This is a genomic window from Acetivibrio cellulolyticus CD2 (genome assembly GCF_000179595.2).
Taxonomy (GTDB): domain Bacteria; phylum Bacillota; class Clostridia; order Acetivibrionales; family Acetivibrionaceae; genus Acetivibrio; species Acetivibrio cellulolyticus.
Genome location: NZ_JH556659.1, coordinates 530,359 through 588,029 on the forward strand (window position 1 = coordinate 530,359; position 57,671 = coordinate 588,029).

Sequence of the window (57,671 nt, forward strand, 5' to 3'; positions counted from 1 at the left end):
CCAAAAATGCAGGGGATAATTTTAACAAAGCTATTAATTCATACGAGTGTTCACAAAAAGTCTTTAATGAGGGAAGTTTCCCATATATGTATTTGTATTCTATTATGGGAATGGGTGATGTATATCGTAATTTTGCACTTTTGGATAATACGGTGGAAAACAGCCAGAAGTCTATAGGAGAATATAAAAAGGTTTTGAATTCAGAGTATAAGATGGATAGACCTCTCTGTAATGAATATATGCAGGTTTATATTGCAGTAAACTATCTCAATATGTCAAAAGCAGCAGATAAAGAAAAGAATTTGAGTAACGCTATTGATATCTGTAATAAGCTTTTGGGGATTAAAGAAATTCAGGATGATTCATATCTTTATGGTTATACAAATTATAATTTGGCTCAAGCTTATTTGGAATTGGCAGACTTGGGTGAAAGTGAACTGAATCTTAAAAAAGCTTTAGAGTTCAATAGTAAGGCACTTGAGCTTTTGAACACGGAAGATAACCGTTTTTATCACTTGATGTTAGTTAAGAATGCTGGAGATATTTATCAAACAAAAGCAGATATTAGAGACAAAGAAGAGAATCTTTTAAAATCCCTGAATTCATATAATGAAGTTTTGGACGCATTGCAAGGTGAAGTGAGAAATTTTGAACAACTTTACATAAGTGTTGCTAGTGCTAAAATAAGCGCTCTAAACAAACTTGCTCAAATAAAAGACAGAGCGAAGAACCTGGAAGAAGCATTTAAGTTGTGTGATGAATGTCAGGATAAGTATTCGGTTGAGGAGTGGCCTCTAGCTTATGCGGGTTTTTGTGATCTCAAGGGTGACTTATATGATAGCCTATCAATAATTGAAAATAGAAATGAAAATATTATGAAGGGAATGGAGCACTATGATAAGGCTTTAAAAGTTTATACATTTGAAAAGTATCCGTCAGTATATCAGGAGATTGTAAAGAAAAGGAATAATATGGCGAAGGATTGAAAAAATGCGTTAGATTTAAAATATAGTGATAAACAGATAAGATTAGAACGAATATAATTTTGAATGGGGAGAATGCTATGGAAAACTATAATTTGGATATAAGGAATATATTGGAAGTTATATTCAGAACTACAAAGAAAAGAGGTAATATTCTTGCAGATAGCTATCTGATTAAAGATCCTTCAATTATCTCAAAATGGAAGAACTCCAAAACACAGCCTACAAATGAAGACATTATAAAAATAGTTGAGTTTGCATATGAAGAGTCAACAGAAACTCAGCGTAAAATAATGAGAAACGAGATTACGAACTTGATTAATAACTCTTACCTAAAGGGTGTGATTAGAAGTTCATTGATAAGTATAGAGGATTTTAAAGAGTTTTTATCAGAGGTTTTAAAATTAGTTACAGTTGTACTGGGGAAAGAAGCTCATTATGAAGAAATTGGTGATGGTAGTTTAGAAATTAATGAGTCTAATGGAATTGAGGGCATTGCGAAGAATACGATTGAGATGGAAACGATAACAGCTTTTTCAGAAGGTATTGAAGGAAAGTATTCTGGAGTTATAGAGTTCAATATGTCTTTGTCAAAGGATAGAGGGGAAAGGTATGTTGGAAGGTTAGAAAAAGATGTTAAAAATAAAAGTGATAATGATATAAATAAGGAGAATATGCCACGGAAATTGCAAAAGAAGCTAAAAGCTTCAGTTGTATTCGGAACACTTTTAGTTGTTGTTTCAGCCTTTTTGGCAGTAAATGCTGCAACAAATGGTCAGCCTGAGAATCAAAAAGCGGCAGTATCGGGTGAAAACACTTATAATGAGCAGAAAAATGCAGAAATTACTCCCAGGCAGTCGCAAAAGCCAAAAGATAAAGCCAGCGATAACTCTCAAGCGAGCGATGCAGCTACGAACCCTAAAAATACGGGCAATCCGGCTTTAGAATCCAAAATCGATATAAATGATGTTGGTAGTAAAATAAGTTCTGAAGTAATTGCTGAACCAAAGGTTAATCATGAACAAGATAAAAATGAAGATATATGCAGTTCCCAAAAAAGTAACGTAACAGAAGGGAAGGAATCAAGAGAAACAAAAAACGACACGACTGTAAACGATTTGACTGCAAACGATTCGACTGCAAACGATTCGACTACAAACAATACAACTACAAACAACACAAACACAAATAACACAACCACGAACAATACAACCACGAACAATACAACCACGAACAATACAACTACAAACAACACAGACAATTCCACCAACAATACCTATAATACAAACAACACAATAACAGATGGGGATGTCATTATATTTGGGGATCATAATAAAGTGGGTAAGGGAAATAATATTTCTATCAATATTGAGTAAATATATTGTTATCCCGAACTGTGCGTATCTAATTTATTCTAATGCTTTGTGTTGAGGTGGAGATTATGAAAAGTAAAGCATTGGGAGCATTTTTGATTGCAATAATTATTATAACCTCTTTTTCATGCGTTCTTGCAGAGGATAAAAAACTAATACTGGATAACGGTGGGAATTCATTAAATGCTCCGCAAATAGTAATAGACAAGACTGTATATGTTTCAGCAGTACCGGCGTTGGAGTTTCTTGGATGGAATGTGGTGCTAAATTCTTTTGAAAGATCTGTTAGCTGTACAAAGGATAAGAGTCAGCTCATTTTTAAAGCAGGTAGTACTGAAGTAAGTCTGGACAGTAAAACTATAATACTTGACAAGCCTGTAGCTATTTCGGATGGTATTATTTATGTACCGAGCAAGTTTATAGCCAGGGAGTTTGGAGTACAAATCAGGTGGAAGAACAAAGAAAACCTCATAATCTTATCAGAGTATGATGAAGATAATGTATATATTGAGGGAGAAGGAAATATAGTTATAGCTGGGAACGGTATCATTGTGAATGTTTTTGAGCCTTACACAACCGATACGATATATGACATGCTTGGTTATGCAGACAGGCTTCTGAAAAAGAATGATGCTGAGGAAGCTATTGAGAGTTACAGGGACATTCTTGAGAACATAACTTCTGATGACAATCCCGAATTATATGAGCATGTATTAATTAATATTAGTAATGCATATTGTCTTATGGCTGAAATGAAAGATGTCAAGAAAAATATAACATTTGCAATTGATCATTATGAAAAGGCACTTGAACTTTATAAAGCAGAAAATGTTTTTGACAGTAATGCTTCTGTTCTAAACAATCTTGGAAATGCTTACAGGGTTTTATATGAGATTACTGGTGACAGAAAAGATTTGGACAGGTCTGCAGATTTAATAAATCAGGCATTAAAAACTTATGATGGAAAAGGTTTTTGGCTTGATAATGCGTTAGTTAATTATAATTTAGGTTTGACATATCATGACCTTGGGTTAAAGGACGAAGCTTGTAAAAGCTTGAATGAAGCAATTCTTTTATACAAGAAAGCTCTGGACCTATATACATTAGAAGCTGATTCTTACACTTGTGCAATGATACATTATAACTTAGGGAACATCTATACAATAATTTCTGAGACTGAAGATCCGGAAATGAACCTTAAAGGGTCGATAGCAGCTTATGAAGAAGCGTTAAAAGCATGGAGTGTGGAAAGTTATCCCCGAAATTATGCTAAAGTACATAAGCGCATAGGAGAGGCATATAGGAGAATGTATAGGATTAATGGGGGCATTGAAAGCCTAAAACTTGCCATGACTGAGTATCAGGAGAGTTTAAGGCTGTTCTCTTTAAGAAAGTACCCGGTAGATTTTGCAAAAACTTATACAGATATAGGCGATATGTATTTAGAGTTATCCTACTTTGAAGATGATTATAAAATGCTGTTTGAAGCTATTACTTCGTATCATAAGGCACTAAAAGTTTTTGGGCCTGTTGATTACCCTGTTTATTGTGAATATATTGGAGGGAAATTAGCTCAGGTTTATAGAATTTTGATAATGAAAATGATGTTATGAGAATTTTGTGTGTTGCGAAAGAATGAATACTGTTGTATCATTTATATAAACTAAATGATTTAAAGGTGATGTATATGGATATTAAGGAAGTTGCATATCTTGCAAAGAAGGCATCGATTAAGCTCGCAGCAGCTGATACTGAACTTAAAAATAAATCCTTGAATGAAATTGCAAGGCTGATTGAATTACGAAAGGAAGAAATCTTCAAAGCAAACCAGGAAGATATTCAAAGGAGTGAAAAAGAAAACCTTGCTTCTCCACTATTAAAGAGGCTTAAGTTTGACGACAACAAATTATCCGAAGTTATTAGTGGGATAAAAAGCTTGATTGAGCTTCCAGATCCAGTTGGAAAAACAATTGCTTCATCTGAACTGGATGAAGGGCTGGAGCTTTATAGAGTGAGCTGTCCTATTGGTGTAATAGGGGTGATATTTGAATCAAGACCTGATGCTTTGGTTCAGATATCAACGTTGTGCTTGAAAAGCGGTAATTCTGTGCTTTTAAAGGGTGGAAGAGAAGCTATAAATACTAACAAAGTACTAGCTGAGATAATTAGGGATGCTTCAGAAAGTGTAGGCATTCCATCAGGCTGGATACAGCTTCTTGAAACAAGAGATGATGTAAATGAAATGCTCAAAATGGATGAGTATATAGATCTGATAATTCCTAGAGGCTCTAATGAGTTTGTCAGATATATTATGGAGAATTCCAATATTGCTGTTTTAGGTCACGCAGATGGTATATGCCACTGTTATGTTGATGCTGGAGCAGACGTTAAAATGGCTGTCGGAATTGTTGTTGATTCCAAAACCCAATATGTAGCAGTATGTAATGCCACTGAGACTTTACTTGTGCATAAGGATGCAGCAAAAGAGTTTCTACCTATCCTAAAGGCTGAGATGCAAAAAAAGAACGTTGAACTTGTTGGCTGTGATAGAACAAGAGCTATAATAGATGTGCCTGCTGCAACTGAAGAAGATTGGAAAACCGAATACCTTGACTATAAATTGTCGATAAAGGTTGTAGATAGTGCAGAAGAAGCAATAGATCATATAAATACTTACGGTTCAGGGCATACCGATTCAATTATATCAAGCAATAAAGAGAACGTTGAATTGTTTATGAACCTTGTTGATTCTGGAAATGTATTCTGGAACTGTTCTACACGTTTTAGTGATGGCTTCAGGTATGGTTTTGGCGCAGAGGTAGGAATAAGTACAAATAAGATACATGCAAGAGGACCGGTCGGATTGGATGGTCTGTTGATATACAAATACAAGCTTGTAGGAAATGGACACATCGTTGCTGATTATGCCAGCAAAGCAAGAAACTTTACGCACAAGAAGATTGATAAGGATTTTAAATTGTAATTTGATAAGGTTATACAAAGAATAAATATGAGTGGGAGCGTTGAAAACTACTTTAATGTAGGAAGCAATGCTCCCTTGTTTTGTTTAGAAATGAAGAAATTTGATAGTCCTAAGTCCTAAATCAATAAACATTCAAGAAATATTCAAGTTTTGTTCAAGCCACTAAGTGAGAATTTGTTTTATAGTAATATCTCAGGTATTATACAATCAGAGTTACAGTCGAAAGCAAGTACCTGACTGTGGGGCTAGAGTTTATGCTGGATATCGCAATTATTGATGATGGAATAAATGAAGGACTATATTGTTTAAATAGTCTAAAATATAATATAGAAATTACTCAGAACCTTGAGATAATAACTAGAGACGGATATGATAAGTATTCTTCAAGTCATGCCACAATATGTGCAGCAATAATAAAAAAGTTTGCTCCTGAGGCATCGATTAGCAGCGTTAAGATTCTGAATGATAAGAGAAGGTGTCTATGTAAACAGCTAATAAAAGCAATAGAGTGGTGTATTGCGAAAACAGTGAAAATAGTTAATTTAAGTTTAGGGACTATTTATTTTGATGATTACCCAGAATTGCTTAAGATTATTAACTATGCCGCTAAAGAAGGGGTAATTATTATTGCGGCGTGCAGTAACCAACGTGTAATGACTTACCCATCAAGTTGTACTAACGTAATAGGTGTAAAAACAGATTTTACGTACAAACTCAAAGGAGAAGGATACATTTATAACTTTTATCCGTATGACGGTATTGATATTACAAGCTGCAGTGTATTTGATCTGGTAAAATATAATGGAGGAGTATCTCGCAGTGATTTATGCAACAGTTATGCTACTCCATTTATTACTGCAAAGGTATATGAAATTGTAAAAGGAAATCCGTATATTACTGTTGATGGCGTTAAGGCAAAGCTTATTGATGGGTCAGTGAATAGAAAGGATAAAACTGAACAGTCACACTTAATTAAAAATGTAGATTGGGTAGAAAAGGCTCTTTTGATTAATCTTAATAATCTTACAATCCAACTTCCTAAATATAATCATAATTATAAAATAGTTGATCAAATCAATTTAAAATGTGATTGTTATTGTAGTGCTATAAAAAACATAAGAAATTTACTGGATGAAACCAAAAGAATTATTGTGGAATTTGATACGGTTATTTTAAATGCTAATAATTTTGCTTGTGTACATGAAAAGTGTGCGAGTGAGGATTTATTAAACGAGATAATTAGTAGAGGTAAAAATGTGGTTTATCTTGATGATAATGAAATAAATAAAGAGCTGAAGCTTTCTGGTATAAGTGAAAAAACAAAGATTTGGCATCCATCTATATTTAATTATTTAGACAACCCTGCTACAAGGAGTATGGGTATTCCATTAATCTGTGTGAATGACTTTATGGGTGATAAGCTTATGGAGTTACTAGATGAGCTTGGTAAGAAGTTTAGAAATGATAAATATAACGTAGTACTAGCAAGTGATACATGTATTGGAAACTTATTTGGAATAAATTATTCACCGCTTTTTAACCGATCAAAGTTTAACAAATACGATCCTGCCAGACTTCAAACATTGTGTGGATTATACAATCCTGATGTAATTATTTATGGGATCAATGCAATTTCCAAAGATTTCGATTATTTTAAATATAAAAATAGCTCTTTTGAAGTAGATATAGAAATTGTTATAACTGAGAATTATGACGAAATCAACAAGTTTATAAACTTTTGTTGGGACAAAAACAGTCAATTAGCACTGCTAATACCTGAAAAATCGTTTAGGGATAAAGAATTATGCACCAATAAAAATATTACAATTTTTGATTTATGTAGCAAATCCTTTATAAATGACCTATATAAATATATAATTAGCTTTTATAATGATAATTAAACATTAAAATGTATATTAAAAATTTTAATTCTAACAGTTAAATTATTTGTAAAAAATATGTTTGATTTTGTTGAAAAGATGTATAATTTTGTTAGGAAGATATATATTACGGGTTTAGATGTGGTTAATTTAAAAGGGGGATTATAATGAAGAGATTCAATGAAAGACCTTTGTGTTTGGTTTTTGTAGTTGCATTTCTGTTAAACACGTTGATGATTAGCTCTGTATCAGCTGCTGGGATTGCCATGCCTGAAGGAAAAGGCGATATTAATGGAGATGGCAAAGCTAACTATTATGACGGTATTATCTTTAAAAGTGTTTTACTTGGACTGAGAACATTTGCTGATAGCACTGCTCAAGAGCAAGCTGATGTGAATGATGATGGCGATTGCGATTCTAATGACTATGAATACTTTTTATCACTTGCTCCAGTGAGATCTGTTTGGGGTGATACAAACAACGATGGACAATTAAGTTCGATTGATTTAGGTTACTTCCGGTCATACCTTTTAGGGTTTGAAATACCAGTTGAGCCGATTTTCCGTAAGGAATATATATGGGATGTTAATGTTGACGGTAAAATTGACAGCATAGACTTTGCATATATAAGAGGTTTTATTTTAGGTACAATCATAAAGTTACCTATAGAAGACTATGTAAGAAGCCCAATAATAGATCCAGTAACAGGTCCAATATTAAATTAAACAAATAATAAAAGACTAAACCTGTATATATTCATCTCTTAATGGAAAGGGCAAAAAATCTCGCCCTTTTCCTATGTTTGCAAATAACATGAATCATAATATAGTATATATAGATTGTTGAAATTAATATAAAATTTGAAAGGGTTGATAATGATGAAAATAGCTGAAGGCTTAGAAATACTTGAAATACCAGCGGTTCTTATGAATGGGCCGGGTGTTATTCATCCTTCTCTTATTTGGGATAATGATGAAGTAGTACTAATAGATGCAGGGCTTACACATCAAACTCACCAATTTCGTGAAGCTATTGAGAAAGCCGGTGTACAATTTGAACGTTTGAGCAAAATAATTATCACTCATGCCGACGCTGATCATGTCGGTGGCTTAGCTGGCATTTTGAAAGAATCAACTCAAAAAATCACAGTATTTGCACATGAAAAAGAAAAACCATATATTGAGGCTGAAGTTTTACCGCTTCGATTAGAACAAATGGATGCTCAGGCAGCTGCATTGCAGGGGGAGTTGGGGCAGCAGATGAAAAAACTGTGTGATGCTCTTAGGGCCAATTACAAAATGTTAAAAGCAAACGTTGATGTGACTGTAGACGACGGACAGGTACTTCCTTATTGCGGTGGAATTACAGTTATCTATACTCCGGGGCACACATTCGGGCATATCTGTATTTACCATCACAAGAGCAAAACCCTTATAGCAGGAGATGCTTTCAATGTTGAAAATGGGGAACTGGTATATGCACCAGCGTTTACTCTTTTTGACAAAGACAAGTATAATGAGTCTATAAAAAAGCTTACCAAGTATGACATCGAAACGGTAATTTGCTATCATGGCGGAGTTTATAGGGATAATCCCAATGAACGTATTGCCGTATTAGCAGGGGAACAGTAGAGTTTTAAGTGCAAATTATTTGAACTGTCCTATGAGGTTTGAGGGGCAGTTTTTTGATCTTTACATACTGCGGTTTTGAGAAAATCCAGCACATATCTGTTGAATTCCTGAGTTTTTTCTACAAAAGGCAAGTGACCGCAATCAGACATGACAACTTTTTTTGAGTTTTGTATGTTTCTACAAACATATTCCCCGACCTCTATGTTAAATGCTTTGTCCTTATCGGAAATTACAATCAAGACAGGAATAAGTATTTCTTTTAATCGCTTATTGGCAAGGGGTTTTTGAGGTATAGCCAGATTAAAGTCCCAACTGTAAAAATTCTTTTGAGTTCTAACTGTCTCAAGTACTTTTTCCCTGGCTTCCTCCCTGTGTTCAGGCGGAAAAAAGTATTCCCAGAATGGATTGTTTATAAATCTATCTATTGCAGCCTCAAATCCTTTAGATTTCAGACAGAAGATGTTTTTCATTGCTTCAAACATCACTTGCAGCGGATAATGGCATCCATTTACAGATGGAGCAACCAGTATAAGCTTATTAACCAATTTCGGATATTGCAGGGCAAAATCAATCGCAACACTCCCTCCTGAGGAAGACCCGATAATATTGGCTTTTCTTATTTCCAATTGATCAAATAATGCTTTTAAATCCTCGTGATGTGAAAAAGCAGATTTAGGAGTATCAGACTTGCCATATCCTCTTTGGTCATACCATATTACTTTGTAATAATCAGCAAAACAATCTACCTGGTAATCCCAGATCCTGGAGTCATTAAAATTGCCATGAATCAAGATTAACGGTTCTCCTTCTCCCTTCGTGGAATAGAACAATCTACCGTTGTCAATATTTAAGTAATTGCTTTTAATGTTATTCATAATATATTTCCCTCCAAATGATCAAACCAGTTTTCCACGTCCTATGATCTGTTAATTTTAATTGGAACCCACAATTCCTCCTCTGGACTGTGCCCATGTAAATTGTAACACTCGATACACGGCAAATCCTCCAGCTCATAACCTGATATGGGTAGCCATTCAATGTATAACCGTTTCCAGGCCTCAATAACGTTTGGAAACACTGCCCATGTACTTTTAGGTATTATCATTTTTTTCATTTCAGCAAAATCTGGATTGTCATAGCGAACTCCCATAAGATAATTAAATTTGGGGTCTGTAATGGAAGCTTGTTCTCCACAAATTCCTAAAACTCCAGCAAGCTTGCATTTAGGGTTTTCCCATGACATATCTATTAATTTTTTCAGCAAGCCATTCTCACTGGCTTTCCTCCACAGTTCCGGAATGGTTTTGAAGGCATCCTCTGTTACAACAGGCTCCTTTATTCCAACAATCAAACACTCAAAATCTAATTCTTCAATCCTGTACTCCATTTCAGTCTGTCCCCTTATTGTAAGTTGAAAGGACATTTTGGGATAAGCTTTTAATTGTATTCCCCTTAACCGGGCTGCTGTCGGCTTAACTCCATGAAGATTATAGAATGCCCGGGCAAATGAATCGGGAGAATCATAGCCATATTTTAATGCAACATCTATCACGCGGGCATTGGTGCTTTGAAGCTCAAATGCCGCAAGAGATAATCGTCTTCGTCGTATGTACTCGGACAAAGATATTCCTGCTATTGAAGAAAACATTCTTGGAAAATGGTAAGTTGAGCAACATGCCAGTTTTGCTGCTTCGTTTATATCAATTTTATCGGATAAGTTTTCTTCTATATAACTCATCGCCTTATTCATTCGTTCAAGCCAACCCAATTTATCAACCCTCTCAATACAATAATAAATTAAATGGAATAATTCTCCCCGACTTTCAAGGCACAAATATGTCGGATGCCAATTTTGATTGTCTATATCCATATTTTATCAAATCACACGCGTTTTCGTCCATGATAACAAGGTTTATTAAGATTATACAAATATGCTACGAATGTTTTATGAAGAGGTTGAAACTCAATTTAAAATCTCTGAATATCCTACCAAATCTATAGCTTCGAGGTTTGCTGGAATAAAAATGAGATTTGACTAATAAGGTATAATGTGTAAAAATGTATGTGTAAAAATACAAAAATCTAAATAAATATTGTTGGGGGGAATAACTTAATTATGTTCAAGAAACAAGATTGTGGCAGAAAAATAATGTCTGTCATACTATGTTTATGTTTAATGCTTTCATCCGCATTAAATGTAATGGCTGCTGAACCAGACCAACTAACTGGTGCAGCTAGTAAAGCAAATGAGTGGCTTGCTGAAAATCAGGATATGGATGGAAAATGGGCTGCAGACTTTTACACTGACTGCATGTTTTATACTTCTGAAATCAGCAGATATTTAAAAAACGAAGGTGTTTTAAATGCTGTTGTAAGTAAAGCTGAAGTTTATTTAAAGGCTCTTAAAGAGGAGAAAAGCAATAACTATTTTGCTGCATTAATTGCAGGAGCTTTAGATGAAGGATATCGCAAGGAAATTATCAATTCTTTGATTTCTGCACAAAAATCTGATGGTGGTTGGGGAACAACAGATTATTATGAAAGTGATGTATCTGATACTATAAATGTTCTCAAAACGCTAATAGAACAAAACTCCGATATTAATTCCATAAAACAGGGGATTGATTATTTGCTTCAGAAACAAAATTCTGACGGAAGTTGGTCAGTTATTGATGGAAGCAGCGGAAACATAGCTTTAACTGCGGAGGTTGCAATTGTAGTAAATCAATTCAGTACCGTCACAGGACTTACTTCTTCAAGTCTTGAGTCTGCTATGATAAAAGCAGGAGCATATCTGGAAGCAAATCTGGGTACTGATGGCACGTGGGGTACTGATGAGGGTTCAATTGAAGATACTCTTTTAGCTTATAGAGCAGTGTTGCTTACAGTTGGTACCGGGCCAGTTAGCACAATAGAAGATACTATTATTGGTCTTCAGAATGAAAATGGCAGTTGGTATGATGATGGATATATAACCATGCTTGCAGCCAAAGCCTTGAAAGAGAGAAGAACTTTGCCGGTTGCACAGATTAATTATATAAAACTATTCGCTGCTGCAACTGACGGAAAAAAAGTTGAGTCATACAGTTATAATCCTTATGAGTCTTTCGATATTGAGGTTGATACCAAAACCGATAATATTGACTCAAAAATGTTTGTATTTATTAAAAAACCTGATGGTACAGCTGTATCATTGCCTTCAAATGGTGCTCCATCGTGGAATACAGCTAATAATCTTGCAGGCGTATACTCCGTGGAAGCAATTGTTAAGGACAATTCAACTGGACGTGTAATGGCAAGACTTGAAAAGAGCTTTACAATTAACCCGGGATTTAGAGCCGGAAATGTAGTTGTTTCATTAAAACCTCACTTTACGCGTGTGGATAAGCCTGTAAAGGTTAATGCCGAGATTTCTGTAGAGAATTTCTCAAACATTAACAAACAGGTTGAGGTTTGCACAGCAGTTTATAGTGAAGATAAAATAATTGCGTCTGCCAGCAAAATGGTGGAGTTTGATTTAGACGATCCGATGCCTATATCAGGTACAATTTCATTTGATCCTGATGTTTCATCCGAAAAGGATTATATTGTAAGGTCTTTTGTATTTGACGGTTCTAAAAAAATAGCTGAAGGACAGGATACTTTTAAGGTTTTGCCGTTGGCAGATTCACAGACTTTTGACTATAACCTTATGCCTGGTGAGGAAGTGTCGGAGAACCTGAATGTTGTAATACCGGAATTGCCCCCGAAAGCAGACGTAATATTCTCATTTGACTTGACAGGAAGTATGGGAGGTATATTGAGCACTGCAAAGGCCAGAGCAAAAGCCATAATGACCGAACTCAACAAACTGGGTGTTGATATAAATTATGGGGTTGTATCATATATGGATTATCCTAATGGTTCCTATGGTTATTCAGGTGATTACCCATACAAGCTTGACTGCGCACTTACAGAAAGCACAGCATCAGTATCAGATTCTATTAATTCGTTGTATCTTGGAAATGGTGCTGATTCACCAGAGTCTTATACAAGAGTTCTTTATGAAAGCTATGCTGATACAAATATAGGATGGAGAAATGGTGCAAAGAAAATCTTTGTAAACTTTGGTGATGATATTCCTCATGATAATAATATTAATGAAGGTATGCCAGAGTTGACAGGAATTTATGATACAGGAAGAGATTTAGGACGGGATGGTTTGATGGGAACTGAGGATGATCTTGACCTTCAGAAAGTTCTTTCAGAAATGGCTGATAACAAAATTGAACTTATTGCATGCCAAACTAATGGAGCATGTGGAGATTACTGGAAATATTGGGCTGGCTTGACTGGTGGTAAACTATATGACACAAATTCTGCCGATATGGCAAATGATGTAGTTAAAGCAGTAACTGACAGCTTAACATCTGCTGATATAAAAAATCTTAAGTTGGTACCTTCTGTTGGTGGCGATGAATGGATATACCGAATTACTCCAGAGTCATATTCCGGTAAAACAAATACTGTAGTTCCCTTTAATGTTTTTGTCAAAGCACCGTTAGGTACAAAAAAAGGTTTGTATACCTATGATTTAGATGCAATAGATATCAATGGGGTTAAATATGCTACATATAAGTTTAATATTGATGTTGTTACAGATGAAGTTGCGCCTACAATTCGTACTGTGATTTCAACAAATAAGGGACAATATTTACCTGACCAAAACGTTGATATTAAAGCATCTGCAAAAAATATTACCAATACAGAAGCGGATTTTACTGGCAAAGTGGAAATTGTTGATTCTAAGGGCAAAGTTGTTGATATGATAGAAGATAATATAAAAACGCATTGGGGAGCCAATGAAACAAAGGATTTGAACTTCAAATGGAATACAGGCAAGTCCATTGCAGGAAGATATAAGGTGAAAATTACATGGACAAACGAGAAAAACGAGTTTTCAGCTTATTGTGAATTTGCAGTAAGTCCCGATGGACAGGTGAAAAATTCGGTAAGTACCGATAAGATTTCCTATTATGCTAATGAAAGAGTTAATATTCTTGAAACCGTTACAAATACAAGTAAAAATGCCATTGTTAGTGATTTGTATGTACAGACAAGAATAGAGGATTCAAAGGGAAAATCAATATGGAGCGATGAAACATTATTGGAAGAACTTTTACCAGGCAACAAGACAAGGATCAGTAAAAACTGGATGGTGGAATATACTGAACCCGGTAACTACAATGTGAGGTCATCGGTATATGAAACAGTTTATGGAGAAGTATATTATGCTGCTGCTGTTTGCAGCAGTGTTACAGCTTTTGAAATTCTTCCTTCTGATGGCACAAGACTCGGATTGATTGGTAAAATTGAGGCGGCGCCTAAAATTATTGCACCTGATGGAAGTGTTGTATTCAGCCGTACTTTGAGCAATACAGGAAACACAAATATTGATACAGTTAATAGAAAAGTAATAATTAAAAACCCTGTTACAGGAGAAATAGTTGACACAATAGCAGATACTGTATCATTGCCACTTGCAAAGACTATTTCTGATTCAATAACGTGGAGCAAATCAGGATTAAAAGAGGGAGATTATCTTGTAATCTATCAGGTAGAGTTGGCTGATGGAACTGTTATAGTATTGGGAAGCACCGGATTTAAGGTCGTAGGTAAAGTTATACCAACTCCGGCTAAAACTTATACAAGCGATAAGAGTACTCCAACACCGGGAACTGTTGTTATTCCAACGGAAACCATTCCTGCGGCAAATCCCGCAGATGTGGGGATTTCAATATTAGCAGATAAAACATTGTACATGGAAAATGAAGAAATAACATTTACAGTTAGGTACAGGAACGTACTTGAAACGGGAACAGGAGCTTTCAAAATAACTGCAGACATACCAGAAGGTACAACGATTTCAGATGCTGGAGACGGCAAAGTTGCCGGAAACACGATTACATGGGAAATACCTGGTTTCTTAAGCAAAAGCGTGGCTCAGAAGGTTTATAAGGTAAAAGTCGGCAAAATTGATAAGAGTGAGATGCTTATACAGAATACTGCAATAGTAGCTGGGGCCAGCGGGTTGATAAATACAGCAGATGATACTTCAACAATAAAAGTCATGGCTCGTACTGCAAGGTTAGGTAATTTAATACATACTCCTTATATCAAAGGCTATCCAGGAGAGGTATTTATAGCTGAGAATGACCTTACCAGGGCAGAGGCGGCTGCTATATTTGCCAAAATTATGGAGTTGGGCTTATCAGAAAGCAGCAAGAATAACTATAAAGATGTTAGTGATACTCATTGGGCATGCAAATATATAGGTGCTGTGACGGAGGCAGGTATATTTGTGGGGTATGGAGATGGTACATTCCGACCTGAAGCTAAAATTACAAGGGCAGAGTTTGCAACAGCTATCGCTCAATATTTAAAGCTTAGCAATGTAACTCCTTTTGAAGTAAATTACAGTGATATTAAAGGTCACTGGGCACAGAATTATATAGAGGAAATAGTGAGGTTTAAGTTTATAGAAGGGTATGAAGACGGAAGTTTCAGGCCGCAGTTGAATATAAAGCGTTCAGAAGCGGTTACAATGATAAACAACATGCTCTTTAGAGGGTCATTAAAAGTGGATGCTTCTACTTTCAAAGATGTTAAGACTTCAGACTGGTTCTTTAGTCAGGTGGAAGAGGCTGCAAGATACCATGAATTTACCCTTGATGAAAATAATAATGAAATAATAGTGCAAAAGCAATAAGAAGATTGCAGTGTCTAGTATCTATCTGTACTGTTATTCTTGAAAGTTTGCTTTTGGTGAACTTTCAGGAATGCAGTGCACGATTTGGCAGAAAGAACTGAAAAAGTCGAATTTATTATAAATGGAGGTATTTTTAAATGGGGGTTAAAAGATCGATAAAGATAATTTCTATATTTGTTCTTGTGGCTTTTTGCTTCACTTTCGGGCTGCCTTTACAGCAAGTTGCTGCCTTAGAGGCAACGATTGCCAGTGTGGAAACTCAGGAAGCAAATATACAGTATGAGGAACCTGAAACCAGCACCAATCTGGGTGCTTTTGCAGACGAATTAATAACTCATATAAATAATTTGAGAGAATGCCTGAAAAACAATGAACTTGCACAATTCAGAAGTGAGCTTAAGAATACAAAAAATAGTTTGAAGAAAATAACTGAAGATATTTCAAAGGAATTGCTTGAAAACAAAAGTATTCTAGATAAGCTGAAAGCAAGTGCGGCTAAGATAAGATATGAGAAATTTAAGGCTGAAACTGAAAACAAGCTTAATGCTTTTGCTAAGTCGTTTGATGAAATTGAAAAAATTTCAAGTGTTGAAAGTTTGGATGCAAGCAGCATTGAAATTTTGAAAACGAGAATTGACGAGATTGAAAACCGGATTTCATGTGAGCAACCGGTTCAGCCGCTCGGAAAATCACTTCCACATAGTAATGCAAGTATTAAGCCTGAAGAACCGATTATTGGAAATGATTCATCGGCTTCATATGCAGGAAAAAGTGGGGATGCAGCATACGAGGTATTACCTAACACAGCAGTTGAGGGAGATCTGGCAGTAACACCGGAGACAATCTTAAGCGAGGAAGCTAAGAAACTGGCAGATAGCTTTGATACACCTGTGAAAGCATATGAGTATGTACACAATAATATTGATTTTGAGCCATACTACGGTTCAAGGATGGGTGCTGTCGGCACATTTAATCAATTGAGCGGAAATGACTACGATCAGGCTTCACTTCTGATTGCAATGCTCAGATATAAAGGAATACCTGCAAGATATGTAAAGGGAACAATAGAATTGCCAATAGCTAAGCTTATGGGATGGACAGGAACTCAGAATCCGGAAGCTGCTGTAAAAGTTTTTGGTGCGCTTGGAAACCCTACTGTATCTATAGTATCAGGAGGTAAAGTTGTTGCAGTCCGTACCGAGCATGTATGGGTAGAGGCTTATGTACCATATAAAAGTTATAACAGGGTAGGCGTGGGAAGAGGCAGTAAGATATGGATTCCATTAGATCCAAGCTTTAAACAGTATACAATGGTTAAAGGTTTGGATATCAAAGAAATTACAGGTGCTACAGAAGAGCAGATAATGGAAGCATTTAAGCTTAATGCTGATAAATCCAAGGATGGAGACGTAGTTAAAGATGTAAATTTTGATAAAATGAATTCATTTTTAGATGGCGTATCAGAGAAAATTGAGAAGTATGCGGCGGATAACAAAGACAAGGGTCGTGATTTAACAGATTTGATAGGTGGCAAAAGAATAAAGCCGGAAAATCTGGGAGTACTTCCGCTATCATTACCTTATAAAGCACTGAACACTCTTGCGAAAACAAATACTATTCATGAAGCTGACAGTGAGAAAATAGGATTTTCAATAAGTGGAAATGAACTTTTCGATTTAAGTTCAGGTGGCTCTGATCAATTTAATGTTGAATTCAAAGCTGTTGAACTTTATGGAAAGAGAGTTACTCTTTTATGGGTTCCTGCATCTACAGAGGATAAAAACATTATTAACAGCTATGGCGGATTATATAAAACTCCTACATATATGATACAGTTAAAGCCACAGCTCAAAGTGGATGGCAAGGTTGTTGCGGAAGGCAGCGCTGTTGGTTTCGCAAACAGGCAGGAATTTACAATAACAATGGGGCATGTTGGAAGACCAGCAGAGGAAGTAATTAATCCTGTAACGGCCGGAGGTATTTACAGCATTTCCTTTGATTATGGAAAAATTGAAGCAGATGAGCTGAAGGTAATTCAGGAAAGATTAGCAAAGGTTAAGGATACGGCTACAGAAGAGAGCATATATACCGATGAAGTAATGGGTGAAATATTAAATAGTGTTGGTAAAGCTTATTTTGCACAACTCGATGGTATAAACTCTGTGATAGCAAGGTCTATGAATGTAAGTGCAATTCGTCAGGTAAGTGAAGCGATGACAGGATACCAGCCTACAGTGAAGTACATGTTTGGTGTTCCGGTAGAGGTTAGCGGAGGTTCGTTCTACATAGATGTCGATCATGATGTTGTTGGCGTTACAAGCCTTGAAAACAATAAGGAAAATGAAATTGCATATATGCTTAACAGCGGTATAATAGGTTCATCAATGGAACACGTAATACATGAACAGATATTCAAGGTTCCGTCTGTTTCATCAATAAAGATTATATCGGAAGCTAATGCAAGGGGTATTCCGGTATATAGCATAGCTAAGGACGATATTGGTAAAATAGATGAACTCAATGTGTCATCCTATGTAAAAACAGATATCAGGAACTCAGTAAATAGTGGGAAAATAGTAATCATTCCAAAAGAGGAAATCCAATACTATGACTGGTATGGAACAGGATATATTGTAATGGATCCTGAAACCGGTGCTGCTGGTTATATGATAAGCGGAGGCATTGCAGGTGGATCAATAGGTAAGACTGTAGTTGTTACTCTGATGGGTCTGGCTTCTCTGATTATGGGAGTAATTGATGTGGTTTCAATTGCTATGGCTATGATAGCTATTACTAATCCATGGCTGCTGCTTCTGTATGGTGCTTTGCTGGCGTTGAGTACATACGCTGTGTTTGATACAATTAATAACATAATAATGTATTGGGAGACCGGTGACTATAAATATGCCAAGTCACTGGCACTGGATCTATTTATTAATCTTGCAACTTTGGGCTTGTTTAAGATTATCGGTAAATTTGCACCGTCAATAAAAAATATGTTTAATGGGCTCTTTAAGCAAATGGACGATGTTATAGAATTCCAGGCTAAGTACGGAGATGAAATAACAGAAGCCATAGTAAAAATGAATGGTGAAGAGGCATTGAAGCATGCTGATGAATTACTTGATGGTCTTAAAGGGTCTGGGCTTGCAGATGATTTGATAGAGAATGCCGCAAAACGTGGTGGCATAGAGGCTTTAGAAGAATTGGCTGAATTCCAGGCTAAGCATGGAAATGAAATTACTGAAGCTATTGTTAAGATGAACGGTGAAGAGGCATTGAAGCATGCAGATGAATTGCTTGACGGTCTCAAAGGAACCGGGCTTGCCGATGATTTGATAGAAAACTCTGCAAAACGTGGTGGCGTAGAGGCTTTAGAAGAATTGGCTGATTTCCAGGCTAAGCATGGAAATGAAGTTACTGAAGCCATTGTTAAGATGAACGGTGAAGAGGCATTGAAACATGCCGATGAGTTGCTGGATACACTTAAAGGGTCAAAACTTGCAGATGATTTGATAGAGGATATTGCAAAACGTGGAGGAGTAGAGGTATTAGAAGAACTTGTTGAATTCCAGGCAAAACACGGTGATGAAATAACTGAAGCTATACTCAAGATAGATGGAGAAACAGTTTTGAAGCAGGCAGATCAACTGTTAGACAAACTAAAAGCTTTGGGAATTGCTGATGAAGTAATGGAGAAATTTGCAAAACGTGGAGGCGTAAAAGTAATAGATGAAGCAGCTGACAAACTAAGTAAATTGTCACCAAACCAAATATCTTCATTTAATTTAAGTAATTCATCAGATATTAAGTCGATTTTAGGCTCAGATTACAGTACACATTTGACAGATGTAAAGGGATTCTCGCAAAGTGCTGCAATTACAGGCGGGCACAACAAAGTTAATTTCTATAATTACATAAATAATAATGGCATTCAGATAAATCAGATTTCAGTAACTCCTCACTCCTCAGTCAGTGGTGTTGAGGTTATAAAGTACCAGATACCGGCAAAGGATGCTGCTGGCAATATAATCAAAGATACAGCAGGAAATATTGTATGGAAAAAGACAATATTTGAAAAGACTGTCTATGATCCAAGTATTATCCCTGATTCGCAGATGATAAATTGGGGGGAAGAAGCAATGAAAGAAGGTTTGGATAACTTAAAGTTGACGTTCCAGCCAGGTAGTAATACAATAATTGAAGGCATATTTAATGGCCTTAAGATGAGGGGGTATTGGAACCCTACAACTGGAGCAATTGACAATTTCCACCCTATTTTATAATTGCAATTATTAAGGAGGCAATAATACATGAGTAGCAAATTTGAGAATATGGAAGGGATTGATATTTCGTGGAGTCCAATGACTAATTACTTTGAGAGCCTACAGGATTCGAAATTTATGGAAGTTCTGGATTACTTCTCAAAGGATTATGGTTATGGAAATGAATATCATATTTGTTCATTTGCCAGCAACTGGCATCCTCAAGAGGAAGGATATTTTGAAACAGGAGTACAATTTGTTGATGCAACTGGCGAAGGCGAAAAAAGTATTATAGTTAGCTATTCTGTATTCTTCAAATTTCTGAGCATTGCCTGCGAAGATTACCTTGCAAGGTATCCAGAAGATAGGAGTGAAATTGAAAAAGCACTTAAGGTTATACAAGAAAGGTACAATATTTAACTGATTATAACTTATGAGAAAACCCCGAACAAACCAAAAAAAGTTTGTTTAGGGGTTTTTTCGTTAGTACCTTAATTTTGACGTGCGCCTTGATGGCCCGGGGTTTTTACTGAAACGAACACTTATATCCAGAGCCCATAATAGATAATATTACTACAGTCTCTTTCTGGAAGTCTTTGGATAGTTGCAAATTTGGATAAGTTTAACTTTAAATTTATTTATGCTATAATCCATAATTATATAGTTCAAAATGAGTAATACATTGTGGTAGTAACAGACTAATATGGGTACCGTAGAAATTATTTAAAAAAGCAGCTATAAATAGGATAGGTGAGGATTGTGATAAATTCATTTAAAGAAAAGATTGTAGAAAAGGATGGCTGTAATATTCATTATTGGATATCTGTAAAGCTCAATGCTCCTTGGCTTATATTTTTGCATGGTGCAGGAACTGATCATAGAATGTTTGACAATCAAATATCTGCAGTGTGTGATAAATTCAGTATATTGCTTTGGGATGCAAGAGGTCATGGATTGTCAAGGCCAATGGGGAATGGATTTAGCATAAAACTGCTGATTGATGATTTGATTGAAATAATGAATATTGAAGGTATCGACAGTGCTACATTTATTGGTCAATCTATGGGAGGAAATACCGCACAGGAAATGTCTTTTTACCATCCTGAAAGAGTAAAGAATCTGGTTTTAATTGATTGTACATGTAACACAATGAAACTTTCATGGATAGAAAGATTGCTTGTAAACTCGACACCATTTTTATTACCTATTTTCCCATGGAAATTACTGATGAACATGAGCGCTCAAGTAAGCTCTATTAAACCTGAAGTACAGAGTTATTTAAATGAGACCTTCGGTGTTGTTGGGAAAGGTGATTTTACAAAAATATTTACTGAAACTGCTGCATGCCTACACTATGAGAAAGATTATAAAATAAACAAGCCAATGCTGCTTGTTTGTGGAGAATTTGATAATACAGGAAATATCAAAAAAATTGCTTTGCCGTGGTCGTTGAAGGAACCAAATTGTAGTTTTCATACGATAAAAAATGCAAGCCATTGTTCTCAACAGGATAATCCTCATGAGTTTAATAAATTACTGACGGACTTTTTGCTTGAACATTGACAGTGAAAGTTTGTAAATATATAATTTATTTATAAGTTGGATGTATTATGTAATGGTGTAAAAAGAAGTTTGTAAATTAATTGTAAAGTGCTTATCATCTATCTTTGATTAAGCACTTAATTTTATTTTAGGGGGGAATAAATTGTTTAAGTTTGTCAAATTATTATTGTTTGTACCAGTTGTTTTATTGGTAAGTCAGATTGTTAATGTATCAGGAATGGGTATTGCTGTTTTTGCTGAGGAAGGGATAGTTAATGATAATGTGGCTATATATGGAGATGTAAATGGAGATAACAAGGTCAATTCATTAGACTTTGCTTATATGAGACAATACCTTCTAGGGATTATAACTAACTTCCCATACGACAATGGGATTAAGGCAGCAGATGTAGATGGAAATGGAGCGTTTAGTTCAATTGATTTCGGATTTATGAGGCAATATCTGCTTGGAAAAATTGATGATTTTCCTGTAAATAATCAAACACCAACGATAACCCCGACTCCAACGCTGTCAACACAAACAATAATGCCAACAGTAACGCCAACATCTACTGCAGCATTAAGCGAATTTATTCAATCAAAACCATCAAATCTTAATGTAATAATAAGTGATTCAAATAGCATTGAATTATCCTGGGACATGGTTGAGGGTGCAGTGGCATATGAAGTGTTAAAAAATGAAGTTTCTATTAGAACAACGGAGATTCTTAAATTCACTGATTCAAGTTTAACGGAAGGGTTAGATTATACATATTCTATAAAAGCTATAAATGATAAGGGAGAAAATTCTCTTGATAGTGATAAAGTAATTGTAAATACCGGAGAGGCAACTATAAATTCTAATACTATTTTAAATGAAAATCGGTTTTATAAAAGTTTGATTCTAGATAATGGAGCATCACTTGATCTCAATGGTTATGTACTTGATGTTCAATTGAATTTTGTTCAGATTAATGGAATAGTGAACATAAACTCAGGAAGATTGAAGATTGGAAGCGACTATTCAATTAAAAACGATGGCATACTCCAGATGATAAATGAATCAGACTATGTGTATGTTGGAGGGGATTTTACAACAGCAAGTAGATATGATTACACTGATGAAAATAGAAATAAGTACTTTTCTGCAGGAATAATTGAGGTAAAAGGAAGCTTTAATTGCATAAATGATGATAGCTTTAGAGCAACAGGAAGCCATAAGGTTATTTTGTCAGGGAATGCAGAACAGGAAGTTAATAGTACTTATATTTATGATGAAGCGCTCCGAAATAGCTATGCTATGTTTAATGAACTGGAAATAAAGAATGAAGCAGGAGTGAGATTCGATTCGGAAATATCAATAAGAAAAATGCAAGGTAACTATAAAGTTGCAGGGAAATTAACACTAAATTATGTTGAGACTATAACTGGAGATGTAAAAATTGAAGGAGATTTAAAGCTTATAAGAGGGGTTTTAGATTTATCTGGGCATATTTTTTCAGTAACTGGTAACTTTACTCAGTCTTCAGAAGTATTATCAAATACAGTAAAAGTAAATAAAGGCAGGTTAGAAGTGAATGGGAATTATTGTGTAGGCTCTGAAACAGAGACTTATGACCGTTATTCAATGCTACAAATGATAGATGAAGCTGATTATGTTTATGTTGGTGGGAACTTAACAATAATGAGTGGATATAATTACTTTTACGAATTAAATCAAGGTAAAAGTGATATTGAATACTTTAAAGCAGGTATACTGGAAGTAAAAGGGGATTTTAACTGTCTGCATTCGCAATGTTTTGTAGCTTCAGGGAGCCACAAAGTAATATTATCAGGTAATTCTGAACAGATGGTTAACAATAGCTACTTGGATGGTGGAACTCTTTATAATAGTTGTCCTGTATTTAATGAATTAGAAATAAAAAATGAAACTGGAATAAGATTTGATATGTCAATAGGTATTAGAAAAATGAAAGGTAACTATAAAGTTATTGGTGAATTGGGATTGGCAATTGAACTACCCTTAGCAGAAGATGTAAAAATTGAAGGGGATTTAAAATATGTTGGTTCAAATCTCGACTTGGGTGGACATAACTTTATAGTAACAGGAAATTTTACTCAGACTTCCGGCTATCATAATTCTATATTAAATGTAAATAAAGGAAAACTTGAGGTTCATGGAAATTATACGATTAACACTGATGCAAAGTTTGAAGGTTATTCTTATGCGACGCTTCAAATGACAAATGAAGAGGATTATGTATATGTAGGAGGAGATTTTACTACTTACAGTATGGGCGATCATAGTGATTACCTCACAGCCGGAACGCTTGAAATAAAGGGTGATTTTAATCAAACAAGTAACCCACTAAATTTCGCTGCATCAGGAACACACAAAACCATATTGTCAGGAGATACAGTACAAACTGTAACCTTTGAAAATCCGGAGACATCTTCATTCAATGTACTTAAACTCACAAAACCCATTGATACAGGCTACATATTTAGTACAACACCTGTATGGAAGACGCTAGAACAGTGAAGTAAAAATGAGGGTCTTGACATAAATAAATTTAGTGATTAAAATCATATTAATACTTTAATATTGTAAAAACGTTGATTGGAAAGAGTAGAGGGTGAAAACTTTCTAGAGAGCAGGTGAGGGTGGAATACCTGCAAGGCTAACCTTTGAAAATCATCCATGAGTTGTATCCTGAAGTTGTTTAATGCGTAGGGAATACCGGTTGCTTGTCCGTTAAAGCATTTTGAGTGATTGTGGAGGGTTGCCTTCTGCATTAATTTGGGTGGTACCGCGTGAGATTTTATATCCTCTCGTCCCTTTTGGGATGAGGGGATTTTTATATTGATAAAATTAATTTACAATAAATGATCGGAGGTAAGGAAAATGTATAAAAAAGTTTCGACAAACCTCAATTTTGTCGACAGAGAAAAGGAAGTTCTGAAATACTGGAAAGACAACAAAATATTTGAGAAAAGTATCGAAATGAGAGAAGGTGGAGAGACATTCACTTTTTATGATGGCCCTCCAACAGCAAACGGTAAGCCTCACATTGGTCATATACTGACTCGTGTTATAAAGGATATTGTTCCAAGGTATAAGACAATGAAGGGCTATAAAGTTTTAAGAAAGGCCGGATGGGATACTCATGGACTTCCTGTTGAGCTTGAAGTTGAAAAGTTGCTCGGAATAGATGGAAAGCCTGAAATCGAAAAGTTTGGTGTTGAACCCTTTATTGCAAACTGTAAAAAAAGCGTATGGAAATATAAGGGCGAATGGGAGCAAATGAGTGACAGAGTTGGTTACTGGGCTGACATGGAAGAACCTTATATAACTTATGATAACAATTATATCGAATCGGTTTGGTGGGCTCTGAAAAGAATATGGGATCAGGATCTTTTGTACAAAGGTCACAAAATTGTGCCTTATTGTCCACGCTGTGGAACTTCACTTTCAAGCCACGAAGTTGCGCAGGGCTATAAGGATGTTAAAGAACCTTCAATCTACGTTAAATTCCAGGTTAAAGGTGAGAAGAATGTTTACCTCATGGCATGGACGACAACACCATGGACACTTCCATCAAACGTAGCGCTTACAGTAAATCCACGTGAAACCTATGTAAAGGTTAAGTGTTCTGATGAGGTATATATATTAGCAGAAGCTTTGGCTCCTTCTGTATTGAAGGAAGAATATGAAGTACTTGAGAAAATGGATGGCAAGTCTATGATCGGTATGGAATATGAGCCTTTATTTGATTTTGTGAAGGTTGACAAGAAAGCTTACTATGTTGCAGGCGGCGACTTTGTAACTTTGACAGACGGTACTGGAATCGTTCATACAGCACCTGCATTTGGTGAAGATGATGCCAAAGTGGGCAGAGAATATGATTTACCTTTCCTTCAAGCCGTTAATGACCGCGGTAACTTTATTGAAGCTGTTACACCTTGGAAAGGTATGTTTGTTAAGGATGCAGATCCTAAGATTATTGAACACCTTGAAGGCAGAAATTTAATATACAAAAAGCTTGATTATGAACACTCGTACCCGTTCTGTTGGAGATGTGATACACATCTTCTGTACTATGCAATGGATACCTGGTTTGTAAAGATGACAGCTGTTAAGGATAAGCTTCTTAAGAATAACAACAAGATTAACTGGCTGCCTGATAATATCAGGGAAGGTCGTATGGGTAACTTCCTTGAGAATGTTGTGGATTGGGGACTTAGCCGTTCAAGGTATTGGGGAACTCCACTGCCTATATGGGAATGTGAATGCGGTCACCGCCATGTAATTGGAAGTATTGCCGAACTTAAGGAAATGGGTGAAAATGTCCCAGATGACATAGAACTTCACAAGCCATTTATAGATAATGTTTTCTTGAAATGTCCGAAATGTAACACCGGTAAGATGAAGAGGGTATCCGAAGTTATAGACTGCTGGTTTGATTCAGGTTCAATGCCTTTTGCACAGTGGCACTACCCATTTGAAAACCAGGAGATTTTCAAGGATAACTACCCTGCAGACTTTATAAGTGAAGCTATTGACCAGACAAGAGGATGGTTCTATACTCTGCTTGCAATATCAACGCTTCTCTTTGATGAGCCGGCATTTAAAAACGTTATAGTTTTAGGTCATGTAAATGATAAAGACGGAATAAAGATGAGCAAACACAAGGGTAATGTTGTTGACCCATGGACTGTACTTGATAAACAGGGTGCCGATGCTGTTCGCTGGTACTTCTATATAAATAGTGCCCCATGGCTTCCAAACCGTTTCTATGAAGAAGCTGTAAGCGAAAGCCAGAGAAAGTTTATGGGTACACTCTGGAATACCTATGCCTTTTATGTGCTGTATGCAGGTATAGACCAGTTTGATCCAAAGCAATACAAGCTTGAATATGAAAAGCTCTCTGTTATGGATAAATGGGTATTGTCAAAAATGAATACTTTAATTGCAACTGTTGACAAGAACCTGGCAAATTACAGGATAACCGAGTCAGCAAGAGCTATTCAGGAATTTACAGATGATTTGAGTAACTGGTACGTAAGAAGAAGCAGAGAGCGTTTCTGGCAGAAGGATATGACACAGGACAAGATAAATGCTTACATGACACTTTACACAGTTCTTGTTCAATTAATTACAGTTTCAGCACCTTTTGTACCATTTGTAGCTGAAGAGATTTACAGCAACCTTGTAAGAAATATTGACAGCAACGCTCCGGAAAGTGTTCATTTGTGCGATTTCCCAGTTGCTGACGAGAAGATCATAGACAAGGAACTTGAAAAGAATATGGACCTTGTTTTAAAACTGGTTGTATTAGGACGTGCTTGCAGAAATACTGCAAACATAAAAAACCGTCAACCAGCTGCAAGGGTGTATGTAAAAGCTGGCTTTGAGCTTCCCGAAATGTTCAATGAGCTTGTCAAAGACGAGTTGAACGTGAAAGAAGTAGTGTTTACTGAAGATGCAAGGCGTTTTACCAAGTATAAGTTCAAGCCTCAGCTCAGAACTTTAGGTTCAAGGTACGGTAAGCTTGTTCCGTCGATAGCCAAAGTTCTTACTGAAATAGATGATAACATGGTTATGGAAAAGTTCGCTAAAGGCGAGAAGGTGACTTTTGAGCTTGAAGGTACGACTGTCGAACTTGCTGAGGCTGACGTATTAATTGAGACTTCTCAGAAGGATGGATTTGTGTCCGAAGCTGAAAAGGATACAACGGTTGTTTTAGATACGAATCTTACACCTGAGCTTATTGAAGAAGGTTTTGTACGTGAAATAATTAGCAAGATCCAGACAATGAGGAAGGAAGCAGGATTTGAGGTTCAGGATCATATCAGGTTATTCTTTGCTAATAACACAAAGATTACTGAGATAATAGATAGCAACAAGGCGATAATTGCAGATGAAACACTTGCAGATGAGATCATCGAAGGAAGTTCTGATGGCTATAGTAAAGAATGGAACATTAATGGTGAAAAAGTCAATTTTACTGTAGTAAAGATATAAAAAATACTAATAAATAACATAAAGAAGTCCGATATATTAAATAGTCGGGCTTCTTTTTTTGGGGAATTTGATAGGCAAATGTCATAAAATATTAGAATAAATGCTATACGATTTAAGTTGTGCAATATCCCAAGTATCCCTAAATGACCAGTACTAGTGATTTGCACGGTATGCATTAAAAAGTTACAAAGCCATGTGTACGATATAAACAAAAGAATTCCAATAATTTGTTCTTTTTTGTTAAATTTGTACATTGAATATATTACGGTTTTCTGCGAAAATATTAATATAAATTGAGTGGGAAAATTTGAGGGGTGTGATGAATAATTTACAGTAATCACATTCGCAAACCGCAGTAATCAATATATAGTATTTATAATTGACGACACACTAAACTTCATCTATCTATTTGTTTTATATGTAGCAGTATTTGAACTTATTACATCCATACTATTTGATAATTTGATTTAATCGTTGTACCACGTACATGTAAGCGATAAACTTAATACTTATAGCCGATATTCTTACTACGCAGCTTCTATACACCAAACTTGCAGCAATCTATATTTTTAATTGTTGAAATCGATATCTTAATACTTTTAATCGATATAGTTTATATTTGTAACCTAAGAACTTTTTATTTAGCAATGTATTCTCTTAATATTTGAATCGTTTTACAAACTTTGTTGAGCTTACTTTATACCAAACTATATCATTACACCCTTTTTACCCATATAATAAAGCATCTTGCGATTTTTACAACACGATACTTGTGAGCAACGGATAATGAATCTGTTGCTCAATTTTATTTTGCTGTTAAGCAAGTTCTGCATTGACAGATTGCGGTTTATTATATTAACATTTAATAGAAGCATTTATTTAGAAGATAATAATAAAGAATCAAAATGAATTAGTTATAATCGATTGGAGAGTTATGAGCAGCAAATGTTCTAAAATCAAATGGGATTGCATGCCCTGAGGTTTTTCTTCATATAGGATTAAAATTTTATAAGGAGTTGGAGATATGTCAAACAATAAGGACAAAAAGCTGGTTGAGGCAATAACCTCAATGGATGTTGACTTTGCTCAATGGTATACGGATATTGTAAAGAAAGCGGATTTGGTTGATTATTCAAGCGTAAGGGGTTGTATGATAATACGACCTTACGGCTATGCGATATGGGAAAATATACAAAAGACCTTAGATGCAAGGTTTAAAGAGACTGGGCATGAAAATGTTTATATGCCTATGTTTATACCAGAAAGTTTGCTGCAAAAAGAAAAGGACCATGTTGAAGGTTTTGCGCCTGAAGTTGCATGGGTTACACATGGGGGGCAGGAAGAGCTTGCTGAAAAGCTTTGTGTGAGACCGACATCAGAAACTCTATTCTGCGATCATTATTCAAATATAATACAATCCTATAGAGATCTACCAAAGCTTTATAATCAATGGTGTTCTGTTGTAAGATGGGAAAAGACGACCCGTCCTTTCTTAAGAACTGTAGAATTCTTATGGCAGGAGGGTCACACGGCACACGCAACTGCAGAGGATGCGCAGGAAGAAACTATAAAAATGTTGAATGTATATGCCGATTTCTGCGAGAAGGTACTTGCAATTCCTGTTATTAAAGGACAAAAGACCGATAAGGAAAAATTTGCTGGAGCTAAGGCAACCTTCACTATTGAGAGTTTGATGCATGATGGAAAAGCTCTTCAATCAGGTACATCTCACAACTTTGGAGATGGTTTTGCTCAAGCTTTTGGTATTCAATACACAGATCAAAACAACCAGCTCCAATATGTTCACCAGACTTCATGGGGAGTTTCAACACGTCTGATTGGTGGAATAATAATGGTACACGGAGACGACAACGGATTAGTGCTTCCTCCGAAGATAGCTCCTATTCAAGTAGTTGTAATACCTGTCTCACAGCACAAGGAAGGCGTATTGGAAAAAGCATATGCTATAAGGGACAGGTTAGCAGCAAAAGGTATCAGAGTTAAGATTGATGACTCAGACAAGATGCCTGGATGGAAGTATAGCGAATATGAAATGAAGGGTGTGCCTATAAGACTTGAGATTGGGCCAAAGGATATTGAAAAGAATCAGGCAGTACTTGTAACAAGGGTTTCAAGGGAGAAGTTGTTCATATCATTAGATGAGTTGGAAGGTAAGGTGTCTGAAACGTTAGATAAGGTGCAGGACGAACTTTACAATAAAGCTCTGGAGATGAGAAACAAGAAGACCTATAAAGCTGTAAACCTTGAAGAATTTGAAACTATTCTTAAAGAAACCCCAGGATTTATTAAAGCTATGTGGTGTGGTGACAGGAAATGTGAAGAGACTATTAAGGAAAAGACAGCAGCAACTGCCCGTTGCATACCATTTGAGCAGGAGAAGATATCAGATAAGTGTGTATGTTGTGGAAAAGAAGCAAAACATATGCTATATTGGGGTAAAGCATATTAATTCTGAAGCATATATTTTATTGATAACTTGAAGATTAGATATATAAAAAGCGTCTGAGAAAAGTTCAGATGCTTTTTTAACGGTTTAATAAGTCTTTACAATCCTTTATAATTATTTGTTTTATAAGACAATTCAGCTATTCCATAATTCAGCTGCAATTATGTTATAATAAACTAGTGTATTGGGTAATTAAAAATATATTAAAGAAGGTATATAATGATAGAATTGGGGAAAATTCAGAAACTGGAAGTTGTTAGAAATGCACAAATTGGAGTGTATTTAAATTCAAGAGGCAATAAAGACAAAGATGCTATTTTACTGCCTAACAATCAAGTGCTTGAGGGAACTGGCATAGGAGATGAAGTAGAAGTATTTGTTTACAAAGATTCGGAAGACAGAGTGATAGCAACTATGAAAAAACCTAAGCTGACAATTGGAGAACTGGCGGTGTTAAGAGTAGTCGACACAACGAGAATAGGGGCATTTCTTGACTGGGGATTAGAGAAGGACTTATTTCTACCTTTCAGGGAACAGATAGGTAATGTTAAAAAAGGGTGCACATATTTGGTAGGAATGTATATAGACAGTAGCAATAGACTATGTGCAACAATGAATATATATAATCTCCTTAGCAGTGAATCGCCATATAAGCAAAATGACAGAGTTAAAGGAACTGTCTACAGCATAAGTAAAAGTATAGGAGCTTTTGTAGCCGTGGATAATAAGTATCAAGGTTTGATTCCTAATAAGGAGTTATATGGCAGCTATGCTGAAGGTGACATTGTAGATGCAAGAGTCAACAGGGTCAGGCAAGATGGAAAATTAGAGTTAAGCCTAAGAAAAGAGGCCTACAATGAAATCGAAGAAGATGCACAAAAAATAATGGAAAGGTTAAAATTAACTGGAGGCACTCTACCAATTAATGATAGCAGCACCCCAGAACATATAAAGGCTGAATTAAGTATAAGTAAAGCGGCTTTTAAGAGAGCTGTCGGGAGGCTCCTAAAAGAGGGAGCAATAGAAATTACAGATGAGGGTATTAAGAGAGTGTGGTAAAAGTTGGTATTGGTTTGCTATTCCTCTTAATTCATGATATAATACAAAGATAATATTGTTTTTTCAACTGCCTTACTCTAATATTCGCATGAAGTATTTGGAGATTATAGAGCGGGAAACTCAATTAATTATGAGTTTCCTGCTCTTTTTATATTTATATGGTGGAAAAGGAATGTAACCATATAAGCTGAATTAAATACATTTCAGTAATAAATGATATTAATAATAAATAGTGGTTAACCACTTAAAAGGAGAAAACGAATTGGATTTTGAAAAACTAAACATTATCACACCTATATTGAAAGCTATATGCGAAGAAGGATACACTACACCTACTCTTATACAACAACAGGCTATACCGGTTATTCTTGAAGGCAGGGACCTGCTCGGGTGTGCGCAAACTGGCACAGGAAAAACAGCAGCATTTGCTATTCCCTTGTTACAGACTCTTTATAAGGAAAGGACAAACTTAAAAGGGCAACGGATAGTTAAAGGCTTAATACTGACACCAACACGTGAGCTGGCAATCCAGATAGGCGAAAGCCTTGAGGCGTATGGAAGGTATACCGGAATTAAGCATGCTGTGATTTTTGGTGGTGTATCTCAAGTTCCCCAGGTGAATAAATTAAGATCGGGTGTAGATATTATTGTTGCAACTCCAGGGCGGCTGCTTGACTTGATGAACCAAAAATATATAAATGTGAGCTGTTTAAAGATGCTTATATTGGATGAGGCAGATCGTATGCTTGATATGGGATTTTCATTTGATGTGAAAAAAATTATATCCAGGTTGACGGATACAAGACAAACACTTTTGTTTTCAGCTACTATGCCCAAGGAAATCACAAAGATGGTAGACGCAATTTTAAAGAATCCGGTTAAGGTTGAAGTAACACCTGTTTCTTCTACGGTGGATACCATTGAACAAAATGTTTATTTTGTAGAACAGAAAGATAAAAAATCCTTGCTGATAAAGTTGCTGAAAAACAGGGCTATCGAATCTGTTCTTGTATTTACGCGTACAAAGCATGGGGCAGACAAGATTGCCAAAGATTTGGCAAAACTGAGTATTACTGCCCAAGCTATCCATGGGGATAAATCCCAGGTAGCTAGACAGATTGCTTTGAACAATTTCAAGTTAAAACGTACAAGGGTGCTTGTTGCTACTGATATTGCAGCAAGAGGAATCGATATTCAAGAACTGTCTCATATTATTAATTTTGACTTACCCAATGTGCCTGAAACCTACGTTCATCGCATTGGAAGAACTGGAAGAGCAGGAATGGTAGGAACAGCATTGTCGTTTTGCGATAGAGAAGAGATGGGCTACTTAAGAGCTATACAAAAACTCATATCCAAGAAAATACCTGTAGTAGAAGAACAGCCTTATTCAATGAGATTTGCGTAAAAGTGATATCTGGCAAATTCCAGCATGGTTTCTGAATGTGAGAGCAAGCTAATATGCTAATAATAAAAGTCATAGATTCGAGGTGAAAAATAATATGATTGAACCTTCAATAAGTTCATTAATGGAGAAAGTAGACAGCAGATATACACTATGTATTCTAGTAGGAAAGAGGGCAAGGCAGTTGACAGATGGTGCTCGTAGTCTTACGGAAAGCAGTTCTAGTAAAGTAGTAACTACTGCAGCAAACGAGGTTAATGAAAATATGATAACTTACGTAAGAACAAAGAGTGGTATTAAATAGGTAAAAGAATTACCAGCAGTTCTACCTTGAGTTTAAAGCTCCTTCAAAAACAAGGGGCTTTTTTGCTAAAGGAATCATATCTTATTATTGAGAATTCATTCAAAAATTCAGATATTGAAAAAAGAAAAAACGTTTATAAGACATCCTGATAAATATTATAAAAAACTCAGCAATTTCCAATTTAGAAAAATAGTTAAGAAATTGGAACTGAATATAATAAATATTCTTAAATTGCATTGCGCTGACCCCTGTTTAAATATATAATAAACAAGACAATAAATAGAATACAGTTTACAGGCAGTATTGATATGATGTACTGATGGAAAGAAGTAAGTAAGTGTGGGAAATCCTGCACGGTCCTGTTATTGCAAAAGATGAATTGTTAAGGTTGCTGTAAAACAGGAAAGAATGACCAGAATACCTACTTTATGAGCGATAGGGTGGGTGCAATAATTTATACAGGTACACTTGCTTAACTTCTTGAACAAATGTTTAAGAGGTTAATTTTATTTGAGGAATTTGCGAGACTGCATAGGTTTTTAGTGCGTACAGAATAAAAAATGTATGTCAAATTTTAATAAATTTTTACTAAAGAAAAATAAGGGGTTGGGTATATGAAGAAATACTATTCTGTGATACTGGGTGTTATTATATGTTTTCTTGTGTTTGTCAATATTACCCCAGCGGCAACTCAGAATGATCTAAAAATAAAAGTTGATGGGGTTCTTTTAAAGTCAGATGTATCTCCGATTCAAGTGAATAACAGATTATTGGTACCGGTGCGTGTATTGGTTGAAAAACTAGGTGCTTCAGTAAAATGGAATGAGAAAACCAAAAAGGTATCTGTATTGCTGAACAATATAAATATTGAGATGAAAATTAATGATGTGAACGTATCAGTTAACGGCAAGAATGAAAAATTGGATGTGCCGGCAAAACTCATAAATGGCAGAACAATGGTGCCGCTAAGATTTTTAAGTGAGCAGTTCAACTTAAATGTAGATTGGATTAGTAATAAGAAGCTTGTAACCATTAACCACAGCAAACTCATAAGTGTTGAGTGCACTAAATCAGGTGATAAAGCAAGTCTAGAGTTAAAGCTGGATTACTTTAAGAATTATAACATCATAAAATTGTCAGACCCTGAAAGGATTGTAATAGACTTTCCTAATGTAGATACATCTGAAAAACAGGAAGTTTTAAATACTAATAATGGAGTCATAAACACTGTTCGTTATGCGCATTTCAATGACCCAAGTAATGGCATTGATGCTGCAAGAATTGTTCTGGATCTAACAGGTCAATCGAAATATCAAATAAAGAAAACTGATACCGAATTTATAATGACTGTCGAAACAAGTGAAGCTGAAGATTCAGAAACTTCTTCTCTAAACAGAGGGGGAGATAGGAGAATTTTAGATTTGCTCAAAAATATTGCCTATGAAAACAAAGGTGATAGAGTTTCTTTATTTCTAAAGGGAATTTTACTAAATGAAGTTGGTAGTGATGTTAAAAAGTTCTATAGAGAGGTGTATGATGATAATAAGTATACTATAACCTTTTCTACAGACTTGGGGAACGTTGGAACAGGTAAAATGGTGATCGATGATGAGGTGCTTTCATATATAGAAGTTAAAACTGACAAAGCAAAGAAGGAGACAAGCATTATCTTTAATGCAAAAGATAGCTTTTTCTATGAGGTTGTTGCCAGACCGGATGATACGATAAATGATACGGCCATAACGATTTTAAAACCTGCACAGAAGGGTGAAAAGTTAATAGTTATCGATCCAGGCCATGGAGGATATGAGAGTGGAGCTGTTTATAAGGGTGTTTATGAGAAAAACCTCAACCTTGATATTGCACTGAGGCTAAACAAATTATTAAAGAGTAAAAATATTAAAACGTATATTATCAGGCAAGATGATAGTTTTGTTGGTTTGTATGAGAGGGCATACATAGCAAACGACCTTAATGCAAAGCTATTTGTATCTATTCATAATAATGCCTCCGAGATACCTGTATGTGGTACCGAAACTTTATATTTTCCAAGCGGTTCTAATAGTAATGGATTAACTGGACAAGATTTTGCAGAAACGATTCAAAAAAAACTTGTAAATAGGCTGGAAACGAAAAATAGAGGTATAATTGAAAGGCCTAATCTTGTTGTATTGAAGGCTACGAAGATGCCAGCTGTTTTAACTGAAGTCGGTTTTATGACTAATGATAATGAGTTTGCAAAGCTTTGTGAGCCTGAATTTAGACAAAAGGCAGCACAAGCTTTATGTGATGCTATAGTGAGTTCACTGGAAAAAATAAAGTAGATGTGTATTTCAGTTAAGGATTGAATTTATAAAAAGCGTCTGAGAAAAGTTCAGACGCTTTTTTCACAGTTAAAAGGTTTAAAGGGTACATGAATTTTATAATCAAGCAAAGTAACATAAGGATAGTTTTGTGCATAGTATGAATCATAAGTAGTCTTATAGAAGAACTAAATGAAAGGAAGTGTTCAGAATGGCTGATAGATTTGTAGGCGGAATATTTGACAATGACGTACTATTATGGTTTATTATTTTATTCCTGTTACTCTTCTGGTGTAATGGATACGTACGTGAAGACTAATACTTAAAGATGCATATGTAAGAAGTGGCTGCCAATTGGCAGCTTTCTTCTTAGGCATCCCAATTACTTGTCCCAGTTTTTGAACGGGTTGTTTTTTAAATACGAATTAAAGTACTTATAATTAGTGGTTACCTCTTCTCCAATCCATTCGGGTAGAGAGAAAGTATCATTTTCATTGTCTAGTTCTATTTCTGCAACAACAAGCCCTTCGTTTTCACCGTGGAATTCGTCGATTTCCCAGGTATAACCCATGTAATTATAAATATACCTTGTTTTTTCTATGAATGGTTTCTCACATATATTTTTAAGAATTTCTTCAGCATCAGTGTAGGGAATTTCATATTCAAATTCTGATCTGGTAAATCCGGTACCTTTGTCCTTAATTGTAAGAAATCCTTTATTATCAACGATCCTAACTCTTACTGTCCTTTCGGGATTACTGTTTAGATAACCCTGTTTGTAAAGTTTGCCACTGCATACTTTTTTATAGCTATTGTCTCTTACGAGAAATTTTCTTTCAATCTCTTTTCCCATAAATCCACCTCCAAAAGCGATCTGTATACTCAAAATAGTAAAAAGATTTCTTCACTCTTATGAAACCATATAGTATTCATTTTCGCAAGTCTTATAGAAGCAAAAATTTTGTTCATTTTTTAAGTTTTTTTTAAGGAGGCTAATATATAATTAAAATTAAATAGGCGAGCAGTGATAATATTTCAGATATTCCTTAGTATGTAGGGATCAAAAAGTGGAATTTGGTATGTATATGATTGCATAAGCTTGTGCAATAAATATAAATTTTTAATTGGAGGGATTTTTTTATGAAAAAAAGTTGGCTTTTGACTGCGGTTACTGCACTGACAATTTTGGCAAACAGCTTTACGTTCTCATTTGCAGCTCAGTGTGGCGACTTGAATTCTGATGGATCTGTAAACTCAATAGACTTTGGTATGTATAGACAGTACCTTTTGGCCTATTGCCGACTCGACGACATAACAGTTGCTGACCTAAATGGCGATGGTGCAGCAAACTCGATTGACTTTGGCGTGTTTAGACAGTACCTTTTAGGCATAATACCTTCATTGCCTGTAAACGGAACAACTACACCTACTGCTACAAAAACAGCTACACCAACACAAACGATAGTGACAACTACACCTACCCCAACCACTTCGGGTACTTCAACATGGGAAAGCAATACTGGTACCATTACTCTTGGAAGTACAATTACATATACTGGTGCAGGTATATCGGTTAGCGGTTCAACAGTAAATATTACATCCGGTGGTGATCACACAGTTACAGGAACATTGTCAAACGGTATGATTTGTGTAAACACTACTGAAAAAGTTAAGCTGAGATTAAATAATGCAAGTATAACTAACTCAACAGGTCCTGCAATTTATGGTCAAAATGCAGAAAAGTTATTTATTACTTTGGAAAAGGGCACTACCAATACACTTGCTGATGGAAAATCGTACAGCGACACAACACTTAAAGCAGCGTTATTCTGCAATGATGACCTGGAGATTAAAGGATCTGGAACTTTAAATATTACAGGAAATTATAAACATGCTATTTGCAGCGATGATGATATTAATATTAATAATGGTGTAATAAATGTTAAATCTGCAGTAAAAGATGGAATTAATGCAAATGGATCAATTGATATCACAGGCGGAACATTAAACATCACTGCATCTTCAGATGCTATCCAAAATGGATCACAAGAAGGAATAACAATTGATGATGGTACATTAACACTTTCCGCTGGTGATCAAGGTATAAGATCAAAGACTGGAGTAAAAGTTGCTGGTGGAATAACAATTAATGGTGGAACTATAAACATTACAAAATCCAGAGAAGGTATTTCAGCCGAATTAATAACAATTAATGGTGGAACAACATCTATTATAGCATCTGACGATGGTACAAATGCTACTATGGGAAGTCGAACGGAATCAAATGATGGAAGTCAGTTAATAATTAATGGCGGATCAGTATATGCAAGTGCACAAAGTGGCGATGGTTTGGATGCTAATGGTTCAATAACAATTAAAGGTGGCACAGTTGTAGTAGTTGGACCTCAAGGAGCACCTAATGTAGCTCTTGATTGTAATGGCCCATTAACAGTAAGTGGTGGAACAGTTTTAGCTACAGGTCCAAGTATGCAGATGGCTCAATATCCAAATGGATCATCAGCGCAATATTCAATAGCTGTAGGTCTTTCCTCTTCACAATCTGCAAATTCAGCTGTTTGTGTAAAGGATTCAACCGGGAAAGTACTTATTATTACTAAACCGTTACGTAATTATATGAATGTTGTTTTCTCTTCACCTGAACTTCAAAAAGGTTCTACATATACTGTTTGTACCGGTGGAACTGTTTCAGGTGGTACTGAAACAAACGGAGTGATAACTGGTGGTACTTATAGTGGTGGAACATCAACAACGGTAACAGTAACTACTTCTCCAACAACAACAGTTAACTGGAGCAGTGGTGGTGGCGGATTCCCTAGATGGTAAGCCTTAGCTTTTAAATTAAGAAAATAAAGAGAGCTGCTTCAACATAGAAGATAAAACTATGTTGAGGCAGCTTTTTTAGTCTTTGTTTTTTAATATAATATGGTCTATCATAGGTTTTTCATAGGGGAGTATTATGGTTCGCTTCCCCAGATAAGTGAGTCTGATAGATATACAGTTGCCCTGTCCCAATTTACAAAGTCACCAGACATATCATTAAAAGAATAATCATTTAACTGATTATATAATTCATTTCCAGATGTAACATCATAATCCGGTCCAAATCTGCATAAAACCTCTATATTGCTTCCTGGTTCTAATGAATTATCGCTATTAAAACCTACCTCAAGGTAATAGTCTACACTTTCTGTACTTGAAGACATAGGAATCAGATTACCTGTTATTGGAGTTGTGCCGATATCTGACCAGTCACAGAAGAATTTCTGTGGCTTTCCTTCAAGGTCTATAGTATAGTAATACCTTATTTTGATTGTAGACAGTTTTATTGGAATGTTACCATTGTTTGTAAGTTTGAATCTAGGATGAATATCTTTTGTATCAGATGTTCTTATTTCGTTATACATAGCTAGTTTAACCGACAACTTGTCCGTTGGAGTAGGTGTATCTGTAGGCGTAGGCGACGGTGTAGATATAAATGTTGGTTCTGGTGAAGGTGTATCAGTTGGTATTGTTGTTGGTTCTATCGTTGGTGATGAAGTATAATCTGGCACAAAAGTTATAGACGGTGTAGTTGGTACAGTTGTATGTGTTATTGGCGCTGGAGTTATAATTGTAGGCGTATTTATATGAATTTTAGTAGGTGATGGCGATGGAGTAGGTGTTGGCATTATAGTAGGAGTAGGTGTCTTTGTAACCCTTGGTGTTGGGGATGGAGTTTTAGTAGGTATAGGCATAACTGCAGGTGAAGGATAATGAGGTAGTACATTGGTAGTGGTAGGTGCTGGAGTAGGAGTAGGTGTAGGAGTAGGTGTACTATATACTGGTATATAAACAGGAGTATATGTTCTTGATGAGGTAAAATATGGTTTATTTGTACTGGTTTTTTCTATAGTTGCAGCCGTTGATGGTGTAAATGAAGGCAATAACGAAGATGTAGGCGTACTAAGGGAGCTTTCAACATAATAAGGTGTTGCAGTAACAGAAAAAATAAAGTTTGTTTTGTTAGGAGTAACTTCAACTAATTGTGTGGAAGGTGTAATTGTTGGTTGTGTAGTTATACTGGCAGGTGGAGTTTGTGTTTGAAGATTATTTGTATCAAATATGTCAACTTTGCTCAATAAGCTTTCTACACTTGCATTTTTTACCTCTTCAACAGTCAAGGTGATGCCTTCATCTTTAGCCTTATTATATATATAATATTTACCCATTGAAAGCCCGATTTCCAAGGCTTCTTTTCTATCTTCCGGTGACAGTTCGATAACTTGTGATTCCACTCCTGAATTATTGGCAATTTCCTTAAGAGAGGAAATCAGAGTTTTTATGTTTTCATTGTCAGAATCTGTGTTGGAATTAAAAGTAGTAGAGAGTATTATTTTATTATTAACGGAATTCAAAAAACCGATCTCTTTTGACTTGCTCAATAGTAAAGCAACCGCATCATTTAATGCCATATTCTTTACTTTTGCTGCATCTAAAAGTGTTTGGCCGTCGCTATTAAGTGCTTTGGTTTTTAGAATATTCTCATCCTTATCTATTGCCATTTCAACACTGGGGTTTATGTCTATATCGACATAAGCATATTCATTTGCTACAAATAAGAATCTATAGCCAATGAATAATAATACAAAAACTGCTGCAATCGAGGCAACTGCAGAAATTTTTTTAATTACATTTATATAGCCATTGCCCCAAAAACTGGAATTATACAGATCGAACTCATTAAAGCATACTTTCTGACCACGGATCATTCCAGGCTTGCGATTAAGCTCTATAAAATCGAGTTTGTCAGTCATTACAATAACTCTATTCTTTTTTAACTTAAGTATTACACCCAAGCTTGTCAATCCATCATTTTGTAGTTTGTTCAATATGTTTCCCTCCAACATCTGGGATGTCCAAAAAGTCTCTCAATAGATAGAAACCATTACCAATAATAAGTGCAGCAGCAATAATAAAAACTCTGTTTCTTTCTATTGTCTTTTTATTTATTTGCAGTGTCTTAACCAGTTCAGTTTTTTGGATTACTCCTGATTTTTCTAGTTTACTGAAGCTGTCTCTATCGTTAGCAATTGCTTTTGCAATTTTTATACAGAGTGCCTTCGAATCTTTATGTTTAGGTGCCAGCCTTATTAGATCTTCGAATTTAATTCCAAGCTCATTAAGCTTCTTTTCAAAACTCTTTGTTTCGTCACAAAATTCAAAAGTCCCTAACCCGTCATTCTCTGTTTTTAAATGGGTTTGCTCAAAATTATTGTTATCAGGCTCTTCAAAATATGTAAAAGGATAAACCTTATTATGCTTTTTATTATGACGCATATAGTCTGAAACTCTTCTGTTTATTACTAAAGAGCAAAACTTAAAAAACATCACTCCTTTACTCTCATCAAAGCAGTCGATAGCTTCGTTGAAAGCGGATAGACCAATACTGTACTCGTCACTGTTCTCAGTGTCAATGTACTTACCTGTTACGCTAGAAATAGTTTTTAAGATAAAGGGCTTATACTTGTCGATAAAGTCGTTTCTTAATAAATTATCTCCGGCCTTTATTCTATTAATAATAAGGATAATATCTTCAGTATGTTCATTATCCTTGGAAACACTTTTTTTCCTCTTAGGGAAAAATATATCTGTCAAAAAATTTCACCCCTCAAATTTGAAGTGCTGCAAAGAAACAATGTAGTATTATAGAAAGAAGTGTACATTGTTGATTATAGCATACAAAACAGCACTAAAAAAGGGTACATAATTAATTTCTTTATATTTGTAATAAGTCTTTAATTTTTCTCCTAATTTACTTAATAAAAATTCGTACTTACAATAAAATTTTAGGGGGTTGCAATAAAATTCAGATATCGACCTTAAATAATAGATATTAACAATCTAAATTTGGTTGTTAATACATATTCTTTTATGATATTATATAGTTAAAGGCAAAATATGCTAATCATTTTTAATATACCTTAGTATAGGCTAAAACTCACATAGGCCAGTCACTATGAGAGATTATTAGATAAGAATTGTGAGAACTTTGCGAAAGGGGAAAATGTTGTGAAAAAAAGACAAAGAACAAAAACATCAAGGGGAGGCATAATAGTTTTAGTTTTGGCATTATTGATAACCTCAATGGCGGCTATCAATATTAACAGTGTATCAGCAGCGAGTTTTCCATATAATGCAACCTATAAGTATGGATTGAGCTCAGTTGCTGATAATCAGGAAGCAGCCAACGCTACACTTCTACAGGAATGGGAAGGATGGAAAAGCAGGCACATTACTTCAAGTGGAGCAGGCGGTTTTAAGAGGGTTCAACGTGACAGCTCTACAAGCTACGATACTGTATCCGAAGGATTAGGATATGGTATGCTACTTGCAGTTTATTTCAAAGAGCAAGCTTTATATGACGATTTATATCGTTATGTAAAACTGCACTTTAACGGAAATGGACTTATGGCATGGCATCTTGATGCAAGTGGTAATTTAGCAGGTACTGGCGCAAATGGATGCGCAACTGATGCCGATGAAGATATAGCTGTATCCTTAGTTTTTGCTCATAAACAATGGGGATCAAGTGGCTCCATTAATTACAGTCAGGAAGCGAACAACTTGATTAACAATCTTGCTAATCATTGCCTCGATGGAGATATATTAAAACCTGGCGATTCATGGGGTGGTTGGAGTACTGTGAATGCATCATACTTTGCACCTGCATGGTATAAAATATTTGCTAAGTTTACAGGTAATACAAAGTGGAATAGTGTAGCTGATAAGTGCTACCAAATTATTGAAAGTGTAAAGAATAAGAACAGCGGAACAGGTCTCGTACCTGATTGGTGTACTGGAGATGGTTCAGCTGTAAGTGGAATGGGATATAATTATTACTATGATGCTACAAGATATCCATGGAGAACAGTATTAGACTATTTATGGTTTGGTGATGAAAGAGCAAAAACAAATTGTGATCTTATAAACAAGTTCTTTAAAAATATAGGTCCTGCAAATATTAAAAGCGGGTACTCTATAACAGGAAGCCAAGTAGGTTCAGACCATAACTCTCCATTTGTTGCTCCAATAGCAGCTTCATCGTTGACTGGATATGACCTTTCTTTCGCAAAAGCAATGCATGAAGAAAATATTAAAGTTAAAGACCCAGATGCATATTGTTACTATGGTGGTTGTTTAAGAATGATTACTATGCTATATACGACAGGTAATTTCCCCAACCTTTATGAAGATGTAGTAGTAAAGACGCCAACACCTACAATCGCAACACCAACACCTACAATTGCAACTCCAACTCCAACACAGTCAGGTTCAGTTTTGTTAGGAGATGTAAATGGTGATGGTTCCGCAAACTCCATAGATTTTGGATATATGAAAATGAAATTACTTGGACAAATTTCCAGCTTTCCATCTCCAAATGGTGATGTAGCCGCAGATATGAATAAGGATGGAGCATTTAATTCCTTAGATTTTGGATATATGAAAATGCTATTATTAGGGATGATTAAATAATTCCTAAACTATTTGATTAATGAAATAGAATTTAATAAAAGAATATACAGATATTAATTAAGAATTTGAGAGTTAGGAGAAATAGGCGAGGACTGGTAATCTGCTTATTTCTTTTAACTTGCTTTATAGGATTATTTATGTGCTTTCGTACAATTCACTTTTTCTAACACTCACGTTCCTTATGTATAATTCGATATAGCAATATTCTTTTTCAAAGAACCACCAAATTACTTAAGAAAGATGAAAAATATAACTCTGGTTATAATTTCATGGCATAGCCTTACTTGGCTATATCCTTAGATAAATGAAGTTAAGGAATTTTTGTTAACATAAACTTATCGACTATTTTTTATGCTATTAAAAAGTCATAAATGTTATGTTTTGCTTAAAAATGGGACTGAAAAACATTTGGCAATTCGAATTATTATAGATATTTATCACTAGATAGAAATGAAGCTTCCAGTGATTTCTCACCAACAGGTTTGACAGCAAAGGCTTTAAATGATTGAAAAGTTACCAGCACAAAAGTAGTTATGTAATTTAGTAATAAATTAACTATAAAAAACAAATTTAAAGGGAGGGTTTAATAATGAAGAAACCGATAGCATTTATTACGGTGTTATCACTAATGGCTGCATTTTTAGTACCACAAATGTCAATTAATGCAGCAGCATCTTACAACTATGGTGAGGCTCTACAAAAAGCAATAATTTTTTATGAGTGTCAAAGATCAGGTGATTTGCCTGATGACAACAGGGTAAACTGGCGTGGTGATTCAGGCTTGGCTGACGGTTCAGATGCAGGTCTGGACCTTACAGGTGGATGGTATGATGCCGGGGATAACGCAAAGTTCAATCTACCAATGGCTTATACAACCACCATGCTTGGCTGGAGTGTTTACGAATGTCGTGATGCTTTTGAAAAGAGTGGCCAGCTTGACGAAATACTGGATAATATCAAATGGGCTACTGACTATTTCATAAAGTGCCATCCAAGTGCAAACGTGTATTATTATCAGGTGGGAGATGGTGCTCTTGACCATGCTTGGTGGGGTCCTGCTGAAGTTATGCAGATGAAAAGACCATCAGCTAAAGTAACTACTTCAAGTCCTGGATCAACAGTAGTTGGGGAGACTGCAGCAGCAATGGCAGTAGCTTCAATTATATTTAAAGACACTGATCCGGATTATGCTGCAACATGTTTAAAGCATGCAAAAGAATTATTTACATTTGCAGACACAACAAAGAGTGATACTGGGTATAAGGCAGCTGAAGGATACTATAGCTCATGGAGTGGCTTTTATGATGAACTTACATGGGCTTCAGCATGGTTATATCTTGCAACTGAAGATTCAGCATACCTCGATAAGGCTGCTTCATACAAATCAAATTGGGAAGTAGAACGTGGCACTACTACAATAAAATATAAATGGGGCCACTGCTGGGATAATAAACTTTTTGGATCATTCCTATTACTTGCAAGAGCAACAGGTGATTCATTATACAAGCAGTGTATTGAAAATAATCTTGACTGGTGGACAACAGGATACAATGGAGATAGGATTGCATATTCTCCAAAGGGACTTGCAATTTGTGATATGTGGGGTACTTTAAGATATGCAACTACATCTGCATTCCTCGCAAGTGTTTACTCTGACTGGTCCGGATGTGATTCAACTAAAGCAGCAACTTACAAAGCGTTTGCAAAAAGTCAGGTTGATTATGCTCTTGGAAGTGCTGGTAGAAGTTATGAGGTAGGTTTTGGTACAAATCCTCCTACGCACCCTCACCATAGAAATGCACATGGTGGATGGGCAGCAAGTATGGATACACCAGCACAACATAGACATACGCTTTATGGAGCTCTAGTTGGTGGACCAAATGCAAGTGACGCTTATACTGATACAATTAATGATTATCAAGCAAATGAAGTTGCTTGTGACTATAATGCAGGGTTCGTTGGAATTCTTGCTAAAATGTACGGCGAATTCGGTGGAACCCCTATAGCTGATTTTAATGCTATTGAGCCTGTAGGAGAGGAATATGGAATTTATGCGGCAGTAAATGCTGCAGGATCTACTTTTACAAACATGAAAGCTACAATATCCAATATGACAGGATGGCCTCCAAGAATGAGCGATAAGCTTTCATACAGATATTTTGTAGATATTTCGGAAGTAATCAATGCAGGTTATAAAGCAAGTGATGTTACTGTATCAGCAAGTACTACAAATGGTGCGAAGGTTTCACCGGGTCTTATTGAGTGGGATGCTTCAAAGAATATATACTATGTAAATATCGACTTTAACGGAACAAATATTTATCCAGGTGGAATTAATGAATATAAGAGGGATGTATACTTTACACTCAATGCTCCTAATGGATTCTCAGCATGGGATAGCACAAACGATTTCTCTTATACAGGTTTGGCTGGTGCTTCAGGACAAACTGGAGTTAAAACAGAGTATATACCGATTTATGATAATGGTGTGAAGATTTATGGTAAGGAACCTGGAGAGTCATCTTCAACTCCAACACCAGTAAAAACAACACCTACAAAGACTGTATCTCCTACACCTACTACATCTTCAGTTGTTAAGGGTGATATTGACGGTAATGGAAGTTTCAATTCTATTGACTTTGGTATTCTTAGAACGTACTTGATGGGTACAAAAAAATTATCAGAAATACAGCTTATAGCAGCTGATGTTGATGGTAGTGGAGCTGCTAATTCAATTGACTTTGGAGCCATGAGAAAGGAATTGCTTGGATTTACAAAGGACTTTAAATAATAATTTGTATTATTTATTATTTTGAACTATTACTTAACTAATAGAAAGAGGCCAAAATGGCCTTTTTCTATTAGATTTGTGGAGTTTGCAAAGTAAATATCCTGGGGCTAAATGACCCTGGGATTTTTATTTATTACCACATAAAACTGAAAAGGTTGCGTAGTCCGCCAAAAAACCATCGGAAGAAACCTGCTTTATCGATGCTCTCTGCTGTCGAAATTCCACTGCTTGCCAGTGTGACGCCATCTAATTTGACTTCCAGCTTACCTGCAGAAACACCAGCATTAATCGGTGCAATCAATGACTGCGAGTTTTTTGATATAACTGTTTTAAGGTCTTTTTCCCGTGATATTGGTATTAACACTTTAATATCATTGTCTAATTTGAGTGGAGTGGATGTTTTTTTGCCATTTTCTATATTTATATTGTCAACAATATCACCAGACTTTTTATAATCAAGGAATTTGAAATTCTTAAAGCCATAAGTTAGTAACTCTTGCCCTGCGATTTGCCTTTCTTTTTCATCCTTTGTATTTAATACAACAGCAATTAATCTGATACCATTTTGTTTTGCAGTGGCAGCAAGACAATAGCCTGCTTCTTCTGTCCAACCCGTTTTAAGACCATCAGCTCCCTCATAAACACCAAGAAGCGGATTACGGTTAAATTGTCGAATGTCGTTAAAGGTGAATTCAGTTTTTGATTCGATCTCCAATATTTCCGGATAGTTCTGTATAAGGTAGCGTGATAATATTACTATATCCTTTGCAGTTAGCCTATGTCCTTCTTGGGGCAGTCCTGTACAGTTTTTAAAAGTACTGTTTTTCAATCCGATTTCTTTTGCCTTTTCGTTCATAGCTGAAACAAAAGCATTTTCACTGCCGCAAAGATATTCAGCTAACGCTATACAGCCATCGTTGGCAGAATCAATGGAAATACCCATGATGATATCGCGGTAAGAAACTTTACTTCCTACCTGCAGAAACATTTTTGAGCCTTCCATTTTCCATGCCTTTTCTGAAACACTCACGAGATCGGTCCATTTTGCAGTACCTTTACTGATTGCTTCAAACCCGAGAAGTAAGGTCATTACTTTGGTAATACTAGCTGGTGGCATAGAAACTTCAGAATTCTTTTCATAAAGAACCTGTCCGGTTGAGGCCTCAATCAAGATAGCTGAACCAGCAGTTGATTCAAATTCTGCATATATGTTCAATGGATGCATGGTTGTAAAAATTGCAATTAAAAGGAATACAGATAGAAACTTCATTATTTTTGACTTCACCATATGACACTCCTTTACTTTTGGTTTTATTAAAGACGTCCCTAAGGTCCTTATTTTTATGTTATCATTTGGGTGTTTTTTAGACAAATGAAAAATTTAACTTGTATAATATCTTGTCGAAAGTGGTGAAAGTAAACTACTAATTTGGATATTGCCTGCAATTAATTTCGAATGGTGTAGATATTTCCTGGGAAATGTAGAATGATAACTATGAAAAAAGAGAGTTTTAGTAATTAAAAGTAGAAAAAGCGGAATAATTTTTCGTTCATGCCTTAAATCAATTTATGAATTACACATCAGAGGAGAAGTGTGCATATTATATATGGCGAAAGTATTATGATTGACGAAAGGGGATATAAATTATGGATCAATACCAGCTTTATAGAACTCAGAATCTTCAATTGGGTATGAAGGCTCCGGAATTTACTGCACAAACTACTTTTGGAGAGCTAAAGCTTTCAGAATTAACAGGGAAATGGATTGTTTTCTTTTCGCATCCTGGAGATTTCACTCCCATTTGTACAACAGAGTATATCGCATTTGCACAGATGGCACCTTACTTTGCACAGCGGAATGTTCAGCTTCTAGGTTTAAGCATAGACAGTAATCCTTCCCATTTGGCTTGGGTATATAACATCTACAAAAATACAGGTATTACTATTCCTTTTCCAATTGTTGCAGATAGGGACGGTTCAATAGCAAGGCTCTATGGAATGATAGCTGCAAGTGTTAGTGCAACTGAAACAGTTAGAACTGTTTTCATTATAGATGATAAACAGGTAATAAGGGCAATGTTGAATTATCCCCTAACAAATGGTCGGAATATTCCTGAAATATTAAGGTTGGTAGATGCGTTGCAGACAACAGACAGGGAAAATGTTGTAACACCGGCAAACTGGTGTCCAGGTCAGGCTGTGGTTGTTAAACCTCCGAAGACTTACAATGAGTTGCTGGAAAGAATAAAATGTCCTCAAGGGTTAAAATGCATGGATTGGTATTTGTGTTGTAAAAAAGAGTGAAATACCGTATTGGTAATCACAAACAAGGTATTAAGTCCTGCATTAAACCGTACTTTTGAGTAGGGTATTTGCTTGAATATCCTTACAGGTTGTATTTATTTCATAGCCTGCTCCGCGATGGGTAGTTATAACTACATTTGAGCCAATATATTCTAACTTCTTCCTCAAAAAAGATATATAAACTTCAACATGATTAGCTCCTGCACTGGAGTCAAAGCCCCAAAGCTTTTCTATAATCCTTTCTTTAGGAGAGATAATGCCTTTTCTGCGTATAAGGAATTCTAAAAGCTCACATTCACGGCAGGTTAGGGCAACTTCTGATTGTTCTGTTGATAATTTGAGACTGGCAGTATTAAGTTCAATATCTCCATAAACTAATATATTATTTGAAAATAACTCTCCTTTACGCCTCCCTAATGCACGAACACGCGCTAGTAATTCATCAAGAGAAAATGGTTTTACAAGGTAATCATCTGCTCCGCTGTCAAGGCCTGCAACTTTAGCAGATATTTCACTTCGGGCACTTAACAATATAACAGGTGTTGTAATCCTTATTTTCCTCAGCCTTTGAAGAACAGTCATACCATCAGTTTTGGGAAGTACAACATCAAGGAGAATAATATCATATATACCTGTTAGAGCAAAATCTATGCCATCATCGCCGTTATTTACACAAGTCACAGTATAGCTGTTTTTCTTTAGAATTTGACTTAATACTTTAGATAAATAGATATCATTTTCTACTACTAATATACGCATGGAATTTTTCCTCCGATTGAATCTAAACATTTATTATGATAAAATAATTAATGAAGGCATACTATTTATATATCACTATAGTATTTCGAGTAGAAATTGAAGTTTTCTTCGCAAAATTAGAAAAATTCGAAAAATATATAAAAATCATTGCCTAATCAAGGAGAAATATGGGATAATGTGGGGACTTTAAGTTTCATATAGGTTTTATTTGTATAACGTATTTTAATATTTGGATGCTCTACTATTTAATAAACAATTCTTTGCACTACACACAATATTGAAATTTGTTTTCGTAATTGTGCAAACATTAGGAAAATATATTTCAAGTCGCTGTTTTATTTCAATTATTTTCAGTATTCCTAATCTTTTTTTGTATTTGCTGTTTATATTGTTAATTATTAAACAAAGAATTATTATATTTAATATTTATAATAAATTAAAAAATTGAAAAGGGGCGAGTGTAGTGAGAAAATTTGTATCTGTTTTTCTGGCTGTTATTATGCTTATGGTCATAATGACGCCATCAGGAGTTTTTTTTGTTTCAGCGGAAAATGGTCAGACCATATTTATCAATGAAATTATGGCAGCCAATTCTCAAACTCTTAGGGATGGAGATGTAGATGATCCAGACGAAGGTAGTAAAGGCGGAGCATATTCGGACTGGATTGAAATCTATAATTCCAGCTCAGAACCTATTAACTTGAACGGGTATACTTTATCTGATTCCAGTGCAACATGGACCTTTCCTCAAGTGACCATTAAAGCAAGTGGGTATTTGCTGGTTTGGGCTTCAGACAAAAATAAAGTGGCAAAAGACGGACAGCTGCACGCTAACTTTAAATTGAGTGCTTCTGGCGAAGCGGTTATACTAAAGGCAGCTGATGGTTCTGTTGTTGATTCTGTTAAATTTATAAGCCTGGCAGAAGATCAATCATATGGACGTAAAACAGATGGTGCCTCAGAATTTGAAACATTTACAAAGTCTACACCATTAGGAGCAAATACAAACGGTACTATACTTGTTAAAGCTCCTGTTTTCTCTAAACAGGGAGGATTTTATACAGAGGCCTTTGACTTACAGATTACTTCAGAAGTTCCAGAAGCTAAAATCTACTATACAACTGATGGTTCCGATCCTGTTCCGGGAGCTTCAGGAACAACTCAATACAGCAGCAGTATAAAAATTAAAAGCAGAGCAGGTGACGCAAACGTACTTTCAATGGTGCAGAATATATCTAATGACATGTGGAATCCATGGAAGGCACCAAATGGTGAAGTTTTTAAATGTACGACATTAAAGGCTGTTGTTGTTCGTGAAGATGGATCAAAGAGTAAGATTGTTACCCATTCATATTTTGTAGACCCAGATATGAAAACAAGATATACTTTGCCTGTAATATCTCTTGTAACTGACTATGATAACTTATTTGACCCTACTACGGGGATCTATATGAAGTTGAATTCTGAACAAACGGGTGAGGAATGGGAAAGACCAGCGCATATAGAGTTTTTCGAGAATGACGGCACTATTGGCTTCTCACAATATATTGGAGTTAGAATGCATGGAGCATGGTCCAGAAAATACCCGCAGAAGTCATTTAGGTTGTATGCTGATGGGGATTATGGGGATTCAAAAGAATTCAAATACGAGATTTTCCCAGGACTCACTAAAAAAGGTAATGGTAAAAACTTAAAGAGTTTTGAACGGTTGATTTTAAGAGATGCTGGTAATGACTGGATGTATGCCTATATGAGAGATGAAATGCTGCAAAGTCTTGTATCCCATATAAAAGGTCTGGATACTCAGGCAGTAAGGCCTGCAATACTGTTTTTAAATGGTGAATACTGGGGTACATACTATATTCGTGAGCGTTATGATAAAGAATATCTTGAGGATCACTATAATCTTGAAGGTGATAATGTTGCACTACTCGATGTTTTTGATGTCTGTGAAGCTCAGGAAGGGACCGCAGAAGATGCCGCTTCATATACAAACGATGTAATAAAATATCTGCAATCAAATTCTATAACTCAGGCTGGAACCTATGAGTATATTAAAACAAAAATTGATGTTGATAACTTTATTAATTATTACGTGTCGGAAATTTTCTTTGGCAATACAGACTGGCCAGGAAATAATGTTTCCGTATGGAGATATAAGACGGAAGACGGAGAGTATCATCCAGAAGCTCCATATGGTCAGGATGGCAGATGGAGATGGTTATTAAAAGATACTGATTATAGTTTTGGGATATATAACAAATCTGTGACGCATGATACGTTGAGATTTGCAGCTGGTGATACATCGGAAGGATATGCCAACGCATCATGGGCTACATTCTTGTTCAAGAATTTGTTGCAAAATACTGAGTTTAGAAACAAATTTATAAACTGTTTTGCAGACCAATTAAATACATCATTTGTTTCTGATCGGGTAATTCAGTTTATAAATAATTTTGAAGCTACTCTTTCACCAGAAATGCTTGAGCACGCAAATCGCTGGCAATATATTAAAATGACTGCTACAACTGCGAAGGATACAACATGGAGCCAGAATGTTCAGGTAATGAGGGATTATGCTAAAAACCGTCCATCAAATGTTGTTCAGTTTATAAAAAATAAATTCAGCAGCAATGGAGTAACAGGAACAGCTAATATAACTTTAAAAACCGATTGTGCACAAGGATATGTTAGAATAAATACAATTGATATAAAGTCAACCACTCCAAGTGTTATAGATCCAAGTTCATGGACTGGCATGTATTTTACTGGTATACCTGTAACTGTAACAGCAATACCGGCAACTGGGTATGTGTTTGACCATTGGGAAGGGGTTACTGGTAATTCTGATACTGTAACATTTACCCATACTGGAAACATAAGTATAACAGCTGTTTTCAAGCCAGCTACAGCAATATCACCTACGCCCACAACAACAATATCTACATCGACTCCGTCACCTACACCTACAAATAGTAGTGTTTGCGGTGATGTAAATCAGGATGGTTCTTTCAATTCAATAGATTTTGGATTTGTAAGAATGTATCTGCTAGGAATTAAAAATGATAATATTATTAATATAGCAGCTGGGGATGTTGATGCTAATGGCGCTCTTAATGCAATAGATTTTGCATATATGAGACAGCGTTTATTAGGTATAATCATTAAGTTTCCTGCTGAATAGTTAATAGTTATGTGTAAATTAGCAGCTTGACAAAATAATTTAAGATTAGTTTAAGGTTCTCCATGTAAAATAAGATTGTAGAGAGGAGGTAACCTAGTGGCTATTGAGGTTTTTAACAGGTACGAAATTAAATATATGATGGATGGTGAAACATGTGAAAAAGTTCAGCAGCAGCTTATTGAATATATGGAGTTAGATGAATATAACAAAAAGCATCCTTTTTATACAATAAGTAATATATATTATGACACAGAAGATAATCATCTTATAAGAACTTCACTATCAAAACCAAAATACAAAGAAAAGCTGAGATTACGTGCATATGGTGTACCTGATGTGGAGGATAAAGTGTACTTAGAGATTAAGAAAAAAGTAAATGGGCTTGTTAATAAGAGAAGGACAAAACTGGTTTTAAATGAGGCATATGATTTTGTTGCAACGGGAAATAAACCAGAATTAAAGAGCTTTATGAACAAGCAGGTTCTCAATGAGATAGATTATGTAATAAAGTTATATAAACCTGTACCCAAACTTTATCTTGCATATGATAGAAAAGCGTTTTTTGGAATAAATAACAGAGATTTAAGAATAACCTTTGATACCAATATTCGTTCCAGAAGGGAAGATCTAAGGCTTGAAGCGGGTGATTATGGACGTAAATTATTGCCTAGCGATGATCTTTGGCTTATGGAAGTTAAGGCTGAAAAGACCATTCCAATATGGCTTTCTAAGATGCTCAGTAATTATAAACTTTTTAAAACCAGTTTTTCAAAATATGGAACAGAGTATAAGACAATGATTCAAGAAAATTTATTGGAAGGGGGAAGCAATCAATGGAGGCATTTTTCAATACCGCAACAGAGTCGTTACAGTTATCGCTAGGTAGTGCAGTACTAACTATTATAGTTGCATTTGCATTAGGATTGCTTATTAGCTTAACGTATATAAAAACATATTCAAAGGGAAATTATTCTCAAAACTTTGTACTTACATTGATTATGATTCCTTGTATTATAGCAATTATTATCCTTTTAATAGGTAGTAATATTGCAAGAGCCTTTGGTCTATCGGGAGCATTTTCCATTATCCGGTTCAGAAGTGCTCCAGGTGATCCTAAGGATATAGCTTACGTGTTTTTTTCAATGGGAGCAGGTCTGGCGTGCGGTGTAGGAGTTTATGGTTATGCAATACTTTTTACTTTAGTGCTTTGTGCTTTTATGATACTTTTGTGCAAAATTAATTTTGGGGCAAGAAAAACATCAGATAAAATACTAAAGATTATAATACCGGAAGATTTGGACTACCAAGGTGTATTTGATGATCTTTTTGAGGCTTATACGTACAGGCATGAACTAAAGAAGGTTAAAACAACAGATTTAGGGACTTTATATGAACTTGTTTATATAGTAAATATGAAACAGAATGTAAGAGAAAAAGAATTTTTAGATGAGATCCGCTGCAGAAACGGCAATTTGAACATTATCTTAGCGATGAATGCAGAACCTGCGGATTGTTGATTTGTGTAATATAAAATAAACAGTAAAGAAGCCTCTAAACTTTGAATTTAGAGGCTTTTGTTTTATCTGGTGAAAATGTACTTATCAAAACATACAGGCTAATTTACATAAACTTTTGCTTCGTCGGCGTTTGTTACAGGTGTTACATGGCAGTTAACTTCATTAGAAAGTACCTCAATTTTATAGCCCTTATATTGGCCGCCATTTGATGTGCTCCAGAAAGGTGCGTAGCATGTAGTTGAAGGCGAGGCTCCCGATTTAGGAGATAGTATAGGATAAATTTCTAAATTCTTTCCATCAATCGTACAAGTTATAGTACTCTGAAGAGCATATACCAATTCTGAGGATAGCTTGCCGTCCATAGATTGGGGAAGGGTATACCCGTCATAAAGCAAATTCTGAAGTTTGAAATCCTGACTCTGAAGCATGTAGGATATAACAGCTTTCTGAATAACTAATGCCTGATGTTCGTCTGCTTTTTTTCTTGAATTATGTAATACGCCGGTAAACATGCTAAATGCTAAAACTGATAATACTCCAATAATAGCAATAACAATAAGCAATTCAATAAGTGAAAAGCCGCTGTTTCTTTTGATGATTTTTTTCATACAATATTCTCCCTTGCAAATTAATACAATAAAAATAATATGAGATACAAACAATAAAAATATCTAATATCTAACTATTTATGTAGTACAAAAAATAACTTATTAATAGAACTTAAGAAAAGAATGTGTAGCACAAAATTACAAAAACTATAAAATAGTTACAAACTACTTATTACTTATTTTGTAAACCCAATTTTTATCTATAGTTATATTTTATCATTAATTGTTTGGGAAAAACAGTACTTAAAAGGAAAAGAGTGGTAGAATAAAACGAGTTTGTTACTAAATAGAGACCAATAAATCTGTAAATAATACCCTTTCTTAGACTTCATATTTTGGCTTTTTATAATAAGTATTTTAGAGAATAAGAAAGGGTTATTATTTTTACCTTTTAGCGGCTTTTCTTTATTGCGCGTTTTTTGTTTGATCTTTGTATTACTATCTTTTTGCCTTTCAATGTATAATTTTTCATGGCTTCCATTACTTCAGAAGAATATTCCTTAGGAACTTCCACAAATGTGAATCTATCAAATATATCTATGGCACCAATTAGTTTTCCCGGTAGACTTGTGCATGAGGCAATACTTTCTACTATATGTTTCGGTTGAATTTTACTATCCCTTCCAACGTTTATAAAAAGGCGTACCATTCCTTCTTTAGATCCGGTGTCCTCTTCAATGATATCCTGAGCATTTGAGGTTTGATCATTATTCTGATCGAAAATTGTCTTTAACAGTGCAGCAGCGATTTCTAAATTTGTTACATAATTGGTATCAAGATCCTTAGAGTTAGCCTCATCAAGGACTTTTTCAACATATGATACATATTTGGAAAAGTTGCCTTCTGCAAGAGTATCTTTTACTTTGTTAAGTATTAACCCAATTTTTCTTTCCTCAACATCCATTGCAGTAGGAGGTTTGATCAAATGTATTGTAGATTTTGTATATCTTTGTATATCTTTGAGCTTGTGAATTTCGCGTCCTACAACGAAAGTGAAAGATTTTCCGGTTTTTCCTGCTCTTCCGGTTCTGCCAATTCTGTGAACATAGTATTCTTCATCGCTTGGTAAATCATAATTGAAGACAGCTTCTACATTGTCTACGTCGATGCCGCGTGCAGCCACGTCAGTAGCAATAAGAATATCAATTTGGCCTTTCCTAAACTTTGTCATAACCCTATTTCTCTGATCCTGCTTCATGTCACCATGAAGTGCTTCAGTAGAGTAACCCCTTGACTGAAGGCTTGAAGTTAATTCATCCACCTGTCTTTTTGTATTACAAAAAACCAGGGATAATCCAATATTGTTTGCGTCTATAAGCCTGGATAATATTTCGAGCTTTGATGATTGGCTCACTTCCAAATAGAACTGCTCAATGCTCGGTACTGTCATTTGTTTATGTGCAGCTTTGATATGTAAAGGATTTTTTAGATATTTTGAAGTCAGATCCAATATTTCCTTAGGCATCGTAGCTGAAAAAAGTATAGTTTGTTTTTCCTCAGGTACCTTTTCCAATATAGTATCAATATCCTCTCTAAAGCCCATATTAAGCATTTCATCAGCTTCATCGAGTATAAGCATCTTTAAATCTGCCAACTTAAGGGTGCGACGTCTCATGTGATCCATGATGCGTCCGGGTGTTCCAATGATTATCTGAGGACGTTTCTTTAGTGCAGCAATCTGTCTGTCGATAGGTTGTCCACCATAAACTGGTAGTATCTTGATCCCTTCTTTATATTTTGACACATCTCTTAATTCTTCAGATATCTGAATAGCCAGCTCCCTTGTTGGACTCAGGATTAATACCTGAATTCCTTCATTTTGGGGATCAAGCATTTCAATGGCAGGTATCCCAAACGCACAGGTTTTTCCTGTACCTGTTTGAGCTTGTCCAATAAGATCAATTCCTTTAAGAATTTGTGGAATTGTCTGGGACTGAATAGGTGTTGCTTCCTCAAATCCCATATCTGCAATGGCTTTTTGAATTTCATCTGATAGATTCAGATCCTTAAAAACTACATTTTCCATTTTGTTTTATCCTTTATATTTATTTTTATTACTTTCATTAATTCAGGTTGTCAGTACTTTTTTAGCTAAGGCATGTATGACTAATTATAAATAATATTAAAATGCACTTAACCTGTTTAAAGCCTCTCATTACTCTTGAAAGGAATGGGTTAAATGACATTAGTAAATTCATCTATGTCCATATCTAATAAATTGTATATATAAAATGCCCATTTGTCAATAAACAGGTTTAGCTTATGTTTTCTAAGACTTTATACATATAAGCTTTCTTTATATTTATACCACTTAGTAAACGAGTTTATTCAAAATATTGTATATTTTCACCGTAGACAGTAGGAAAATGAATAGAATTTCTTAACAAGCTTTTGATTATTACATTTTGAAATCTAATAGGCTTTAGCCCGGTTTGATTTTATTAAGTTTGCATTAAAATAGCGGGAACTTATTGTGTTCCCGCCTCTAAAAACAATATATTTTATATTAATGATAATTGCTTCATAGAGTGAAGCTAACATTGTTGTACTAAACTTATTACTGGTTTACAGGGAATACCTTTAAAGTTCCAAGTAAATACATTCTCATATATCCAAAATCAATTGAGTTAAAGGAACCATCACCATTAACATCTGCTGCAATTTCACCGTTCTCAGCAGGGAACTTGCTTTCTAGACCGAGTAAATTCATTCTCATATGGCCAAAGTCCAGAGAATTTATAGATCCGCTGTTATCGACGTCACCATATAGGATATCAGATGACGATGGAGTCGGTGAAACTGATGATGTAGGAGTTGGTTGTGGGCCACTGCCATTATCATAAGCCATTGCAACGATCAAGTCTAGGCAGTTGTACTGTATTGAAAGGGAGAACTCATTAAATCTCCAATTATCACTCATTTGTGCTAACGAAATATCTTCATACCATGGACTGGTTGAAGAACCTGTTGGTTTACTCCAGTTAGCACCGCAAATCAAATAGCCCGGAAGAACTATTGTTGAATTTGCATTGCTGCTGCCATCAGGATCTAGACGACTGTGTGGGTGCAATGGATATTTTTGGCCGATTCCACTAACCCAGCTTAAGTTCCACGGATTCACTCCCATTGTCCATTGGGCTGCTTTTGCAGCGGCATCTCTTAACGAAGAATCTCCGGTTATTTCATAAAGTCTATAAGCATCCGCTGCATACGAAATATTAGGTTCGTTTATTCCGAAAGTACCATCATTTTGATTCCAAGTTACTCCAAATGGATTAACCAGATTGTCTTTCCAGGTTTTAATGTGGGACGTAAGAAGACTAACAATTTTAGTTTTGAGTGTTCCAGCCTCATTGTAGTATTCAGCCAATGATATAGGTTGAAGATTCCAATAGTTGGTTGGTTTTACTACAAGACCGCTAAGACTGTTAATTTGTGAATCAATCCAGGTTTTATATTTTGTATCCTTGGTAAGGAGGTATAACATTACTTCAGCCCAAAGTCTTGGATTGCTTTGGTCAGTAATTGCATACCAACCTCCGCTTTTTGAAGTGTTGGCTATTGCCCAGCTATATGCACTTATTGCTCCAGCTTTACATTCTTCGGAAAAAGCAGGGTCTATTGATGCAAATGCACGAGCAACAGCTGCCAAGCCGCCTGCTGTTTTCATAGTGGCGTCATAAGTCATGGCGCTAGCATTTCTTGAGTGACCAACACGGTCGTCGGAGTCGCCACGGATTCCGTTTGTCTCATCTGAAGGATATTTCCAAGAATAATGCTGACCATTAGGTGCATCTATTGAGTCATAGACACCAGCGCCTGTTGCAGCAAGGATCTTTAAGAGGTCTTGTGCACCTACTTTAGCTTCATCTAAAAGATCAGGAACCCCATTGCTATCATAATCAAAGTTTGCATTTGTACGTCTCATATATGAAATAGCCAATGCACCTGCAATCCAACCCTCATTACTACCATACTTATTATTGTCTCCTGCATCATGCCAACCG

The 57,671-nt window shown here is 35.5% G+C and carries 35 protein-coding genes and 1 other annotated feature (2 of these 36 only partly in view); of the genes, 25 read left to right on the forward strand and 10 right to left on the reverse strand.

The genetic code is table 11. The features are described 5' to 3' along the window. The 7 genes from ACECE_RS0222345 to ACECE_RS0222375 all read left to right on the forward strand — a co-directional run. A protein-coding gene (locus ACECE_RS0222345; protein ID WP_010251265.1) for a stalk domain-containing protein crosses the window boundary here: on the forward strand, positions 1-986 show its 3' portion. It extends 1,819 nt beyond the left edge of the window; the window shows 986 of its 2,805 coding nt (coding positions 1,820-2,805); its start codon lies off the left edge, out of view; its stop codon occupies positions 984-986. A gap of 77 nt (positions 987-1,063) precedes the next feature. Continuing rightward, entirely contained in the window at positions 1,064-2,359 is a 1,296-nt protein-coding gene (locus tag ACECE_RS29805; RefSeq protein WP_010251267.1) for a hypothetical protein, read from the forward strand. Positions 2,360-2,424: 65 nt separating this feature from the next. After that, complete coding sequence (locus ACECE_RS0222355) at positions 2,425-3,969, forward strand: stalk domain-containing protein (protein WP_010251269.1); 1,545 nt, start codon at positions 2,425-2,427, stop codon at positions 3,967-3,969. A gap of 74 nt (positions 3,970-4,043) precedes the next feature. Beyond that, positions 4,044-5,339, forward strand: a complete 1,296-nt coding sequence (locus ACECE_RS0222360) for a glutamate-5-semialdehyde dehydrogenase (protein WP_010251271.1) — start codon at positions 4,044-4,046, stop codon at positions 5,337-5,339. Between the two features lie 254 nt (positions 5,340-5,593). Then, complete coding sequence (locus ACECE_RS29810) at positions 5,594-7,240, forward strand: S8 family serine peptidase (RefSeq protein WP_010251273.1); 1,647 nt, start codon at positions 5,594-5,596, stop codon at positions 7,238-7,240. Positions 7,241-7,386: 146 nt separating this feature from the next. Beyond that, entirely contained in the window at positions 7,387-7,944 is a 558-nt protein-coding gene (locus ACECE_RS0222370) for a dockerin type I repeat-containing protein (RefSeq protein ID WP_010251275.1), read from the forward strand. Between the two features lie 150 nt (positions 7,945-8,094). Next, the gene (locus ACECE_RS0222375) at positions 8,095-8,850 is read left to right on the forward strand and encodes an MBL fold metallo-hydrolase (protein ID WP_235715996.1); all 756 of its coding nucleotides are present in this window, start codon (positions 8,095-8,097) and stop codon (positions 8,848-8,850) included. A 29-nt stretch (positions 8,851-8,879) separates the two neighbouring features. Here ACECE_RS0222375 and ACECE_RS29815 read toward each other — a convergent pair whose 3' ends face one another. Continuing rightward, positions 8,880-9,725 carry an alpha/beta fold hydrolase gene (locus ACECE_RS29815; RefSeq protein WP_010251279.1) on the reverse strand — a complete coding sequence of 282 codons (846 nt, stop codon included), beginning with the start codon at positions 9,723-9,725 and terminating at the stop codon, positions 8,880-8,882. A 41-nt stretch (positions 9,726-9,766) separates the two neighbouring features. After that, positions 9,767-10,618 carry an AraC family transcriptional regulator gene (locus ACECE_RS0222385; protein ID WP_010251281.1) on the reverse strand — a complete coding sequence of 284 codons (852 nt, stop codon included), beginning with the start codon at positions 10,616-10,618 and terminating at the stop codon, positions 9,767-9,769. 348 nt (positions 10,619-10,966) lie between these two features. Between ACECE_RS0222385 and ACECE_RS0222390 the strand changes: the two genes are divergently transcribed. The 11 genes from ACECE_RS0222390 (at position 10,967) to ACECE_RS0222445 (ending at position 34,989) form a co-directional block, all read left to right on the forward strand. After that, on the forward strand, positions 10,967-15,598 hold the full coding sequence (locus ACECE_RS0222390) for an S-layer homology domain-containing protein (RefSeq protein WP_010251283.1): 4,632 nt from the start codon (positions 10,967-10,969) through the stop codon (positions 15,596-15,598). Between the two features lie 137 nt (positions 15,599-15,735). Further along, positions 15,736-19,884, forward strand: coding sequence for a transglutaminase domain-containing protein (locus tag ACECE_RS0222395; protein WP_010251285.1), 4,149 nt, complete (start codon positions 15,736-15,738; stop codon positions 19,882-19,884). 27 nt (positions 19,885-19,911) lie between these two features. Then, positions 19,912-20,283 carry a ribonuclease toxin immunity protein CdiI gene (cdiI, locus tag ACECE_RS0222400; RefSeq protein WP_010251287.1) on the forward strand — a complete coding sequence of 124 codons (372 nt, stop codon included), beginning with the start codon at positions 19,912-19,914 and terminating at the stop codon, positions 20,281-20,283. A gap of 339 nt (positions 20,284-20,622) precedes the next feature. Continuing rightward, on the forward strand, positions 20,623-21,426 hold the full coding sequence (locus tag ACECE_RS0222405; RefSeq protein WP_010251288.1) for an alpha/beta fold hydrolase: 804 nt from the start codon (positions 20,623-20,625) through the stop codon (positions 21,424-21,426). A gap of 142 nt (positions 21,427-21,568) precedes the next feature. Then, entirely contained in the window at positions 21,569-23,947 is a 2,379-nt protein-coding gene (locus ACECE_RS0222410) for a dockerin type I repeat-containing protein (protein ID WP_010251290.1), read from the forward strand. A 65-nt stretch (positions 23,948-24,012) separates the two neighbouring features. Beyond that, positions 24,013-24,248 (forward strand) — a binding site (T-box leader). 62 nt (positions 24,249-24,310) lie between these two features. Beyond that, a complete protein-coding gene (gene ileS, locus ACECE_RS0222415) occupies positions 24,311-27,430 on the forward strand; it encodes an isoleucine--tRNA ligase (RefSeq protein WP_010251292.1) in 3,120 nt (1,039 codons plus the stop codon). Between the two features lie 1,024 nt (positions 27,431-28,454). Continuing rightward, positions 28,455-29,900 (forward strand): proline--tRNA ligase, encoded by a 1,446-nt coding sequence (gene proS / locus ACECE_RS0222420; protein WP_010251294.1) that lies wholly within the window; start codon positions 28,455-28,457, stop codon positions 29,898-29,900. Positions 29,901-30,116: 216 nt separating this feature from the next. Beyond that, on the forward strand, positions 30,117-30,956 hold the full coding sequence (locus ACECE_RS0222425) for a CvfB family protein (RefSeq protein WP_010251296.1): 840 nt from the start codon (positions 30,117-30,119) through the stop codon (positions 30,954-30,956). Between the two features lie 262 nt (positions 30,957-31,218). Then, entirely contained in the window at positions 31,219-32,364 is a 1,146-nt protein-coding gene (locus tag ACECE_RS0222430; RefSeq protein ID WP_010251299.1) for a DEAD/DEAH box helicase, read from the forward strand. Between the two features lie 94 nt (positions 32,365-32,458). After that, positions 32,459-32,665 (forward strand): DNA-directed RNA polymerase subunit omega, encoded by a 207-nt coding sequence (gene rpoZ, locus ACECE_RS0222435; protein WP_010251301.1) that lies wholly within the window; start codon positions 32,459-32,461, stop codon positions 32,663-32,665. Between the two features lie 614 nt (positions 32,666-33,279). Next, positions 33,280-34,989 carry an N-acetylmuramoyl-L-alanine amidase family protein gene (locus ACECE_RS0222445; protein ID WP_010251302.1) on the forward strand — a complete coding sequence of 570 codons (1,710 nt, stop codon included), beginning with the start codon at positions 33,280-33,282 and terminating at the stop codon, positions 34,987-34,989. A gap of 361 nt (positions 34,990-35,350) precedes the next feature. Here ACECE_RS0222445 and ACECE_RS0222450 read toward each other — a convergent pair whose 3' ends face one another. Further along, complete coding sequence (locus ACECE_RS0222450) at positions 35,351-35,821, reverse strand: CYTH domain-containing protein (RefSeq protein ID WP_010251303.1); 471 nt, start codon at positions 35,819-35,821, stop codon at positions 35,351-35,353. A gap of 287 nt (positions 35,822-36,108) precedes the next feature. Here ACECE_RS0222450 and ACECE_RS0222455 point away from each other — a divergent pair, with 287 nt between their 5' ends. Next, a complete protein-coding gene (locus ACECE_RS0222455) occupies positions 36,109-37,812 on the forward strand; it encodes a carbohydrate-binding domain-containing protein (protein ID WP_010251304.1) in 1,704 nt (567 codons plus the stop codon). A gap of 131 nt (positions 37,813-37,943) precedes the next feature. Here the strand turns inward: ACECE_RS0222455 and ACECE_RS0222460 are convergent, their stop codons facing one another. Together ACECE_RS0222460 and sigI are read right to left on the reverse strand one after the other, a co-directional pair. Further along, positions 37,944-39,857, reverse strand: coding sequence for an anti-sigma-I factor RsgI family protein (locus tag ACECE_RS0222460; protein ID WP_010251305.1), 1,914 nt, complete (start codon positions 39,855-39,857; stop codon positions 37,944-37,946). Next, positions 39,838-40,623: an RNA polymerase sigma-I factor gene (gene sigI, locus ACECE_RS0222465; RefSeq protein WP_010251306.1), complete on the reverse strand. Its 786-nt coding sequence runs from the start codon at positions 40,621-40,623 to the stop codon at positions 39,838-39,840. Before sigI ends, ACECE_RS0222460 begins: the two co-directional genes overlap by 20 nt. 489 nt (positions 40,624-41,112) lie before the next feature. On the opposite strand from sigI, the gene ACECE_RS0222470 reads away from it, so the two are divergent. Further along, a complete protein-coding gene (locus ACECE_RS0222470; RefSeq protein WP_083878967.1) occupies positions 41,113-42,501 on the forward strand; it encodes a glycosyl hydrolase family 8 in 1,389 nt (462 codons plus the stop codon). A gap of 589 nt (positions 42,502-43,090) precedes the next feature. Further along, complete coding sequence (locus ACECE_RS0222475; protein WP_010251308.1) at positions 43,091-45,292, forward strand: glycoside hydrolase family 9 protein; 2,202 nt, start codon at positions 43,091-43,093, stop codon at positions 45,290-45,292. Positions 45,293-45,425: 133 nt separating this feature from the next. Here ACECE_RS0222475 and ACECE_RS0222480 read toward each other — a convergent pair whose 3' ends face one another. Next, a complete protein-coding gene (locus tag ACECE_RS0222480; RefSeq protein WP_040428833.1) occupies positions 45,426-46,580 on the reverse strand; it encodes a D-alanyl-D-alanine carboxypeptidase family protein in 1,155 nt (384 codons plus the stop codon). 359 nt (positions 46,581-46,939) lie between these two features. On the opposite strand from ACECE_RS0222480, the gene ACECE_RS0222485 reads away from it, so the two are divergent. Continuing rightward, positions 46,940-47,596: a peroxiredoxin gene (locus ACECE_RS0222485; protein WP_010251311.1), complete on the forward strand. Its 657-nt coding sequence runs from the start codon at positions 46,940-46,942 to the stop codon at positions 47,594-47,596. 42 nt (positions 47,597-47,638) lie between these two features. Here the strand turns inward: ACECE_RS0222485 and ACECE_RS0222490 are convergent, their stop codons facing one another. After that, positions 47,639-48,355: a response regulator transcription factor gene (locus tag ACECE_RS0222490; protein WP_010251313.1), complete on the reverse strand. Its 717-nt coding sequence runs from the start codon at positions 48,353-48,355 to the stop codon at positions 47,639-47,641. A 463-nt stretch (positions 48,356-48,818) separates the two neighbouring features. Here ACECE_RS0222490 and ACECE_RS0222495 point away from each other — a divergent pair, with 463 nt between their 5' ends. The 3 genes from ACECE_RS0222495 to ACECE_RS0222505 all read left to right on the forward strand — a co-directional run bounded on the left by ACECE_RS0222495 (position 48,819) and on the right by ACECE_RS0222505 (position 53,056). After that, the gene (locus ACECE_RS0222495; protein ID WP_010251315.1) at positions 48,819-51,539 is read left to right on the forward strand and encodes a CotH kinase family protein; all 2,721 of its coding nucleotides are present in this window, start codon (positions 48,819-48,821) and stop codon (positions 51,537-51,539) included. 96 nt (positions 51,540-51,635) lie between these two features. Further along, positions 51,636-52,421 (forward strand): polyphosphate polymerase domain-containing protein, encoded by a 786-nt coding sequence (locus ACECE_RS0222500; RefSeq protein WP_010251317.1) that lies wholly within the window; start codon positions 51,636-51,638, stop codon positions 52,419-52,421. Further along, entirely contained in the window at positions 52,373-53,056 is a 684-nt protein-coding gene (locus tag ACECE_RS0222505) for a DUF4956 domain-containing protein (protein ID WP_010251319.1), read from the forward strand. The genes ACECE_RS0222500 and ACECE_RS0222505 overlap by 49 nt, the downstream gene beginning before the upstream one ends. 98 nt (positions 53,057-53,154) lie before the next feature. On the opposite strand, the gene ACECE_RS0222510 is transcribed toward ACECE_RS0222505, so the two are convergent. The 3 genes from ACECE_RS0222510 to ACECE_RS0222520 form a co-directional block, all read right to left on the reverse strand. Beyond that, positions 53,155-53,664, reverse strand: coding sequence for a type II secretion system protein (locus ACECE_RS0222510; RefSeq protein ID WP_010251322.1), 510 nt, complete (start codon positions 53,662-53,664; stop codon positions 53,155-53,157). Positions 53,665-54,055: 391 nt separating this feature from the next. Continuing rightward, on the reverse strand, positions 54,056-55,690 hold the full coding sequence (locus tag ACECE_RS0222515) for a DEAD/DEAH box helicase (protein ID WP_010251324.1): 1,635 nt from the start codon (positions 55,688-55,690) through the stop codon (positions 54,056-54,058). 531 nt (positions 55,691-56,221) lie between these two features. After that, positions 56,222-57,671, reverse strand: the 3' portion of a protein-coding gene (locus ACECE_RS0222520; protein WP_010251326.1) for a glycoside hydrolase family 9 protein. It continues 557 nt past the right edge of the window; only the last 1,450 of its 2,007 coding nucleotides appear in the window; the start codon falls outside the window, past its right edge — the gene reads right to left on this strand; the stop codon is at positions 56,222-56,224.

Bases quoted from the DNA above. Each gene is read 5' to 3' on its own strand.
- ACECE_RS0222375 (WP_235715996.1), top strand. From the start codon at position 8,095: ATGATGAAAATAGCTGAAGGCTTAGAAATACTTGAAATACCAGCGGTT.
- proS (WP_010251294.1), top strand. From the start codon at position 28,455: ATGTCAAACAATAAGGACAAAAAGCTGGTTGAGGCAATAACCTCAATG.
- ACECE_RS0222355 (WP_010251269.1), top strand. From the start codon at position 2,425: ATGAAAAGTAAAGCATTGGGAGCATTTTTGATTGCAATAATTATTATA.
- ACECE_RS0222450 (WP_010251303.1), bottom strand. From the start codon at position 35,821: ATGGGAAAAGAGATTGAAAGAAAATTTCTCGTAAGAGACAATAGCTAT.
- ACECE_RS0222425 (WP_010251296.1), top strand. From the start codon at position 30,117: ATGATAGAATTGGGGAAAATTCAGAAACTGGAAGTTGTTAGAAATGCA.
- ileS (WP_010251292.1), top strand. From the start codon at position 24,311: ATGTATAAAAAAGTTTCGACAAACCTCAATTTTGTCGACAGAGAAAAG.
- ACECE_RS0222470 (WP_083878967.1), top strand. From the start codon at position 41,113: ATGGCGGCTATCAATATTAACAGTGTATCAGCAGCGAGTTTTCCATAT.
- ACECE_RS0222480 (WP_040428833.1), bottom strand. From the start codon at position 46,580: ATGGTGAAGTCAAAAATAATGAAGTTTCTATCTGTATTCCTTTTAATT.
- ACECE_RS0222370 (WP_010251275.1), top strand. From the start codon at position 7,387: ATGAAGAGATTCAATGAAAGACCTTTGTGTTTGGTTTTTGTAGTTGCA.
- cdiI (WP_010251287.1), top strand. From the start codon at position 19,912: ATGAGTAGCAAATTTGAGAATATGGAAGGGATTGATATTTCGTGGAGT.
- ACECE_RS29810 (WP_010251273.1), top strand. From the start codon at position 5,594: ATGCTGGATATCGCAATTATTGATGATGGAATAAATGAAGGACTATAT.
- ACECE_RS29815 (WP_010251279.1), bottom strand. From the start codon at position 9,725: ATGAATAACATTAAAAGCAATTACTTAAATATTGACAACGGTAGATTG.
- ACECE_RS0222445 (WP_010251302.1), top strand. From the start codon at position 33,280: ATGAAGAAATACTATTCTGTGATACTGGGTGTTATTATATGTTTTCTT.
- ACECE_RS0222395 (WP_010251285.1), top strand. From the start codon at position 15,736: ATGGGGGTTAAAAGATCGATAAAGATAATTTCTATATTTGTTCTTGTG.
- ACECE_RS0222505 (WP_010251319.1), top strand. From the start codon at position 52,373: ATGGAGGCATTTTTCAATACCGCAACAGAGTCGTTACAGTTATCGCTA.
- ACECE_RS29805 (WP_010251267.1), top strand. From the start codon at position 1,064: ATGGAAAACTATAATTTGGATATAAGGAATATATTGGAAGTTATATTC.
- ACECE_RS0222485 (WP_010251311.1), top strand. From the start codon at position 46,940: ATGGATCAATACCAGCTTTATAGAACTCAGAATCTTCAATTGGGTATG.
- ACECE_RS0222390 (WP_010251283.1), top strand. From the start codon at position 10,967: ATGTTCAAGAAACAAGATTGTGGCAGAAAAATAATGTCTGTCATACTA.
- ACECE_RS0222490 (WP_010251313.1), bottom strand. From the start codon at position 48,355: ATGCGTATATTAGTAGTAGAAAATGATATCTATTTATCTAAAGTATTA.
- rpoZ (WP_010251301.1), top strand. From the start codon at position 32,459: ATGATTGAACCTTCAATAAGTTCATTAATGGAGAAAGTAGACAGCAGA.
- ACECE_RS0222360 (WP_010251271.1), top strand. From the start codon at position 4,044: ATGGATATTAAGGAAGTTGCATATCTTGCAAAGAAGGCATCGATTAAG.
- ACECE_RS0222455 (WP_010251304.1), top strand. From the start codon at position 36,109: ATGAAAAAAAGTTGGCTTTTGACTGCGGTTACTGCACTGACAATTTTG.
- ACECE_RS0222475 (WP_010251308.1), top strand. From the start codon at position 43,091: ATGAAGAAACCGATAGCATTTATTACGGTGTTATCACTAATGGCTGCA.
- ACECE_RS0222510 (WP_010251322.1), bottom strand. From the start codon at position 53,664: ATGAAAAAAATCATCAAAAGAAACAGCGGCTTTTCACTTATTGAATTG.
- ACECE_RS0222515 (WP_010251324.1), bottom strand. From the start codon at position 55,690: ATGGAAAATGTAGTTTTTAAGGATCTGAATCTATCAGATGAAATTCAA.